Annotated in this window: 53 protein-coding genes and 1 riboswitch (1 of these 54 only partly in view); of the genes, 30 read left to right on the top strand and 23 right to left on the bottom strand. The window is 59.2% G+C overall.

Annotation, left to right across the window (positions count from 1 at the left end; all coding sequences use genetic code 11):
• The 7 genes from G518_RS0116235 to maiA form a co-directional block, all read left to right on the top strand.
• A protein-coding gene (locus G518_RS0116235; protein ID WP_028603456.1) for a 2Fe-2S iron-sulfur cluster-binding protein crosses the window boundary here: on the top strand, positions 1–105 show its final stretch. The gene continues 879 nt to the left of window position 1, outside the view; only the last 105 of its 984 coding nucleotides appear in the window; its start codon lies beyond the left edge, outside the window; the stop codon is at positions 103–105.
• A gap of 45 nt (positions 106–150) precedes the next feature.
• The gene (gtdA, locus tag G518_RS0116230; RefSeq protein WP_028603455.1) at positions 151–1,206 is read left to right on the top strand and encodes a gentisate 1,2-dioxygenase; all 1,056 of its coding nucleotides are present in this window, start codon (positions 151–153) and stop codon (positions 1,204–1,206) included.
• Between the two features lie 35 nt (positions 1,207–1,241).
• Entirely contained in the window at positions 1,242–1,937 is a 696-nt protein-coding gene (locus G518_RS0116225) for a fumarylacetoacetate hydrolase family protein (protein ID WP_028603454.1), read from the top strand.
• Positions 1,938–1,976: 39 nt separating this feature from the next.
• Complete coding sequence (locus G518_RS0116220; protein WP_028603453.1) at positions 1,977–3,281, top strand: aromatic ring-hydroxylating dioxygenase subunit alpha; 1,305 nt, start codon at positions 1,977–1,979, stop codon at positions 3,279–3,281.
• A 2-nt stretch (positions 3,282–3,283) separates the two neighbouring features.
• On the top strand, positions 3,284–3,772 hold the full coding sequence (locus G518_RS0116215) for an aromatic-ring-hydroxylating dioxygenase subunit beta (RefSeq protein ID WP_028603452.1): 489 nt from the start codon (positions 3,284–3,286) through the stop codon (positions 3,770–3,772).
• 7 nt (positions 3,773–3,779) lie between these two features.
• A complete protein-coding gene (locus tag G518_RS0116210) occupies positions 3,780–4,100 on the top strand; it encodes a non-heme iron oxygenase ferredoxin subunit (protein ID WP_028603451.1) in 321 nt (106 codons plus the stop codon).
• An 86-nt stretch (positions 4,101–4,186) separates the two neighbouring features.
• Entirely contained in the window at positions 4,187–4,834 is a 648-nt protein-coding gene (gene maiA / locus G518_RS0116205; protein WP_028603450.1) for a maleylacetoacetate isomerase, read from the top strand.
• Positions 4,835–5,052: 218 nt separating this feature from the next.
• Here maiA and G518_RS0116200 read toward each other — a convergent pair whose 3' ends face one another.
• The gene (locus tag G518_RS0116200) at positions 5,053–5,892 is read right to left on the bottom strand and encodes an IclR family transcriptional regulator (RefSeq protein WP_028603449.1); all 840 of its coding nucleotides are present in this window, start codon (positions 5,890–5,892) and stop codon (positions 5,053–5,055) included.
• A gap of 158 nt (positions 5,893–6,050) precedes the next feature.
• Here G518_RS0116200 and G518_RS0116195 point away from each other — a divergent pair, with 158 nt between their 5' ends.
• From G518_RS0116195 to G518_RS0116185, 3 genes are read left to right on the top strand one after another with little or no spacing between them, the layout of a single operon-like run.
• Entirely contained in the window at positions 6,051–7,709 is a 1,659-nt protein-coding gene (locus G518_RS0116195; protein WP_028603448.1) for an MFS transporter, read from the top strand.
• Positions 7,710–7,733: 24 nt separating this feature from the next.
• On the top strand, positions 7,734–8,696 hold the full coding sequence (locus G518_RS0116190) for a carbon-nitrogen hydrolase family protein (RefSeq protein ID WP_028603447.1): 963 nt from the start codon (positions 7,734–7,736) through the stop codon (positions 8,694–8,696).
• Between the two features lie 13 nt (positions 8,697–8,709).
• Positions 8,710–9,345 carry a flavin reductase family protein gene (locus G518_RS0116185; RefSeq protein ID WP_028603446.1) on the top strand — a complete coding sequence of 212 codons (636 nt, stop codon included), beginning with the start codon at positions 8,710–8,712 and terminating at the stop codon, positions 9,343–9,345.
• Between the two features lie 53 nt (positions 9,346–9,398).
• Here G518_RS0116185 and G518_RS0116180 read toward each other — a convergent pair whose 3' ends face one another.
• The 4 genes from G518_RS0116180 to G518_RS0116165 all read right to left on the bottom strand — a co-directional run bounded on the left by G518_RS0116180 (position 9,399) and on the right by G518_RS0116165 (position 13,201).
• The gene (locus tag G518_RS0116180; protein ID WP_051236835.1) at positions 9,399–10,190 is read right to left on the bottom strand and encodes an IclR family transcriptional regulator; all 792 of its coding nucleotides are present in this window, start codon (positions 10,188–10,190) and stop codon (positions 9,399–9,401) included.
• 78 nt (positions 10,191–10,268) lie between these two features.
• Positions 10,269–11,249, bottom strand: a complete 981-nt coding sequence (locus G518_RS0116175) for a Bug family tripartite tricarboxylate transporter substrate binding protein (protein WP_028603444.1) — start codon at positions 11,247–11,249, stop codon at positions 10,269–10,271.
• An 84-nt stretch (positions 11,250–11,333) separates the two neighbouring features.
• Positions 11,334–11,507 carry a DUF2783 domain-containing protein gene (locus G518_RS39365; protein ID WP_169457955.1) on the bottom strand — a complete coding sequence of 58 codons (174 nt, stop codon included), beginning with the start codon at positions 11,505–11,507 and terminating at the stop codon, positions 11,334–11,336.
• Entirely contained in the window at positions 11,507–13,201 is a 1,695-nt protein-coding gene (locus tag G518_RS0116165) for an FAD-dependent monooxygenase (protein WP_028603443.1), read from the bottom strand. The genes G518_RS39365 and G518_RS0116165 overlap by 1 nt, the downstream gene beginning before the upstream one ends.
• A gap of 155 nt (positions 13,202–13,356) precedes the next feature.
• Between G518_RS0116165 and G518_RS0116160 the strand changes: the two genes are divergently transcribed.
• The 3 genes from G518_RS0116160 to G518_RS0116150 all read left to right on the top strand — a co-directional run bounded on the left by G518_RS0116160 (position 13,357) and on the right by G518_RS0116150 (position 16,813).
• Positions 13,357–14,523, top strand: a complete 1,167-nt coding sequence (locus G518_RS0116160; RefSeq protein WP_028603442.1) for a homogentisate 1,2-dioxygenase — start codon at positions 13,357–13,359, stop codon at positions 14,521–14,523.
• Between the two features lie 20 nt (positions 14,524–14,543).
• Entirely contained in the window at positions 14,544–15,689 is a 1,146-nt protein-coding gene (locus G518_RS0116155; protein ID WP_028603441.1) for an alpha/beta hydrolase, read from the top strand.
• 98 nt (positions 15,690–15,787) lie between these two features.
• Positions 15,788–16,813: a YeiH family protein gene (locus tag G518_RS0116150; protein ID WP_028603440.1), complete on the top strand. Its 1,026-nt coding sequence runs from the start codon at positions 15,788–15,790 to the stop codon at positions 16,811–16,813.
• Between the two features lie 87 nt (positions 16,814–16,900).
• On the opposite strand, the gene G518_RS41310 is transcribed toward G518_RS0116150, so the two are convergent.
• Positions 16,901–19,291: a hypothetical protein gene (locus G518_RS41310; RefSeq protein WP_169457954.1), complete on the bottom strand. Its 2,391-nt coding sequence runs from the start codon at positions 19,289–19,291 to the stop codon at positions 16,901–16,903.
• A 409-nt stretch (positions 19,292–19,700) separates the two neighbouring features.
• Between G518_RS41310 and G518_RS35460 the strand changes: the two genes are divergently transcribed.
• The 3 genes from G518_RS35460 (at position 19,701) to panD (ending at position 22,839) form a co-directional block, all read left to right on the top strand.
• A complete protein-coding gene (locus G518_RS35460) occupies positions 19,701–20,828 on the top strand; it encodes a serine hydrolase domain-containing protein (RefSeq protein ID WP_051236831.1) in 1,128 nt (375 codons plus the stop codon).
• 193 nt (positions 20,829–21,021) lie between these two features.
• Entirely contained in the window at positions 21,022–22,254 is a 1,233-nt protein-coding gene (locus tag G518_RS0116130) for an MFS transporter (protein WP_028603438.1), read from the top strand.
• A 204-nt stretch (positions 22,255–22,458) separates the two neighbouring features.
• Positions 22,459–22,839 carry an aspartate 1-decarboxylase gene (gene panD, locus G518_RS0116120; protein ID WP_028603436.1) on the top strand — a complete coding sequence of 127 codons (381 nt, stop codon included), beginning with the start codon at positions 22,459–22,461 and terminating at the stop codon, positions 22,837–22,839.
• Positions 22,840–22,994: 155 nt separating this feature from the next.
• Here the strand turns inward: panD and G518_RS0116115 are convergent, their stop codons facing one another.
• Genes G518_RS0116115 through G518_RS0116085 form a run of 7 tightly spaced genes read right to left on the bottom strand, consistent with a single transcriptional unit; the run spans position 22,995 to position 30,133 of the window.
• On the bottom strand, positions 22,995–23,651 hold the full coding sequence (locus G518_RS0116115) for a GNAT family N-acetyltransferase (protein WP_051236829.1): 657 nt from the start codon (positions 23,649–23,651) through the stop codon (positions 22,995–22,997).
• 34 nt (positions 23,652–23,685) lie between these two features.
• On the bottom strand, positions 23,686–24,849 hold the full coding sequence (locus G518_RS0116110) for a CaiB/BaiF CoA transferase family protein (RefSeq protein WP_028603434.1): 1,164 nt from the start codon (positions 24,847–24,849) through the stop codon (positions 23,686–23,688).
• A gap of 26 nt (positions 24,850–24,875) precedes the next feature.
• Positions 24,876–25,673, bottom strand: a complete 798-nt coding sequence (locus G518_RS0116105) for an enoyl-CoA hydratase/isomerase family protein (RefSeq protein ID WP_028603433.1) — start codon at positions 25,671–25,673, stop codon at positions 24,876–24,878.
• Positions 25,670–26,785 (bottom strand): acyl-CoA dehydrogenase family protein, encoded by a 1,116-nt coding sequence (locus tag G518_RS0116100; protein WP_028603432.1) that lies wholly within the window; start codon positions 26,783–26,785, stop codon positions 25,670–25,672. Before G518_RS0116100 ends, G518_RS0116105 begins: the two co-directional genes overlap by 4 nt.
• A complete protein-coding gene (locus G518_RS0116095) occupies positions 26,782–27,969 on the bottom strand; it encodes an acyl-CoA dehydrogenase family protein (protein ID WP_028603431.1) in 1,188 nt (395 codons plus the stop codon). The genes G518_RS0116100 and G518_RS0116095 overlap by 4 nt, the downstream gene beginning before the upstream one ends.
• Before the next feature lie 23 nt (positions 27,970–27,992).
• Positions 27,993–29,171, bottom strand: a complete 1,179-nt coding sequence (locus tag G518_RS0116090) for an acyl-CoA dehydrogenase family protein (protein WP_051236827.1) — start codon at positions 29,169–29,171, stop codon at positions 27,993–27,995.
• Positions 29,168–30,133, bottom strand: coding sequence for a Bug family tripartite tricarboxylate transporter substrate binding protein (locus G518_RS0116085; RefSeq protein WP_028603429.1), 966 nt, complete (start codon positions 30,131–30,133; stop codon positions 29,168–29,170). The genes G518_RS0116090 and G518_RS0116085 overlap by 4 nt, the downstream gene beginning before the upstream one ends.
• Before the next feature lie 169 nt (positions 30,134–30,302).
• On the opposite strand from G518_RS0116085, the gene G518_RS0116080 reads away from it, so the two are divergent.
• Complete coding sequence (locus tag G518_RS0116080; RefSeq protein ID WP_051236824.1) at positions 30,303–31,058, top strand: GntR family transcriptional regulator; 756 nt, start codon at positions 30,303–30,305, stop codon at positions 31,056–31,058.
• Positions 31,059–31,086: 28 nt separating this feature from the next.
• Here G518_RS0116080 and G518_RS0116075 read toward each other — a convergent pair whose 3' ends face one another.
• Genes G518_RS0116075 through G518_RS0116060 form a run of 4 tightly spaced genes read right to left on the bottom strand, consistent with a single transcriptional unit; the run spans position 31,087 to position 34,242 of the window.
• Positions 31,087–31,776: a GntR family transcriptional regulator gene (locus tag G518_RS0116075; RefSeq protein WP_028603427.1), complete on the bottom strand. Its 690-nt coding sequence runs from the start codon at positions 31,774–31,776 to the stop codon at positions 31,087–31,089.
• Positions 31,777–31,812: 36 nt separating this feature from the next.
• Complete coding sequence (locus G518_RS0116070) at positions 31,813–32,607, bottom strand: alpha/beta fold hydrolase (protein WP_211231723.1); 795 nt, start codon at positions 32,605–32,607, stop codon at positions 31,813–31,815.
• A 10-nt stretch (positions 32,608–32,617) separates the two neighbouring features.
• Positions 32,618–33,205, bottom strand: coding sequence for an amino acid synthesis family protein (locus G518_RS0116065; protein ID WP_028603425.1), 588 nt, complete (start codon positions 33,203–33,205; stop codon positions 32,618–32,620).
• 32 nt (positions 33,206–33,237) lie between these two features.
• Positions 33,238–34,242: a Bug family tripartite tricarboxylate transporter substrate binding protein gene (locus G518_RS0116060; RefSeq protein WP_245597984.1), complete on the bottom strand. Its 1,005-nt coding sequence runs from the start codon at positions 34,240–34,242 to the stop codon at positions 33,238–33,240.
• A 168-nt stretch (positions 34,243–34,410) separates the two neighbouring features.
• Between G518_RS0116060 and lplT the strand changes: the two genes are divergently transcribed.
• Positions 34,411–35,739 (top strand): lysophospholipid transporter LplT, encoded by a 1,329-nt coding sequence (gene lplT, locus G518_RS35455; protein ID WP_051236820.1) that lies wholly within the window; start codon positions 34,411–34,413, stop codon positions 35,737–35,739.
• Positions 35,736–36,752 carry a glycosyltransferase family 4 protein gene (locus tag G518_RS0116050; protein WP_028603423.1) on the top strand — a complete coding sequence of 339 codons (1,017 nt, stop codon included), beginning with the start codon at positions 35,736–35,738 and terminating at the stop codon, positions 36,750–36,752. The genes lplT and G518_RS0116050 overlap by 4 nt, the downstream gene beginning before the upstream one ends.
• Here G518_RS0116050 and G518_RS0116045 read toward each other — a convergent pair.
• Both G518_RS0116045 and G518_RS0116040 read right to left on the bottom strand, forming a co-directional pair.
• Positions 36,739–37,161 carry an acyl-CoA thioesterase gene (locus G518_RS0116045; RefSeq protein ID WP_028603422.1) on the bottom strand — a complete coding sequence of 141 codons (423 nt, stop codon included), beginning with the start codon at positions 37,159–37,161 and terminating at the stop codon, positions 36,739–36,741. The two genes, G518_RS0116050 and G518_RS0116045, sit on opposite strands and share 14 nt — an antisense overlap.
• A gap of 78 nt (positions 37,162–37,239) precedes the next feature.
• Complete coding sequence (locus tag G518_RS0116040) at positions 37,240–38,022, bottom strand: SDR family oxidoreductase (RefSeq protein ID WP_028603421.1); 783 nt, start codon at positions 38,020–38,022, stop codon at positions 37,240–37,242.
• Between the two features lie 146 nt (positions 38,023–38,168).
• On the opposite strand from G518_RS0116040, the gene G518_RS0116035 reads away from it, so the two are divergent.
• The 5 genes from G518_RS0116035 (at position 38,169) to gcvP (ending at position 45,698) form a co-directional block, all read left to right on the top strand.
• Positions 38,169–39,869 carry an electron transfer flavoprotein-ubiquinone oxidoreductase gene (locus tag G518_RS0116035; RefSeq protein WP_028603420.1) on the top strand — a complete coding sequence of 567 codons (1,701 nt, stop codon included), beginning with the start codon at positions 38,169–38,171 and terminating at the stop codon, positions 39,867–39,869.
• Positions 39,870–39,972: 103 nt separating this feature from the next.
• Positions 39,973–40,087: riboswitch (glycine riboswitch) on the top strand.
• Positions 40,088–40,167: 80 nt separating this feature from the next.
• Complete coding sequence (gcvT, locus tag G518_RS0116030; RefSeq protein ID WP_028603419.1) at positions 40,168–41,295, top strand: glycine cleavage system aminomethyltransferase GcvT; 1,128 nt, start codon at positions 40,168–40,170, stop codon at positions 41,293–41,295.
• Between the two features lie 105 nt (positions 41,296–41,400).
• Positions 41,401–42,093 (top strand): glycosyltransferase, encoded by a 693-nt coding sequence (locus G518_RS0116025; RefSeq protein WP_051236869.1) that lies wholly within the window; start codon positions 41,401–41,403, stop codon positions 42,091–42,093.
• 53 nt (positions 42,094–42,146) lie between these two features.
• Positions 42,147–42,518 carry a glycine cleavage system protein GcvH gene (gene gcvH, locus G518_RS0116020; RefSeq protein WP_028603417.1) on the top strand — a complete coding sequence of 124 codons (372 nt, stop codon included), beginning with the start codon at positions 42,147–42,149 and terminating at the stop codon, positions 42,516–42,518.
• Positions 42,519–42,815: 297 nt separating this feature from the next.
• On the top strand, positions 42,816–45,698 hold the full coding sequence (gene gcvP, locus G518_RS0116015; RefSeq protein WP_028603416.1) for an aminomethyl-transferring glycine dehydrogenase: 2,883 nt from the start codon (positions 42,816–42,818) through the stop codon (positions 45,696–45,698).
• A gap of 54 nt (positions 45,699–45,752) precedes the next feature.
• Here gcvP and ppc read toward each other — a convergent pair whose 3' ends face one another.
• The 3 genes from ppc to G518_RS35450 all read right to left on the bottom strand — a co-directional run bounded on the left by ppc (position 45,753) and on the right by G518_RS35450 (position 50,574).
• Positions 45,753–48,575, bottom strand: a complete 2,823-nt coding sequence (gene ppc, locus G518_RS0116010; protein WP_051236818.1) for a phosphoenolpyruvate carboxylase — start codon at positions 48,573–48,575, stop codon at positions 45,753–45,755.
• Positions 48,576–48,802: 227 nt separating this feature from the next.
• Positions 48,803–49,717, bottom strand: a complete 915-nt coding sequence (locus tag G518_RS0116005) for a cupin domain-containing protein (protein ID WP_028603414.1) — start codon at positions 49,715–49,717, stop codon at positions 48,803–48,805.
• Positions 49,718–49,776: 59 nt separating this feature from the next.
• Positions 49,777–50,574 carry an HpcH/HpaI aldolase family protein gene (locus tag G518_RS35450; RefSeq protein WP_036594999.1) on the bottom strand — a complete coding sequence of 266 codons (798 nt, stop codon included), beginning with the start codon at positions 50,572–50,574 and terminating at the stop codon, positions 49,777–49,779.
• A 416-nt stretch (positions 50,575–50,990) separates the two neighbouring features.
• On the opposite strand from G518_RS35450, the gene G518_RS35445 reads away from it, so the two are divergent.
• From G518_RS35445 to G518_RS0115975, 5 genes are all read left to right on the top strand, one after another.
• Positions 50,991–51,863 (top strand): helix-turn-helix domain-containing protein, encoded by an 873-nt coding sequence (locus tag G518_RS35445; protein ID WP_084651886.1) that lies wholly within the window; start codon positions 50,991–50,993, stop codon positions 51,861–51,863.
• A 162-nt stretch (positions 51,864–52,025) separates the two neighbouring features.
• Positions 52,026–52,853, top strand: coding sequence for a hypothetical protein (locus G518_RS38550; protein ID WP_156909420.1), 828 nt, complete (start codon positions 52,026–52,028; stop codon positions 52,851–52,853).
• 73 nt (positions 52,854–52,926) lie between these two features.
• The gene (locus G518_RS41020; protein WP_028603412.1) at positions 52,927–53,298 is read left to right on the top strand and encodes a tautomerase family protein; all 372 of its coding nucleotides are present in this window, start codon (positions 52,927–52,929) and stop codon (positions 53,296–53,298) included.
• A gap of 29 nt (positions 53,299–53,327) precedes the next feature.
• Positions 53,328–54,272, top strand: coding sequence for a Bug family tripartite tricarboxylate transporter substrate binding protein (locus G518_RS0115980; RefSeq protein WP_028603411.1), 945 nt, complete (start codon positions 53,328–53,330; stop codon positions 54,270–54,272).
• Positions 54,273–54,384: 112 nt separating this feature from the next.
• Positions 54,385–55,377 carry a Bug family tripartite tricarboxylate transporter substrate binding protein gene (locus G518_RS0115975; protein WP_051236815.1) on the top strand — a complete coding sequence of 331 codons (993 nt, stop codon included), beginning with the start codon at positions 54,385–54,387 and terminating at the stop codon, positions 55,375–55,377.
• Positions 55,378–55,500: 123 nt separating this feature from the next.
• Here G518_RS0115975 and G518_RS0115970 read toward each other — a convergent pair whose 3' ends face one another.
• Positions 55,501–55,821, bottom strand: a complete 321-nt coding sequence (locus G518_RS0115970; RefSeq protein ID WP_028603409.1) for a hypothetical protein — start codon at positions 55,819–55,821, stop codon at positions 55,501–55,503.
• Between the two features lie 333 nt (positions 55,822–56,154).
• On the opposite strand from G518_RS0115970, the gene G518_RS0115965 reads away from it, so the two are divergent.
• A partial coding sequence (locus G518_RS0115965) for a transposase (protein ID WP_028603532.1) occupies positions 56,155–56,412 on the top strand: 258 nt, incomplete at its 3' end.

The raw sequence follows: 56,412 nt of genomic DNA, 5'->3' as shown, positions 1-56,412 counted from the left end.
TGCGGCGCGCCACCCATGGTCGAAGCCGCGACGCTGCTGGTGCGCCAGCTTGGCGTACTGCCTGAACAGATTTACGCCGACGCGTTCTACGCGAGCGGTACCTGAGGCCGGCGCCCGCCAGCCACGATTGCCTAGACATCGGAGCCAACTATGAACGCCAGACCCCCCGAACTCCATTCCCCTGAAGCGCTGGCTGAACGCAAGGCTTATTACGAGCGTATCGGCCAGGGCAGCATGACGCCCTTGTGGGAAGTGCTGGGCGCGCTGGTGCCGCCGCAGCCGCGCTCGCCGGCTGTCCCTCATCACTGGGCCTATGCAGATGTTCGCAGCCAGGTCATGGAGGCTGGCCAACTAATCAGCGCAGCGGAGGCCGAGCGCCGCGTGCTCATTCTTGAGAACCCCGCACTGCGTGGCCAATCCTGCATTACGCAGTCGCTGTACGCGGGCCTGCAGCTCATCATGCCTGGTGAGGTGGCGCCGGCACACCGCCACACGCAGACTGCGCTGCGCCTCGTGCTTGACGGCGAGGGTGCTTACACCGCTGTGGACGGTGAGCGCACCACCATGCGCCGCGGCGACTTCATCATCACTCCGGCCTGGACCTGGCACGATCACGGCAATCTCGGTCAGGAGCCGGTGGTCTGGCTCGACGGCCTGGATATTCCCATTGTGCGGTTTCTCGATGCTGGCTTCGCTGAGAAAAGCGAGTCTGAATACCAGGCTGAGACGCGCCCTGAAGGTGATGCACTGGCCCGCTACGGCTCCAACATGGTGCCGGTTGATTTTTACCAACAGCCTGCCGAGCCGACCAAGGTGTTCGTCTATCCCTGGGAGCGCACCATCGCCTCGCTCAAGGCGGTCGCCCGTGGCACGCCTGAAGCCCATTTTGGTCACAAGCAGCGTTACGTTAACCCGGCCACTGGCCGCTCACCCATGCCCACTATGGCTGCGTTCTCGCAGTTGTTGCCGGCCGGGTTTGAGACCCAACCCTACCGCTGTACCGACGGCACGGTCTACGTCTGCCTGCAAGGCAGTGCACAGGCCAGCGTGGAAGGGCGCGACTACACGCTGCAAGAAAACGATGTGCTCGTTGTGCCCTCTTGGCACAGCCTCCAACTGCGCGCTGGCCCTGAGACTGTGCTCTTCAGCTACTCCGACAGGCCCGTTCAGCAGGCACTTGGCCTATGGCGTGAGCAGCGCGCCTGAAACCCTCCGGTTATTGAATTAATCCACGAACCCATATGAACTACGCCATTGCCCCCGCCGCTGTGACCTCTCTTGCCGTAGCTGGCATCACCGAGCGCTTTCCCGTTAACCGCATCTTCTGTGTTGGCCGCAACTATGCCGCCCATGCGCGCGAGATGGGCAAAGACCCAGAGCGCGATCCGCCGTTCTTTTTCATGAAGCCGGCCAACGCCGCAGTGGATGCCTCGGCGCCCGTGACTGTTCCCTACCCACCCAAGACGGCCAATTTCCACCATGAGATCGAACTCGTGGTGGCCATTGGCACCGGCGGTAAAGACATCGCGGTGGGAGACGCCCTGAAGCATGTCTACGGTTACGCCACTGGCCTTGATATGACGCGCCGCGATCTGCAGCTCGATGCCCGCGACAAAGGTCGGCCGTGGGAATTTGGCAAGTCCTTCGCGCAGTCGGCCCCTGTGGGGAGCATTGGCCGAGTGGCAGATGTGGGCCATGTAGGGGAGGGCGCTATCAGCGTCACCGTCAATGGCGATGCGCGTCAGTCGTCTGACGTCGCCAAGCTGATCTGGTCCGTGTCTGAGTGCATTGCCTATCTCAGCGAGTACGAAACCTTGGAGCCCGGCGATCTGATCATGACCGGCACGCCCGAAGGTGTGAACGCCGTGGTTGCCGGCGATGTGATGCAGGGCGACATCGCAGGGCTGGCCGGTATCACCGTGACTGTGGCAAGCTGAGACCGCAGCGTTCCTGGTAGTCAGAAAAGGAGACAAGTGATGAGCACCACCGAAAACGAAACCGGGACGGCCGCCAACGCGCCCACCTTCCCGATCAAGCTTCAGTGGGAATCCGAGGGTACGAGCCGGATTCCTTTCATGGCGTACACAGACCCTGATCAGCACAAGAAGGAGCTTGAACGCTTCTTCTATACCAAGCACTGGAATTACGTGGGTTTGGAGGCCGAGGTACCCAATGCCGGGGACTTCAAACGGACGGTGGTGGGCGAGCGCTCGGTCATCATGGTGCGCGACGTGGATGGTGGCATCAGCGTGGTCGAGAACGTTTGCGCTCACCGGGGTATGCAGTTTTGCCGCGAACGCCACGGGAACAAGAAAGATTTCGTGTGCCCCTATCACCAGTGGAGCTACACCCTCAAAGGTGATCTGCAAGGTGTGCCGTTTCGGCGAGGTGTGAAGCAGGATGGCAAGGTCAATGGTGGCATGCCCGCCGACTTCAAGAACGTAGAGCATGGCCTGACCAAGCTCAAGGTTGCTACGCGCGGCGGTGTGGTGTTTGCAAGCTTTGATCATGGCGTTGAGTCGCTCGAAGACTTTCTGGGCCCTGTCATCCTGGGCTACTTCGATCGTCTTTTCAACGGGCGCCAATTGAAGATCCTGGGATACAACCGCCAGCGTATTCCCGGCAACTGGAAGCTGATGCAGGAGAACATCAAGGACCCGTACCACCCAGGCCTGCTTCATACGTGGTTCGTCACTTTCGGTCTCTGGCGTGCTGACAACAAGAGCGAGCTGAAGATGGATGCAAAGCACCGTCATGCGGCCATGATTTCCACGCGCGGTTCCGCTGGAAAGGCGACCGAGGGTGCTTCACAGGTTACCCAGGTTTCCAGCTTCAAGGAGAGCATGCAGCTCCACGACCCTCGCTTCCTGGATATCGTGCCTGAACCCTGGTGGAATGGGCCGACGGCGGTGATGACCACGCTCTTTCCCAGCGTTATCTTGCAGCAGCAGGTCAACAGCGTCTCCACGCGCCACATCCAGCCTGATGGTCACGGCTCCTTTGATTTCGTCTGGACGCACTTTGGCTTTGAGGACGATACGCAGGAAATGACACAACGGCGCTTGCGCCAAGCCAACTTGTTTGGCCCGGCTGGCTTTGTGTCCGCGGACGATGGTGAGGTGATTGAGTTGTCGCAGATGGGCTTTGAGCAAAAGCCTTCGCACCGCACTCTGGTGGAGATGGGTGGTCGTGCGGTTGAGGACACCGATCACATGGTGACTGAGACATTGATCCGCGGCATGTACGAGTACTGGCGGGAAATCATGGAAGCGGAGGAGTGAGTATGACGCGCGCACCTGACATCGGCTTTGCCGACTACCTTCAGATCACCCAGCTCTATGCCGACTATGCCCAGGCGGTGGATTCTGGTAACTGGGATTTATGGCCTGAGTTCTTCACCGATGAATGCGTCTACAAACTGATCCCGCGTGAGAACCATGAACGAGGATTTCCGCTGGCTACGCTTTTCTTCGAGAGCAAAGGCATGCTGAAAGACCGTGTCTATGGCATTCGCGAAACTCTGTTTCACGACCCCTACTATCAACGCCATGTGGTGGGCGCACCGCTGATCCACAAGGCCGAGGCGGACCGCTTTGAGGTTGAAGCCAACTACGCTGTGTTCCGCACCAAGCTCTCGCAGGAGTCGACGGTCTTCAACGTGGGCCGTTACCTTGACGTCATTGTGCGCACGCCCGAAGGCATGAAGTTTTCTCAGCGCCTGTGCGTCTACGACAGCGAAATGATCCCCAATTCCGTCATCTATCCCATCTGAGCCCACCATGAACGACACATCCTGGATCGATGCAACCGACGAAGACAGCGTGCCCGAGGACGATGTCGTCGGTGTGCAGGTCGCCGGCCGCGACATTGCTCTCTACAAAGTCGAGGGCAGTGTTTATGCCACAGACAACATCTGCACCCATGGCCATGCGCGGCTGTGCGATGGCTTCCTTGATGGCTTTGAGATCGAATGCCCTTTGCACCAAGGGAAGTTCGACGTGCGAGACGGCAAGGGCACCTGCGCGCCCATTACAGAAGATGTGCGCAGCTACCCTGTGCGTATCGAAGGCGGTCGCGTCTTCCTGCAACTGGGTGAATGACGGACTTACTCTGCGCCGCTCATTGAGCGCGGCCCAGCACCCGCTTCGTCACGCCTCTTACTCCAACGTTTCAGTCACGGCCGTATATGACACGAATCCTCCACACTTACTTTCGTAGCTCCGCTGCCTACCGCGTTCGCATCGCGATGAACCTTAAGGGCCTGGCTGCCGAGCAGGTCTTTGTTCATCTGACGCGCAACGGTGGTGAGCAGTTCACTGAAGCTTTTCGCGCACTCAATCCGCAGGGGCTGGTCCCTGTTCTGCTGGATGATGGTGTCACGGTGAGCCAGTCGTTGGCCATCATGGAATACCTCGATGAAGCCTATCCAGACCGCCCGCTACTGCCGAAGGCGGTAGGTGACCGCGCTTTCGTGCGCCAGCTTTCTCTGGGTATCGCGTGCGATATCCACCCTCTTAATAACCTGCGCGTGTTGAAGTACCTCACCACTACCTTGGGTGTAGATGAGGCGGCAAAGTCAGCCTGGATCGCGAACTGGATCACGCAAGGCTTGGAAGCGGTGGAGGCGGAGTTGGTACGCCGCCCGGCATCGGCATTCTGCTTAGGTGACACCCCCACCATGGCCGATTGCTGCCTGGTGCCTCAAGTGTTCAGCGCTCAACGTTTCAATGTCGATCTGTCGCACTGCCCCACCGTGCTCCAGGTGTATGCGAACTGCCAAGCCCTGCCCGCATTCGCGGACGCACAGCCTTCTCGTCAGCCGGACGCTGAGTGACCGGCGCTTGATATCAATTTGCTATCAAAAATATAAGCCGACCACGCTGAGGCATATGTTTTCCGTTAATCGAAAAGTGGCGTTCAATCGATAAAAAACCGTTCAGGCTGAGCTTGTCGAAGCCTTGCGCGGCGCTTCGACAAGCTCAGCGTGAACGGGTGTAGTGGGTCTCCCCGTATGAGAGGACGTCTCAGCGCTTGTCGATCGCGGCATCGCTCTCAAGGCGATATCATGGCTTTCGTCCACCCAGCCACTTCCGAAATGGACTGAGCCTTTTCGATCAAGACGCGAGCTGTGTCGGAGTCAAGGTCATCGTCCAATGAGCCTACCGGCCCCATCACAGTGATGGCTGCTTTCATTTCCCCAAGCATGTCGAAAATCGGTGCTGACATGGAGGTGAAGTGCGGCAGCAGGGCGTCCCGGCAACGGCTCATGTGGTGGGTGAGCACTTCCTGGCGCATGGCTTCCACATCGCGCATGGAGTACTTTTTCTCTTCGCCGCTTTTCCGCATGCTGGCAAGTTCCTGATCCAGCAGGTCACGGGTGCTGGCGGCGGGCAAATGGGCCAGAAAATTGCGGCCTAACGCCGATGAAAGCAACGGTAGCACGCTGCCCACACGCAACTCCAGCAGCGGGCGGCTGCGACTACCTTCTACCCGGTACACGATGGTCGGGCCCTTGTTGCCCCACACGCCCAGGAATACGGTCTGCCCGGTGATGGCTGCCAGTTCCGCCATGGCTGGGCGAGCGGTGGTGAACACATCGAATTGCTCCAGTGCCGCCAAACCCAGACGCAGTGCATAAGGGCCGAGGCCGTAGAAGCCCGTGTCTGCCTGCTGGTGCGCGAGCCCCACTTTTTGAAAACTCACCAGGTAGTAGTGCACGTTGGGCACGGTGAGTTTGCAGGACTCCGCCAGTTCTTTGAGTGGCAGCGGGCGGCCCGCCTGGCGAATGGCATCCAGGATGCGGAACCCCACCTCGATGGACTGTATGCCTCGGCGGGCACTGGCTGGCTTGGGCTCGCCGCCTTTGTCAGCCTTAGTCGACGTTCTCGCCATTCGATTTCCTCGTGTCCTGATCAGTTGAGTTTAGCAGTGCAGGGGTGAGGCTTATGACGGTGAATACGGGTTGTCCCTAATAGGAGAGTTTGGGATCTGAAATTGATAATAGTTAACGCATACAGCATTATCAATTTTCAACGCAGGGACTCAGCAACATGCAAGCGAACATTGCGCAGCCATCGGGAGGTCAGGAACAGACCCTGAATCGCAAGGAGGAACGTCAGGTTGTACTGGCTTCCACTCTTGGAACTTTGTTCGAGTGGTACGACTTCTTCATCTACGGCTCGCTTGCTGTATTCATGAGTCAGGTGCTGTTTCCCCAAGACAACCCCACCGTGGCCTTGCTGGCTGCGCTGGGCGCTTTGGCGGTGGGTTTCATCATTCGCCCCTTGGGCGCGGTGATGTTTGGCTACCTGGGTGACAAATGGGGCCGCAAGTACACCTTCCTGATCACTGTGGTGATGATGGGCGGTGCTACGGTCTTGATCGGCTGTCTTCCCACGTATGAGTCGGTAGGCCATCTCTCGTGGATCTTGCTGTTGACCCTGCGTGTGATTCAAGGCCTGGCAGTAGGCGGTGAGTACGGCGGTGCGGTGATTTACGTGGCTGAGCATTGCGAGCCCAAGCGCCGCGGCTTACTGACGGGCTGGATTCAGATCACCTCGTCTGCGGGTCTGATTCTTTCGCTGGTCGTTATCTTGTTGACCCAGGCGTCGATGAGCCCTGAAGACTTCCGCCAGTGGGGCTGGCGCCTGCCGTTCATTCTGTCGATCGTGATGCTGGCCATTTCGGTCTACGTGCGCGCCAAGCTGCATGAGTCGCCGGTGTTCACCCGCATGAAGCAGGAAAACCGCCTCTCCAAGAACCCGGTGAAGGAGACCTTCGGTCAATGGTCCAGCATGCGTCTGGTGCTGATTGCTTTGATTGGCGTGACTGCAGGGCAGGGTGCTACTTACTTCACGGGCCAGTTCTACGTGATGATTTTCCTGCAGCAAGCCGCGCAGATTGATCAGAAGACGGTGTATGAGCTGGTGGTGCTGGGCTTTCTCATCGGCGCGCCTACGTTCGTGTTGTTTGCATGGCTGTCTGACAAGATTGGCCGCAAGTGGATCATGATGACAGGCCTGTTCGTAGCCGCGCTGGGTTACCACGCCATGTTTGGTGCCCTGCTCAAGGCTGGCAACCCTGAGCTCGCGCAAGTGATGCAGAGCACGCCAGTTCGGATCCATGCTGACACCAGTGGAGGTGTTTGTGATTTCGGTTTGCAGGCGGCCTTGGTGAGCGCGCACCCGGATCACAAGAAGGTGTGTGTGCAGGCCAAGAAGTTGCTGGTTTCCAAAGGGATCAACTTTGAATACGCCGCACCGCTGGAAGGACAGAATATCGCGATGACGGTGGGCAACACTACGGTGAATGGCTTTGATGCCAAGGCTTACTCCGCGGCGCTAAAAGATGCCGGCTATCCACAGCGTGCTGACCCAGCGCGTATTGACCGGTTCACCATCGTACTGATTCTGGTGCTGATGACGGCAGTGGTTGCTATGGTGTACGGCCCGGTGGCTGCCTACCTGGTGGAGCTGTTCCCGGCTCGCATCCGCTATACCGCGCTGTCTTTTCCATATCACATTGGTGCGGGCATTTTTGGGGGTATCGTTCCGTTTACGGCTACCTATCTGGCACAGGCCAGCGGGAATATCTTCGGTGGCCTGATGTACCCGGTGGTGGTGACGGCCGTGGTTGGTGTGATCGGTTCGATTCTGCTGCCCAACACGCGCGCCAAAGCCATCGATGAAGAATATGTGCCTCGGGCTTGAGGCCACACGATTGAGAGCGAAGACATGAACAATCACAATCCATTCAAAGTCGCCGTCATCCAGGCAGCCTCGCTGCCGCAGGACAGCATGGCCACGGCACGCAAGGCGGTGGGGCTCATTCAAGAAGCTGCTGCCAACGGGGCCAAAGTGATGGTGTTTCCCGAGGCGTTTTTGGGTGGTTACCCCAAAGGCAACTCCTTCGGCGCCCCCATCGGCATGCGCAAGCCAGAAGGCCGTGACGCCTTTGCAAGGTACCACCGCCAAGCCATCCGCCTGGATGGCGAGGAAGTGGCGTTGATCGAGCAAGCGGCCATAGAGACAGATTCCGTGGTCGTGATCGGCTGCATTGAGGTGGACGGTGGAACGCTTCACTGCACCGTGCTGTACTTCAACGGCAAACAGGGTTTTGTGGGCAAGCACCGCAAACTCATGCCGACTGCGGCCGAGCGGTTGATCTGGGGCTTTGGCGATGGTTCCACCATGCCCGTCATCGAAACGGCCTATGGCCGCGTGGGTGCGGTGATTTGCTGGGAGAACTACATGCCCATGCTGCGCACCTACATGTACAGCCAGGGCGTGGCAATCTACTGCGCACCCACCGCGGATGATCGCGACACCTGGATCCCCAGCATGCGCCATATCGCCCTGGAGGGCCGCTGCTACGTACTCACTTCATGCCAGCATTTGCGCCGTGACGCGTACCCGGAAGATTTCGAGTGCGCGCTGGGCAATGCGCCTGACACCGTGCTGATGCGCGGTGGCAGCGCCATCATCGGCCCGCTTGGCGAGGTGCTGGCGGGGCCAGACTACAGCGGAGAAACTATTTTGTACGCCCAGGTTGATCCCAACGAGATCCTGCGTGGCAAGTACGACTTCGACGCTACAGGGCACTATTCGCGCCCTGATATTTTCCAACTGCATGTGGATACGCGTTCCAAACAGGCGGTGGTGTTAAGCGCACCGGTGCAACCGGTTTCGGAGAGCTGAGGAGAGTTGATTCATGTATTTTGATTTTGGGGCCCAACCGGCGCAGACCAACTACAACCTCCTCACCGCTACCGTCACCCCGCGTCCTATCGCATGGGTGACGACGCGTTCCAGTGCAGGGGTGGTGAACGCAGCGCCTTACAGCTTCTTTAACGTCATGGGCCATAAGCCGCCTACGATCGCGCTGGGCATGATGCGCCACCCGAGTGGCTCACTGAAGGACACGGCAGCGAATATTCTGGAGACCGGAGAGTTCGTCGTAAATCTGGTTCCAGAAAGTCTGGTCCTGCAGATGAACCAGACCTGTGCGGACTACCCGTCGGAGGTCAACGAGCTGGAGCAGGCCGGGCTGGTTGCTCTGCCCGCCCGGCATGTGAAGGCGCCGCTGATCCAGGGCAGCCCAGTGTCCCTGGAATGCGTGGCGCTCACGTCACTCGTCACCGGGCCTCATCAAACGGTTGTGATTGGGCGGGTGCTGGCAGCGCATATTGAGGATGCGCTGGTGCTGGATGCGGAACAAGGCTTCGTCAACACGCCAGCACTTGGGCTGATCAGCCGTATGCATGGGGGCGGTTGGTATTCGCGCAGTACTGACCTATTCCAAGTGACACGGCCTGTGGAGCCAGAAATGGCAGTAAAAGGCTCCTGATCAAGCTTTGTGATCTCAGGTGACGCTGATGCAGTCAAGACTCAGCGTTGCCTTCAGGCTTGCCCAGCCTCTTTGGAAATTGCGCGCGCCGCCTCCATCAGGCGCGGCGCAATCTTTTCGCGCATCACACGCTCGGTCAGCAAATAGGCTGGACCTCCGCAACTGACGGCGTATAACTCGCCGCCAGGGCCGTGAACGGGTACACCGATCGCGTGCATGTCGCGGTGCCAATCGCCAAAGGAGGAGCAATAACCGTACTCTGCATACTCGCGTTCAGCTTCTTGCAGTTTGGCGGCTTGTTTGCGCCAATCCTTACCGGCGGCCTGCCGCAGCTCGGTCAGAAGGTCTGTACGTGCGGGCGCATCCACCGCAGCGGTGTACACGCGCCCCATGGCAGACGAAGAAATGGCAAGCCGCAGTCCGACATCCAGGCGCGAAAGGATGACGGCTGAATGGGGCCGGATAGCGTCAATGACGACAATGTCCAATCCTTCTCGCACACCCATGTGCACGGAAGCGCCGGCAAACTCCGCCACCTCGGCCAGATGCAAGCGGGCATGGCTGCGCAGATCGAACTTTCGCAGATAAGCGCTACCCAATTCCATCACCCCTGCCCCAAGGGTAAAGCGCTCGCTGTCTGCCTGTTGCCTCAGATAGCCCGCCGCGACCAAGGTGGCGGCCAGGCGCGATACGGTGGCCTTGGGGATTTTGGTGGCATCTGCCAGTTCACGGTTGCTGAGAGCTCCCGGCGCTCTGGCGACGACTGCCAGCACGGCAAGGCCGCGTGCAAGCGCACTGACCTCGTCCTTGGAGGTAGCGGTGGGGTTCAGCATGTCGTCGGTCATGGCGTGGATCAGGAAGCGGGCATTGGACTTGATTCTAGAGGCGGACTTCCACCCGGAGCGTGGCCCTGCGCTCTTAGCTCAATCTGCCCGGATGTTCAGGCGGCGCATGACTGTGCCCCACTGAGCGCTGTCTTCGCGCATCATCCGGGCATGCTCTTCAGGCGTGCTCGCCACGACCGTTGAGCCACCACGCACATACATGTCCGAGACTTCTGGCGAGCGAACGGCTTTCATGAGCTCGCTGTTGAGCTTGTTCACTATCTCTTTGGGCGTGCCTACAGGAACGAAGAACTGTTCCAGCCCTGGGAGATCAATGCCGGCCACGCCGGCTTCGGTCAGCGTGGGCACATCAGGAATCGCCGGCAGACGTTCCTTGTCAGCTACGCCGAGGATCTTGACAAGGCCACCCTTGGCATTGGATATGGCGGTGCTTGGGCCGTCGAAGACGAACTGGATCTGGCCCGCCAGCAGATCGCGCACGGCATCGGTACTGCCCTTGTAGGGAACGTGCACGATATCGATGCCGGCATTGGCTTTGAGCAGCTCGCCGTTCACATGGCCAGACGAACCCAGGCCATATGAGCCGTAGTTGATTTTTCCTGGGTTGGCTTTGGCATAGGAGACCAGCTCCTTGAGTGTGCTGTACGGTGCTTTTGGAGTGGCCACCAGTATCGTTCGAGTGCGCGCTGCCACCCCAACCGGCGTCATATCCTTGAAGACATCGAACGGGGGCTTTTCGTACAGGTGGGGCAGTTGGCTGGTCGTGACCGTGATCGTGTAGAGCACGGTGTAGCCATCCGCAGGGGAGCGCATCAGTTCACGCACGGCGATGCCTGTGGATGCGCCTGGCTTGTTTTCCACCATCACAGGAATGCCCAGCTGCTGCGACAGCTTGTTGGCAATGGCCCGTGCTTGCACATCGGAAGAGCCTCCGGGTGAAAGAGGCGAGATGATGCGCAGCACCTTGCCCTTTTGCGGGAATGGGTCCGCTGCGTGCGCTGGCAGGGCCGCACAGACCAGGAAGGTCGCCAGGCCCAGGATGCGTGTCAATGTGCTCATGTCATGTCTCCTTGTTGTAAGTTCGAGATCACCGTGGTTGCGTGCCCCGATGCACGGGCTTGAGAAACGGGAGGCTGCACGCGTTCAATCTGTTTGCAAAGCAATTTCAATCGCTTCGTCTACGGCATGCCGTGCACCTACCCGCTTCATCAGCAGGAGCGTCAACCGCGCCAGCGCCATCTGCACCTGTGATGGATCGAGCGGGCCGAGCTTTTCACATAGTTTGGTGTAGAGCGCGTCCAGGTCTTCTTCATTCATCACATGGTCTCCATTTCTGCTTGCAGTACGCGTTCCAGCGCTTGCCCGATGACGGAAGGCGCAGGGCATTTCCAGCGCCCCATGACGTGTCCATCTGGTCGCACGAGGTAGACCGTGCCGGGCACCGCGTCATACATGGTGAAAAGCCGGCCTGGAGCATCGACGGCTGATGCGCTGCCGGACTTCGTACGTGTGATCGCATGAGCTTGCAAGGGCACGCGTGACGACAGCTCGGCGACGGCGTCTGCCCAATCCGTGGGCAAGGACTCGTCTTCGCTGAAATAGAGCACGGTGAACTGCGGTTTCAACAAATCGGTAAGGTGGCCTGGTTTGCCTTGCAGTTCCAGCGGGCATTCGAGAAGGATGTCGCCAGGGCGTGGGCCGCGTGTGAACACGTCCGTGGCTTCTGCCGGAATATTCAGCGGAGACTTCACCAAAGGAATGGCAGAGTGTTGCCGTGGGTTCAGCAGGCTGCTGAACCAGGGGTCTTTCTCGCACAAGGACAGCACGGCGTTGCGCATCAAACGCGCGGCCGGCGCGGGCGGCGCCATGAACTCGGCGCTCTTGGATGCAAAGCGGTGGTTCTCGCGCGCTGCGTAGACCCGCTCGCTGCTGTAGGTTTCCAGCAATGGAGGCGCCGCCAGACCTCTCACCACAAAGGCCAGTTTCCAGGCCAGATTGTGGGCATCATCAATGGCGGAATTCATGCCACGCACACCAAAGATCGGCACCAGGTGCGCGGCGTCTCCTGCGAACAGAACTCTGTTGTGCCAATAGCGTTCCAGGGTCATGGCGCTGGCCCGGTACAGGCTCATCCATACAGGCTTCCATTCTTTGTGGATGCCCATCATCTCCAGATGCCTGTTCACCTGTGCGAACACGCGCTCGGGCTTCATTTCCTCGACCTCGTCGTCGTCGTCCTGCAATTGGTAGTCAAAGCGCAGCATGCCGCCGGGCTTTTTGTACATGAGCAAAGTGCCGCCCGGCTTGGAAGGTGGATCGAACCAGCAGCGCCGCCCCACCGGCAGGCCTTCGGTGTCGATTCGGATATCAATGATCACGTAGCGGCCTTCGTGACGGTGGCCTTGCAAGCGCAGGTCCATCATGTCGCGCACCGTGCTGCGCCCGCCGTCACAGGCCACCAGCCAATCGGTTTCCAGGGCATAGTTTCCCTGCGGTGTTTGCACCTCCAGGCGAACGCAATCCCCCAGCTGTTTCACCTTGTCCACACGGCTTTGCCAACGCAGATCTATCAGGTCGCTGCGGCGTTTGGCCGCATCTACAAGGCATTGTTCGATGTAGTTCTGCAGGTGGCTGATAGCCGGTGGATGTTTCTGGCTATCGTCGTGCGGCATCTGAAGCCGGAAGACTTCGCGGTCACGGAAGTAGGTCCAACCTGTGCTCCACGCGTGGCCCGTGCGCATCACTTCATCGATGACCCCCAACTGCTCCAGGATCTCCAACGTGCGCCGCGTAAAGGCGCCCGCTCGGCTCCCTGAGCACACCGTGTCGTCAGATTCGAGCACCACGCTCGCTACGCCGTGATTGGCCAGGCCCAGAGCTAGCGCCAGCCCCGTGGGGCCACCTCCAGCAATTACCACGCTGTGGCGTTGGGTGTCGCAGCCATCGGTAAGTTCCGGCACGCGTGCAGCGTGGTGGGTGTACGGAAAGTACTCCTCGAAAGTCAGTTCCATCTCGTCCTCAATCGGATCGCGCTGTGCGGCGACCAATGACGGCGATATTATTTTGGAACACTGTTTTATTTTATTGTCGTAAACCCGGATGACACTTTTCTGAGTGCTCTATACGCTCGGCGTCATTAAATTCCTTCCATTGCCCTGTTCCTACCATGCCTTATTTCATGCAGATGGGTGACATCCCACGCAAGCGCTTCTCTCAGTTCCAGCGTCCCGAAGGTGGCCTCTACGCGGCAGAGGTCATGGGTGAGGAGGGCTTTTCTTCGAACATGTCGCTCCTTTACCATCGCCACGCGCCAGCGGCTGTGACGAAGTGCGATGTGGTGGTGGATGCACGCGAGAGCCTGACCCCCAATCACCCCCTGCTGCCACGCCTGTTCACCACAAGTGGCCTTCAGACCGTGGCTGACCCCGTGCTCGATCGCACCGTGCTGTGTGGAAACGCAGACGTACGGGTGTCGTTCATGGTCAGCGATCAGCCTTCCTCTCTTTACCGAAATGCAGAAGGCGGTGAGTTGCTCTACGTTCATGACGGGTCTGCACGCCTGGAGACAGTCTTCGGCAGCATTGATGTGTCCCGCGGCGACTATGTGGTCATCCCCAAGGCGACCACTCACCGCTGGGTGCCCACAGGGAGCGAGCCACTTCGAGCGCTGGTCTTTGAGACTGCAGGCCATGTGCGGCCACCACGTCGTTACCTCACGGCATACGGGCAGTACAACCAGGAGGCCCCTTACTCAGAGCTGGATCTGCGTCGCCCGCAAGGCCCCTTGTTGACGGAAGGCCGTGATGTCGAGGTGCTCGTCAGGAACCGAAATGGCCTGACCCGCTATACCTATCAACGCCACCCGTTCGATGTAGTGGGCTGGTTTGGGTGCAACTATCCGTATGCACTGAATATCTCTGATTTCTCTCCTATCACTGGCAGTTTTCACCGGCCTCCGCCAGTCCACCAAGTGTTCGAAGCGCCGGGCTGCGTGTTCTGCAACTTCGTGCCTCGCATGCTTGACTATGACCCCCGGGCCATGCCCATTCCTTCCTATCACTCGAACGTGGATTCAGATGAATTGATCTTTTATGCCGAAGGAAATTTCTTCAGCCGAAAAGGCAGCGGTGTTGAGCGCGGGGCCTTGAGCTTGCATCCCGCCGGCCACATCCACGGGCCGCACCCAGATGCTTATCAGGGGGGGGCGGCACGTGTAGGCCAACACACGGAGGAGTGCGCCGTGATGCTCGACACCTTCAAGCCATTACTGCTTGGCGGCGCCGCCTTGCGCAGTGAACGTCCTGATTACTACACGTCTTGGAACGCACGCTGATGCAGGGAGATTCCAAAAAAATGAACAGACGCGAACTCTTGGCTGTTCCCATGCAGAGCACGGGAGAGATGGATGTGCAGTCTGGCGTGGCACGCCGCGCTGGCTTGCTGTGGTGTACACGGCATCGGGCGTCAGGCATTGGTGGGCCTATTGCCAAGACTGCCGTGGTGGTGGTTCACCCTTCGTCCAACTTCATGGGGCACTATGCGCTGGATGCCTTGGCCGAATGTGGCGTGGATGCCGTCGGCATGAGCACACGTTATATCGGCAATGAGGCCATGCTGATACTTGAGCACTGCGTGGTGGACATAGGCTCTGTCATACGCCACCTGCGCAACGAGGGCTATCAGCGTGTGGTGCTGATCGGTAACTCAGGTGGCGGGGGCCTGGTGGCGCTCTATGAAAACCAGGCAGAAAAGCCCACCATCAAAGCGCCGCCGGCGGGCGGCCCGCCGGATCTGACCAAGGCGGATCTTCCACCAGCGGATGCGCTCATCATGCTGATGGCGCACCCTAGCCGCAACATCGTGCTCACCGAGAAGTTGGACCCGGCCATTCTGGATGAGCATGAACCTTTCCGCCGTGATCCCGAGCTAGACCTTTTTAATCCAGACCTCAAACCGCCTTACACCGCCGCTTTTCTGGAGCGCTACAAGGCAGCTCAGCTAGCGCGCAGTGAACGCATTACACAATGGGCGCTTGATCAGCTTGCGCTGCTGAAGGTCAGAGCAGACCCTCGCTTGGACGATCTTCCTTTTGTGGTGCACGGCACCATGGCAGATCCGCGTAACCTGGATCTGACGCTTGATCCATCTGACCGCGCAGCCACTACGCAATGGGGGCCGCCTGCAGTGGCTAATTTCATACCTGCTTCGATTGGCCACTACACCAGCTTGCGCTCCTGGCTTTCGCAGTGGAGCATGCGTCTATCCAACGGCCATGGCCCGGAGCGCCTGAACACGGTGCAAGTTCCCGTGCATGTGATCTATGGCACGGCCGATCCAGGTTGCTATCCCGGCCACGCAAAGATGCTGTATGAAGGTGTGAAGCACGATCGGAAGTGGCTCACACCGATTCAAGGTGCCAAGCATTACCTCTTTGATCAGCCGGAGCACAAGCAGACCTGTTGCAAGCTGATTGCAGAGTGGTGCCACGCGCTGCCGTGATGCTGGGGCAAATCCCCCAAATCAATCGATATTAATGGTCAATTTGATCTGAATTATTCGCTTTTTTGCCTTATGAGAAAAACATATGCTCATAGTCAATGAAGTCATATAGCGCTTTTCTCAGGTTCCGCCCGGGCGTAGGTCCCGCTGTCAGCAACTTGGCCAACCTCTGGCCTGGCTTCCTGGTTTGCATCGTTGTTGCGCTGGCGGCCACCTTCATTTCGGATCATCATGGCGGCCCTCAGCTGCTTTATGCACTCCTGATTGGCTTGGCGTGCAACTTCCTGGCAGGGGTTGATCGCGTCATGGCTGGTGTTTCGGTTTGCGCACGTACCGGGCTCCGGTGCGGGGTGGCGCTTCTGGGGGCGCGCATCACGGTGGATCAGGTGGCTAGCCTCGGTGTAGCCACGGGCGTGGGCATTGCTGCATCTGTTGTGGCCACCATCGTTTTTGGCGTGCTCCTGGCCAAGCTCATGAAGCGGCCACAGGTCGAGGGGATCGTCTCGGGTTGTTCGGTAGGCATCTGTGGCGCATCCGCAGCCCTGGCTGTGTCGGCAGCTTTGCCTCCCACCAAGGAAAACGAGCGGTTCACGCTCCTGGCCGTAGTGGGGGTTACGCTGCTATCGACCATTGCCATGGTGCTTTATCCGCTGATCCTCAGCGTGCTGGAGACGCCAGCGCGCGTCTCGGGCGTACTGCTGGGTGGGACCATTCATGACATCGCGCAGGTAGTGGCGGCTGGGCTCATCTTAGGCCCTGAGGCAGGGGAAACGGCCACGATCGTCAAGCTCTTCCGCGTGGCGCTGCTGGTTCCTATCGTGGCTGTGATTGCCGTGCTCTACCGCGATCGATCAAGCGCATCAGTGGGCTCTCGTGTACCGGCGTTCCCAGCCTTTCTGTTGTGGTTTCTGTTTTTTGTGATCCTGACCTCGGCGGGTGTCATAGGAGCGCAGACTGCTGCCGTGGCAAGCGATGCATCCCGCTGGTTGCTGGTGGCCGCCATTGGGGCAGCAGGGATCAAAACCAACTTTGCTGATCTCATGAAGCTGGGTTGGCGCCCAGTGGTCATGCTGCTCAGTGAGACGATTTTCATCGCGGCCATCGTGTTTGCCTGGGCCGTATAGAGCACCTGATTTCACGGTCAGGCGCAAGGGCTTAAACGAAGCCCTGATGAAACCAAAGTTCTGTGTGAAAGTGATGCCAGGGTAGCTTCAGGGCCGGCGCCTTTGCACCCACACCAGGCCTATGAGGCCACTCAGCATCATCACTGCCCAGCCTTCCAGCGTAGGTACTGGCGCTATCGTGACAACCGGGGTGGGGATAGGGGGAGGGATAGGGATAGGGTCCAGAATATCCAGTTGAACGAATGTAGGGGCACCCATGGGCAGATACGAGAGCGAATATCTTGCCGGGGTTGCTCCTGTGAATGTCACAGAGTCAAAGGCGCCTGCGATTCCCGCTGATGAAAGTATGGTGTACGAGCCAGCCCGGTTTGCCGCCGGATCGAGATTGACTTCCAGGGTGCCGGCCAGACTTGCGAGGCCAATAACCGATATCAGGGATGCACCACCTGTGTTGATCGTGGTGCGAACAGCGCTTTGTTCTGAGGATGCCAGCACCAAAGACCCAAGAGTTAGCGTCGCTCCTGGGTCAGGGTAAATAACGCCCGCATTGGTAAAGACAGTGCCGGTTAAACGCCCCGTTCCGCTCAGCGTGCTCTTTTGATCGCTGAAGCTGCTATTTCTCATCACGAAAACGGGTGCTTGATTAATTTCACCATTGACTTTGAAATCGGCATTCTCGACGAGGATGCTTCCCTCGTAAGTCGAATTTCCGTTGTAAATAACGCGCCCGTTGCCTCGAACAAAAATACTTGTACCACCAGCGCCGAAGCTGGTGTCATCAACAAATGCGACTTGTTCGCCCAAGGTCAAAAGATCCGCAGCGTCATGGGCCAAAAACGTGAGTGAAGCAGTACTGCGCAGGAAAATGCTTTCTCCTAACGCCGATCCATCCGTGCCATCCGTCGCACCCCCTGAAGCGCCCGTGCCGCGAATTCCTGCTTGAGTGGAATTGTTGGAGGTGTCAAAGGTGGTGGGCACGCCGGGAATTGCCTGCACAGTGAAATTAAGGTTGCTATCTATAAAGATAGCTCCACCCAGGCCACTTCCTCCGCCGCCACCGCCGCCACCGAAGGTGCCGGAGTTCATGCCGACCCCACCAGAGCCTCCGCCCAGGCGGCCGATATCGGCTCCACCTGCGGAGGCCTCGCCGTTAGACGGGCCACCACCGGCGCCACCACCGCCGCCGAGAGAGTTACCACCTCCGGAGGGCGTCATGGCAGACCAATTGGTTCCACCGCCACCGCCTCCACCGCCAATACCACCCGAGCCGCCTTTTTGTGAGTAGTCGATGTCATAGGCGCCAGAACCAGCGCCGCCACCACCGCCACCGCCGTAACCACCATTTCCGCCTTGGCCATCAACATCGTTGGTAACAGCAGTGACGACTATTCCAGATCCACCACCTCCCGCACCATCTCCTCCGTTTCCAGCAGAAGGGGTGGCGAGTGCACGCGCAGCGATGGAGCCCTGAGCTGTTATGCCATTTGATCCAGAGCTTCCGCCGCCGCCACCCCCCGGGGCACCAAATTCACTAGATGGCGCTCCGCCGCCGCCGCCGCCTGCACGAGATCCCCCGTTATGGCCGGCACCGCCGAAACCCGCAGTGATGGAGAGGCCAAATCCATTGCCATCTAATCCAGGGGTCTGATCCGAACCACCATTCCCAAGGTTGAATAGCAGCCCCAAGGTGGCGCGGGATCCCAGGCCGCCGCCTCCACCGCCTCCACCTCCATGCACGTCGTTCGTCGACAAGCTGACTGCGCCACCATCTCCGCCAAAGCCGCCGCCGCCGCCACCGCCGGTTGAGCCTATTGTCGAAATGGAGCCACCGTTCCCGCTGAAACCACCGCCGCCACCGCCACCTTCGTGGCCTGTGAGCGTCCCCCCGGCGTAACTCCCCCCATTTCCTCCAATAGCCGAGGCGTTTTTGATCGACACATTGAGCAAGGTGACAGAGGGATTCGAGCCATTCAAAAAGCTTTGAGGCGCGTAAATAGCGCCGCCAGCACCCATGCCCCCGCCGCCCCCGGATATGCCATTCCCCCCATTGCCGCCTTTTGCGGTCAAATTCTGGAGCACCATGTTCTGGAGTTTTACGTTGCCCGTGGGGATGAAAAACCCGCTGTAGGTGCCACCGTTTCCATCAATGGTGACTGTCGATGATGGGCTTGGGTTGCCAATGGTGATATTGACTGGATTGGCTGAATTGTTGATGAGCGGCAAAATTCCATTCAGCTGAATGGTCATCGGAGAGGCGAACACAATTGCGTAGTCATCCGGGATGACGTTCAAATTGCTATTCATCACATTCAACGCATACCGAAAATCACCCACTTCCCCTTGGCCACCAGGATTGTTATCTGAGCTACTCGTGACGGTGAGCGTGGTCAGGGCGAACGCAGGTTGGATGGTGAGCAAGAAAATCAATAGTCCAACCGCCTGGAAGATGGACGATCTTTGGGTCGGAATTGATTTCATGGCGAACATAGGCTCACTTGGTTGATTGAAGGAGAGGCCGCTTCGGCTCAGATGGTTATCCTGAATTTAGAAGCTTTTTGTAACACTGAGCGAAGTAGACCGCATTTGTGTGCCGCCTGCAAGTTGATCTTTCAGGGGCGATTCGCAGATTCAGGACCCGCGGCTAGCCACCAGAAACTGCAAGGAGAGAGTGCGTGCCAGCGTTTCCTCCTCCAAGGGCCGTTGCCTGTGTTGGCAGCTTGGCTTGCGTGCGATTGCAAAGCCTGGGACAACTTTCGTCACTGAGTCCCATGTTTGCTGTGGGCGTCCCAGGTCTGAAAACCTCCACGTCATCGCGGTCATCGATCCCATAGGATGCGTTCAGCGCGATGTTGCGCACAGCTTTAATACACGCCGAAGGAGCACTTTCATGCATTTCGATCCATCACGCCGCCATTTTGGCCGCTTAGCCGGTGCGGCTGCTCTGACTCCTTGGCTGGCTGCGTGTGGCGGTTCAAGCGATAGGGAAATCCGCGAGGAGGAGTACGTCAAGGCGGTCGAAAGCATTTTCACGGACTACCACACCCCGGGCGTTTTGGCGGGCGTCCGCGTCGCTGGCCAAGAGCCATGGGCGGCGGCATTCGGGCTGGCTGATGTGGACGCTAAAATACCCATGGCGCTGAACAGCACGTTCCCCATCCGCAGCATTACGAAGTCCTTCACAGTGACGCTCTTGCTCAGATTGGTTCAAACCGGGCAGTTGGCACTGGATCACAAGATCGGGCGCTATTTCTCAGGTGTGCCCAACGGGGATCTCATCAACCTGGGCGATCTGGCTGGCAATCAGAGCGGGCTTGCGGATTACTCCACGCAGCGGGGCTTTTTTGAGATTTTCATCAGGGATACGCTGCACGTCTGGACGCCACAGGAGCTGTTGGCTTTCTCGTTTGCCGCGGAGCCAGCGTTTCTCCCGGGCGCGCAATACCAATACAGCAATACGAACACGGTGCTTCTTGGCCTGTTGATCGAGCAGGTAACCGGCCAAGCACTGCCGGAGCTGCTGACCGCGCAAATATTCAAACCATTAGGCCTGAGTGGCACGAGCTATCCGTTCACACCGTATCTGCCCGCACCTACGCCAACGTCGTATGCATTGAATGTGCTCACCGGCGAAATCGACGATCAACCCCTCGTCAGCCCCACGTCCCTGGCTGGATCCGGTGCCATGGCCTCCACCCTGGCCGATTTGCTCACATGGGGCGAAGCGTTGGGCGAAGGCCTCCTCCTGAATTCCTCAACCCAGGCGCTTCGCAAATCCATGGCGCGAGATGTCACCAATGGCCCGGAGTACGACCGCTACGGCCTTGGTATCGGTCAGATAGGCGACTGGTGGGGTCACACAGGCACAGGCGTCGGGTTTCAAGTCGCGACTATGAACCACGCTTCAAGCCGCGCCACGATCTCAGTCATGTTGAATGCCTCCCCAGATCCTGACAGCGCGCGGCAGCACTTCAACTTGGCGCAGGAGTTGTTCGAAAGGCTCGCGGCTGTGGTCTAAGGCCTCGTGATGGCAGGAACTCCACAGAGTTTGGCTGATTGTGAGCGATAGGCTTGATTCAGAAGCGCTATTCTCACGATGTCCAGTGAACGTTCGCTGGACATTTCGCGGCCAAACAGCTCTTGATGCTCGTCTTTAGACGTAGGACGGAGGAGAGGATTTGACCGCCTCTCCATTCTCCCCTTGTCTGTTCATGACCGCTAAATCTGCTGCGCTTGGAGCGCCGGACATCTCGTCCACAAACCCTGCCGCTGAAAAATCTAATGGCTTTCTTCTGCCTATCGTAGGCGGAGCAGCGTTTGCCCATCTTCTGAACGACATGATTCAGGCGATGCTGCCGGCCATCTATCCGTTGCTGAAGGCCAATTTTTCGCTGACTTTCGGCCAGATTGGCATCCTTGCGATGGTCTACCAGGTAACAGCCTCTCTGCTGCAGCCGTGGATTGGCATGTATACCGACAAGCATCCCAAGCCGTTCCTCTTGCCTTCCGGTATGGGAATGACCTTCATCGGCATTGTTTTGTTGGCGACGGCGGGAAGCTTCTACATGTTGCTGGTGGCTGCGGCTGTCGTTGGGGTCGGCTCGGCCACGTTTCATCCGGAGGCATCACGAATTGCGCGTTTGGCATCAGGAGGGCGCTTTGGAACGGCGCAATCGACGTTCCAGGTGGGAGGCAATACAGGCTCCGCCATAGGCCCTTTGCTTGCCGCGGCCATCATCATTCCTTATGGGCAAAAAGCAGCGGCCTGGTTCACGGTGGCTGCTGGTGTCGCGATCGTGGTGCTTTACCGGCTGACGATCTGGGTCAAACAGCATGGGGTGGCCAAGGCGAAAAGCCTGGAGAGTGTGCATAAGGAGGGCCTTGCCCGCTCGAAAATCGTTCAAGCGGTGGCGGTCATCTGCATTTTGATGTTCGCGAAGTTCGTCTACATCGCCTCTTTTACGAACTACTTCACCTTCTATCTGATTGAACGCTTCAGTCTCAGCGTGCAGCAGAGTCAGTTGTTCCTTTTCATGTTTCTCGCGTCCGTGGCGGCGGGGACTTTCGCCGGTGGCCCGGTCGGTGACCGGATTGGGCGCAAGGCCGTGATCTGGATTTCGTTCCTTGGCGTGGCTCCCTTTGCTTTGGCGTTGCCTTATGCCAACTTATTCTGGACTGGTGCGCTCTCCATAGCCATCGGACTCGTCATGTCTTCGGCATTTGCCGCGCTGGTGGTTTACGCGCAAGAAGCCGCGCCTGGCCGGGTGGGTCTGGTTTCCGGTTTGATGTTTGGTCTGATGTTCGGCATAGGCGGCATTGGCGCAGCCGGGCTAGGGGAGCTTGCAGACAAGTACGGCATTGTCTGGGTTTATGGTGTGACCAGCTTTTTGCCGTTGCTCGGGGTGGCAACGGCGTTTCTTCCTAGTACCCGCAGGAAGATTTGACTTGGATGTCATGGGTCGGCTCCGAAACCGGGTCTACCCCGTTCGAGCCGATCTCGCGAATCTCTTCAGTCGCGTGGCAGGCCTGGTCAGCGTGATGTGGTGCCATTCTGAGGTACGCTTGCTGCCCAGCGGCTTTGCAGTTCGCGGGCCGGTTCGGCGTAGGCTCCAAGCCTTGCTTGAAGCTCAGATCCAAGGAGGTTTTTCATGTTCCGTACGCTTCTTAAATCCAAGATCCATCGCGCTGCCGCGACGCATAGCGAGCTTCATTACGAGGGCTCGTGCGCGATTGATGAAGACCTCCTGGACGCCGCTGACATTGCAGAGAATGAGCAGGTCCATATCTGGAACGTGAACAATGGTGAGCGCTTCGTCACCTACGCCATCAAGGGGCAACGTGGCAGCGGGATGATTTCCGTGAATGGTTCGGCGGCGCGTCGTGCAGCTATAGGCGATTTGCTCATCATCGCGGCATTTGCTCAGGTGCATGAGGACAAGCTCAGCGAACACAAGCCCAAGCTCGTATTCGTGGATTCGGCCAACAAGCAGGTGGCGTTGCGTCAAGCGGTGCCGACGCAAACTAATTAAAAGGAAATCGCTTTTAATGGATAAACACCGTTTGGGCTGAGCCTGTTGAAGCGCTGCGCAAGGCTTCGACAAGCTCAGCCCGAACGGTTAATATTTTTGAGCGGAGACTAGTTATCAGAGCCAATGGCGGGGCTTCTACGGCTCCTGCTTCTGGGTCAATAAGGCCGCGTCATGTAGACCGCATCATGGCCATAGCTTCGCAAGGCCTTGGTGTTTTCTTCTGTCAGCTCTGCATGTACCGCATATCCCTTGCGTGCCCAATAACTCTGTGAGCCCTGCACGGATACCAATGCCGCGTAACGAGGTGACCAATCACGGGCACTTTCCCACAAGGCAGTGAGCAAAGCTGAAGCCAGACCTTGGGCACCATAGTCAGGGCTCACGGCCATATCGTGCAAGTACAAAGTGTCTTGTAACGCGTCCCCACGCTCCCCTGTTTTGCCCCCCGAGGGGGTTGCTTTTCCATCTTGGGAGCGGCCCTGCGATGGAAAATTCCCATGCAGCGGTGTAATGCTGCCTAGTGTCGAGCGGTAGGCTGCCAGATAGGCCAGGACCACACCCTGCTGCACAACCACGAGGGAACATTGCGCTGGGCATGCCAGGCGAGCACGGTAGGTCTCCATGCTCTCCATGTACCCACTGCCATAGCAAGCTTCTTGCACCTGCATGAGGCCATCCAGGTCATTCAATTCGAGCGGGCGTATATTCCAACGCCTCACTTCGGCGCTGGGTAGATCTGAGAAAGCGTCACGCATGCGCAGATCGTAGCCCACGGCATGCCGCTCTACGCATGCGCGCGAGCCCGCCGTCATCTCGTCAACTGATCCCCGCGGGTGTTGCTCCTGCTTAAAGTTCAGCGAGCACCTGTTCGGTATGCTCGCCAAGTGCAGGCAAGCGCCCGGGCTGCCGGCGAATGCCATCCAGATTGATGGCCAGTCCGGGTACGCTGATGGGGTCTCGGCCAGCAGCATGCACGTCAATGAAAAGATCCTTGCTCACTCCGCCTTGGCCCGCGTGCACTTGAGACATATCTTTGATGGCACCAGCCACAATTCCCCCCTCGGCCAGCATGGCCACCAATGCTTCGGAGTCAAATTGGCTCAATGCTTTTTTCAGCACGTCCATCAGTTCGGCACGATGGCTTACCCGGGCGGGGTTGTTCGAGAACCGTGCGTCTTTTGCCAACTCCGGTTGCCCGATCGCTTTGCAAAGGCGGATGAAATGCTCGTCCATGTAGGCGGAAAGCACCACCATTCCGTCCCGAGTTTTTAGGACGTCAGCAGCTGGCGCCACCGTGGGCTGGCCATTGCCACGGCGTATGGGCATGAGCCCGAGTTGGCGATATTCTGCCCAGGCGTTGCCCAGTGCTGAAACTGCGACGTCAATCAAGGAGAGATCAACCAATGCGCCTCTGCCCGTGACGCCACGGCGCACAAGCGCAGCCAGTACTCCAGTTGCCAAGGATTGCCCGGCCAGGATGTCGACTACCGTAAAACCAACCCGCACTGGATCTCGGTCTCCTTCGCCATTGAGGCTCATCATGCCGCTCTCCGCCTGGGCCGCGATGTCGAACCCGGCCCGGATGCTGGCGGAGCCGGTTTGACCGAAGGCGCTGACGCGGCCGTAGACCAGTCGCGGTGCTTCCGAGATCAGTTGCTCCGCACCCAAGCCCAGCTTCTCCAGTGCCCCGGGACGAGAGTTGGACAAAACCACATCGGCATTCAAGGCCAGGCGCTTGGCCTGCCTCTGGCCTTCACTGCTGCGAAGGTCCAGCATGACCGAGCGCTTGTCTCGGTTGTAGGCGCTGAACATGGGGCCGTAATCGTCTCCAGTCCAACCGACCCGTCGAGAGGCATCGCCGCCTGGGGGTTCGATCTTGATGACGTCAGCGCCCAAGTCGGCCAAGGTCTGCCCGGCAGCGGGCGCAGCAATGTACTGACCGAACTCGATGACACGCAGACCCTGGAGCGGCGGATCGATCGCGCCTGAAGCGGCTTGTTGGGTTGTCATAGGGGTGTTCATGGGGAAGGGTGGATTTACTCGCCCTGCCCGAACTGGGGGCGACGCTTTTCAAAGAAAGCGCTGGCGCCTTCTTTGAAGTCAGCGCTTCCAAACAAGGGCGGTGCGTTGTCGATCTGAAAGCCGAGGGCCTGCTCCAGCGTCATGGGGCTTTGTCGCAGCCCGGTCTTGATGCGCCCGAACGCGCGCGCCGGACCTTCTGCAATACGCCGTGCCAGTTTTTGGGCCAAGGGAAGTGCGCTGCCTTCCGGCGCATGCTCGTCCGCAAGGCCTATTGATACGGCTTCCGCGCCTTTCACTTCACCGGCCCACAGCATGAGGCGGCGTGCTTGGGAAAGGCCCACACGTGCTGGCAAGGACCAGAAGAGAGCGGCATCGGGCATGGCGCCCACTCGGGTAAAGGCGCAGCAAAATACGGCACTTTGCCCGGCAACCACTATGTCACAGGCAGTTGCCAGGCCCAGGCCTGCCCCGTAAGCGGGGCCGTCCACGGCGGCGACGATCAGTTTGTCAGAGAGCGCGATGCGGCGATACAGCCAGGTATTGCGCGTCATGCGCCTGCGCACTTCCTCTTCGCTGCCAGCGGCCAGTTGGCGCAAATCGCCACCTGAGCAGAAGGCGCCACCGGCTCCTGTGATGATGGCGGCTCGCAAGCTGGCATCTTGCTCCAGCTCTTCCAGTCCGGCCATCAGACCTTCATAGATGCCTGGGGTCTGCAGCGAATTTCGGTTTTCAGGGGAGTTGAGGGTGAGCTGAATGATTCCATCCTGACGTTCGACGAGGACAGGCTCATGAGACAGGCTGGCTTTGGTCATGCGGGGGCTCCCAAGGAAAGATCGGCCAGCAGATCGGTGTAGTCTGCGCTGGTGCCATAGAGATCAGCGGCGAGTGCGAGACGGCGCACATAGGCTCCCAGCACGTACTCATCTGTCATGCCTATGGCGCCGTGAAGCTGTATGGCTTCTTCCCAGGTGTGGCGAGCCACCTGCCCGGTGCGAATTCCTAGCGCAGCAACATGGCGTCGGGTTGGGGCGGCAGCTGCTTCCAGGCACAAGGCTCGCGCCTCCTGGATTTCGACATACAGATCGACCAGCCGGTGCTGTACCACCTGGTTTTGTCCCAGCGCTTTGCCAAACTGACGCCGAGTGCGCACATACTCCAGTGTGATGTCGAAAGCGGCCTGAGCGGACCCTAGCGTCTCTGCGCAATGAGCCACACGTCCTTTGTTCAAGGCCTGGTTCAGCATGGAAAGCATGTCTTCGACGGGGCCTTCTTGCAACAGGGTTCCCGTTGTGTTTTCGAGCTGCAGTGTGGCGGCATGCCTTCCGTCGTACAAGCGTTGGTTGCTGAGCGTGAGGCCGCCTGCATTGGCTTCTACCAGGAACAAGCCTGTTGTCGTGGTGTCTTGAGAGAGCTGTGCGGTGACCAGCACTGCATCTGCTCCACCGGCACCGGGCATCAGGCCTTTTGTACCTGAAAGCCGCCAGAGTTCACCTTGGCAGGTGGCCGTGGTGGATGGCTTGGCCAGCGTGGTGGCGCCATCCGGCTCCCAGGCGGCCCAGGCTACACGGCGCTCGCCAGCCGCCAGCGCCGCAAGCCACACTTCTCGCAGCTCGCCCTTCGCCACGCTTTCCAGCAAGCCACCGCCAAGAACTGCGCTTGCCACGAAGGGCTCGACCAATAGAGCCCGGCCTAGCTGCTCCACGAGCAAGCATTGTTCTGGCAAGCCCGCTCCCATGCCCCCGTCGCGCTCTGGGAGTGCGATGCCTAACCACCCGAGCTCTGCCAATTCACGCCAACGATCCGGTGGACATCCCGTGGTGTGATTGGACACTGCGCCGCGGACTTCTGGCGTGCAGGCGCGTTCGGCCCAGCGGCGCGCGCTGTCGACCAACATCTCATGAATCTCGGTATCTGTGTCAGTCATAGTGCGAGCACCTGCTTGGCCATGATGTTGTGCTGAATCTCGCTGGTACCGCCAGCGATGGTGTAGCCGCGTGCCAGGAATCTGCGTGAAGACGCGGTACCGGCTAACGGGTCTTGAAGCGTGGCACCGGCTTTGCCTTCCAACCATTCCTGAGACAAGGGCATGGCCTCAGGGCCGAGGGCATCCACGATCAGCTCTTCCCACAGCTGTATGAGCCGGCTCCCGCGCATCTTGAGCATGGAGACCTCGGCCCCCAGCCGTTCGCCGGCTGCCTGCCGCGCCACAAAGCGCGCCGCATTGGCCTCCAGTGCGATCAAGCGAGATTCAAGTTCGGCAAAACGCTCGCGAAACCAGGGCATATCGGCCACGCGGCGACCGCCTCGGGTGCGCGAAAGAGCAATATCACGCACACGGGCCATGCGGCGTTTGTTTTCTCCTATGCGCGCTAGTTTGAGCCGCTCGAACTCCAGCAGGGATTTGGCAACCGTCCAGCCCTTGTCTTCTTCCCCTACGCGTTGATCCACAGGCACGCGGACGTTGTCGAAGAACACCTCGCAAAATACCGGCCACCCATGTATGCCCACGATAGGGCGCACGCTGATGCCGGGCGTATTCATCTCGATCAACAGGAAGCTGATGCCTTCTTGCGGCTTGCCTGCCCGGTCGGTGCGCACCAGGACAAAGATCCAGTCTGCGTATTGCGCATAGGAGGTCCAGATCTTGGAGCCATTGACAAGGTAATCCTGCCCATCCCTTTCGGCGCGTGTTGCCAGGCCCGCCAGGTCCGAGCCGGCATTGGGTTCTGAGTAACCCTGGCACCACCATTGCTGGCCGGTGGCGATGGTCGGCAGAAATCGCTGCTGCTGCGCGGGGCTGCCAAATCGCATCAATACCGGGCCAATCATGTCGAACGTGATGGCGTTCAACTCTGGCGCACCTCCCAAAGCCATTTCTTCGTCAAACACCATCTGTTGGGCTACTGTCCAACCGCGTCCGCCCCACTCAGCAGGCCAGTGCGGCACCAGCACTCCTGCCGCTGCCAGCCGTGCATGCCAGTCATGCAATTGGACTCGCGTGGGCATCTGCCCTTGGTGCACCGTCTGGCGCAGGTCGTTCGGCAATTGGTCAGCTACGAAGTGCCGCACTTGCTGGCGAAACTGATCAAGATCTTTGGTGGCGAGCATGCTTGTCTCTTTCTTGCCAGTGATCACGGGGTCAGGCCGTGGTGTAGCGCACGGCGGGCGATGGCCGCGCGATGTACTTCCGAGGCACCGTCATAGATACGGAATGGCCGGAGCATGCGCAAAATCATGGAGAGGGGGATATCTTCTGAAATGCCCAATGCGCCGCAGATCTGCACCGCCGAATCTGCCACTTTGTAGACAGCTTCAGAAACGAATACCTTGGCCATGGAGGAGTGGTGGCGAATGGATTCGCCCTCATCCAGCCGGCGTGCCACGTCCAGAACAATGTGCCTTGCGGCATAGAGCTGAATGTGCGCGTCCGCCACCATGGCCTGCACCATCTGATGGTCTGCCAGCTTGGTGCCTTGCGACTCACGCCGAAGGGCGTAGTCTTGCGCGATGCTCATGGCGCGCGAGGCAAGGCCTATATAGCGCATGCAGTGAAAAAGCCGGGCGCCTTCCAACCGCAGTTGCGAGTGCGCCAGCCCCTTGCCTTCTTCACCAATGAGTGCCTCGGCCGGGACTGCGCATTCCTCCAAAAGGATCTCGGCGTGCCCGCCAATGTCGAACGGCTCCATGGTCGGGATATCGCGCACGATTCGAAAGCCTGGCGTGTCCATGTCCACTAGGAACCACGATGGCCCGGCGTCAGTTTTTGCGACGACGATGGCGAAATCAGCCCGCATGGCGCCGGAGATGAACCACTTGTGGCCATTGATCACCCAGCCGTTAGAGGTGCGGCGCGCTGTGGTGGCCAGCATGCGCGGATCGGACCCCACCCCGGGGGCTGGTTCGGTCATGGCAAAGCAGGAAGCGCGCTCCCCGCTAAGCAGCGGCAGCAGATAGCGCTCGCGTTGAATGGGGCTCGCCAGGCTCTCCAGCGCGAACACGTCTGGTTGTGTCGGTGGCGCGCAACGCAAGGCCAGTGGGCCAAGAAAGCTGCGGCCAGCTTGTTCAAGGTAGGCGCAGCACTCTGTCCAGGTTAGCGCCATGCCGCCGTCTTCGCGGCGGGTACGGGGAGCGCCCAAGCCGCGTGCCAAAGCCAATGCATTCAGTTCTTGCGCGGTGCGGCGTACTTCGGCGCCATCATGCGCTGCCGAAAGATTCTCACGGGGGATGACTTCCGAGTCGATGAAATCCTTGAGGTTATCGATCAGCGCGGTGTACTCATCAGGGGAGCGTGTACTGGCCAGATGTCTCATTTTGAGATCACCTTCACTGCCTTTGCCCATTGCTGGGCGTCCCTGCTGATGAAGGCAGAAAAGTCCTGTGTCCCCATGAACGCTTCTTCGCCGCCAGCCGAGACCAGGCGCTGTTTGACGTCTGCACCGGCGCACGCTTGCCGCATCGCTGCCTCTAAAGTTCGGATGACTTCCTGTGGCGTGCCGGCAGGCGCATGCAAGCCGTACCAGGAGAGCACTGCAGCACCGGGATAGCCGGCCTCTGCGATGGTTGGCACATCTGGCAGCTGGGCCGAGCGGGCATTGCTCATGATGGCCAGGGCGCGCAGCTTGCCGCCTTGGAACTGGGGGTAGGCTACGGAAGAGGGCAGCACCGCCATGGAGATCAGCCCGTTGATCAGATCAGGCACCGTGGGTGGCGCACCTTTGTACATCACTGGTTCAAGGCGGAGTCCCGCTTCTGCGCTGAACAATTCGTTGGCAATGTGCTGAGGTGTTCCGTTTCCGCCGTTGGCGTATTGCAGTGGCTTGGGCGCCTTTTTGGCCATCTCCACAAACTCTTTCACGGTACGGGCCGGTGAGGTGGCAGGCACGGCGAAGTAGCTGGGTGAGAGGGAGAAGCGCCCTACCGGTGTGAACTGCTTGGGTGACCAGCGCAGATTGCTTTCCAGCAGCGGAGCGGCATTCAGGAAGCTCGCGGAGACGATCAGGGTGTACCCATCCGGGGCGGCCTGGGAAACGGATTCCGCCGCAATGCTCCCGCTGGCGCCGGGTTTGGCTTCCACCACGATAGGGGTCTTCAGCAGCTCAGACATGGTCTGCGTGAGGGCCCGCGTCTGCACATCAACCACCCCGCCGGCCGCATAGGGCACGACGATCTTGATCGGCTTGGAAGGGTAGGCATCAGCGGCGTGAGCTGAGCTGCCCAGGATGGTCACCGCGGCGATAGCGGCCAGGGATTGAAACAGGTGCCGAAGGTTCATTGAGTGTCTCCTTTAGTTGGATGAAGGCACCGGTTTGTCGTATTCACCGGATGCTTCAACCTGTCATGATAGGTTGAAAAACTCGGCGTGGCAATACCTGATATGACAGGTTGGCTAATGGGGCTACACTAAGCTGATACAAACTCGACGTGACGCCTGCTCCGGACACATGACAAGCTCCAGCGCCCCAACTTTTCCTAGTGCCGACGCAGTTGGCGAGATCCCTCTGTTTGCACAGATCAAGGGGCGTCTACGTGAGGACATCCTTGAAAAACGCCTTCCGGCAGGCCAAAAGCTTCCATCGGAGGCTCAACTTCAATTGGCTTTTGGCGTGAGTCGAATCACCATCAGACAAGCTTTGAACGAGCTCCAATCTGAAGGCCTCATTGAGACGAAGAACGGTAAAGGCAGTTTCGTCACGCGTCCCGCTGGATCATCACGTCTGGGGATGCTGGCGGGTTTCAACGAGCTTTTGCGTACACACGGCCGTGCGGCGAGCGGGCGAACTTTCAGCACGCGGACGGGTCCGGCGCCTGCTCGCGTGGCCCGGGCGCTCAAGCTGGCGCCTCGTACGCCGGTCACCGTCGTGCGCACCGTGCGCATGGCAGATGGCGTGCCGGCCGCGTTTTTTCAAGCGTATTACGAGCCCACGCTGGGCCGTGAGATCCTGGCTTCTCGCCTCGCCGATGAAGACGCCATGAACTTGTTGGAAGACGAGTTGGGCTTCCGTCTGGATCGCACTCAGATTTCAGCCTCCGCCGTGAAGGCCGGGTGGATGCGAGGTGTTTTGCTCAAGGTTCCTGCGGATACGCCTTTGCTGTACATGCGCTTCGTGCCCCATGACCTGACGGGGCTCGCATTGTTCTATTCTGATATGTACAGCCTGCCGGATCAATTCACCTACCGGGCTGTCGTGAGGCGCTGATAGGTGGGTAGTGGGCGTTAGGTCATTCTCAGGCCACGCCGCTTTCGCGCAAGCGCTCGGCGGCGATCTGGGCCACGCGCTGAACATGCGCCTGCGAAGCCTGCTGCGCCGCCTTCGAATCACGCTTTTGGAGTGCTTCGACGATTTTGCTCATCTCGTCTGCAGCTTCTTTCTTGCGTCCGGGCGAACTGATGGTCATGACACGCAGGCGGTTGATGCGTGCATTGAGCGACTGAACCACCTCCCACGCCATGCTAAGCCCGGCTTCGTTGAACAGGGCTTCGTAGAAAGCAGTGGTCCGTACCAGTACTTCGTGGAAATCGTCTTTGCGAAACGCCTCCTGCGTGGCTGCGTTTAACGAAACGAGCCGCTGGATGGCTGCGGCATCGGCTTTCTCGGCGCACGTATGGGCCGCATGCCCTTCGAGCAAGGCGCGGATTTCATAGATTTGAGCGGCTTGATCAGCTGTCAGCGTGGCAACGACCGGGCCTTGCTGACTGCCCGATTCCACCAGGCCTTCAGTTTCGAGGTGGCGCAGGACTTCCCGCACGATGGAGCGGCTAACCTCCAGCTGTTCGCAAAGATTGCGCTCTACCAGCCGTTCTCCGGGTTTGAAATGCCCATTCCAGATGGCATCTCGCATCTTTTCAAGCGAAAGCTCGCGCAGCGTCTTGGCGCTGCGGTCAACCTTCAGCGAGGCTGGGCGGGGCGTAGTCATGGCGTTCCTCAGTACATTCTCCGAGGCGCAAGTATTTCACGTCTGAATATCACGCCGAAAGGCAAGCCAATTGCGCAGACTCTGGTTGACCGCATCGGGTGCCACTACGGTCATCATGTGCCGCTCGCCGGGGATGATTTCGACGATCGATTGAGGCACTTCCTTGCTCATTGATTCTGACATTTCCGGTGACGAGTTGGCGTCGAACTCGCCGGTGAGAAACAGCGTGGGCATGGTCAACTGATGCAGCTTGCCCGCGTGCGCTTCGTCGGATGAGGAGAAGAGCCTGTAAGTGCGGGCGTAGCCTTCTGGGTGAACATCCCGCAGATAGCCTGCGACGGTAGTCGCCATGGATTGCAGCGAAGCTGGCACGGGATCGCCAAACCAGCGGGAAATGGTAGAGCCAATGGTGGCCTGCACACCCGATTGGTCCAGAGCCTCGGAGCGCGATTGAACGGCTGCACGCTGCTCGGGCGTTCGGCGAAAGACTGCATTGAGGGCAGCCAGGCGCGATGTCCTTGAAGGGTGCCGCAACGCGAACTCCATAGCCACCAAGGCACCCATTGAATGCCCTGCCACGTTGGCTGCAGGAATGCCCAGATGATCCAGAAGGCGTTCAAGCTGCTCTGCGTAGTCTTGCAATCTTGCATCGTCTGGTGGCAAGGGGCTGCCGCCGTGGCCAAGCATGTCGTAGGCAATCACTTGATGCGAGCGCGCCAGATCTTCAATCTGCGGCGCCCAGACCCCGTGCTGCATACCGACACCATGGATCAACACCACAGGTTCGCCTTCGCCGTGAACGGCGTAGGCCGTTCCATCGGGGGCGTACAAGGTGATGTCCTCACGCATCATTGCTGCCGAGCTCTTTCAGATCCTGATAGCGGTCGCCGATGCGATGATGTGGGCGGCCGCCGATCGAGGCGCCCAGGGCCACGACGATCTCGTCTGGGGCGGGGGAGTCATTGATCGCGAATTGCAGCGTCAGGTAGTGCGAGCGCATGCCTTCGTCGTTCTTGTGCATCATAGGGATGGCTATGGAGCAGTTCGGCCCTCCGCGCACGTTGGTGAAGCTCAGGTAGCTCTTGGCGCCCACCGCTTTGCGATAGAAATTGCCGAAGTGCAGCGTATGGATGAGTGCAGAGGCGTGTTCCACTTCTCCAGACGTACCGACGACAGCAGCCTTGCCATACCCCTCGATCACCTCGCCTGAACCCGTTTGGCGCAGGATGGCTGAAGTCAGTAGCTCACCAAGAATGGGGGCGATGGCACGGATTTCAGGCTGAAGATCTTCCACAAAGCCACGGCCAGCCCATGGGTTGGCAAGCACTGCAGCCACCCCGTACATCGTCAGCGGACGGGCAGCTTGTTTGCCGCCTTCAATGCGGGTTTCTTCGGAATAGGTGACGATCTTGCGGATATTGGCGTTCATGTGGATTTCTTCGATGTGAGAGGTGGAGTGACTCACTCAGCGGTGATGTTGGCTGCCTTGACGACCGCACGATATTTTTCGGTTTCGGCGGCCATGAATTTGCGAAGGCTCTCGGCGGATTCACCCGAGGCGCTCACGCCCTGCTCAGCCAGGCGGGTGCGCACAGCCGGGTCAGCCAGCACTTGCTGTGCAGCGGTCTGGATCTTCCGCACCACTTCTGGTGATGTTTTTGCCGGAACGAAGAGGCCGAACCACACCCCTAGATCAAACCCGGTAAGGCCCGGTTGCATTCCCATGGCAGGGATGTCTGGTGCAAGTTCGGAAGGCTTCGCTCCGGTGACGGCGAGCGCTTTCACGCGGCCGCTCTTGATGTAGGTCTGGGCCGCACTCAGTGTGGAAACGGCCAGATCAATCTGGCCACCCAGCAAGTCAACCAGAGCAGGCGCCGCACCGCGGTAGGGCACATGAGTCATGGAGATGTTGGCCCGCATTTTCAACAGTTCACCGGCCACATGCATGGGCGTCCCGTTGCCGGCTGAACCGTAGCTCAACATCCCTGGTTTAGAGCGAGCGAGCTGCAGCAGTTCGGCGATGTTATTGGCTGGCAAGCCGGGTTTGCCGAGCAACACCATAGGCCCTGTACCGATGAAAACCACAGGCGTCAGGTCGCGGGATGCATCGTATGAAATGCCAGGATTGATGAGCTTGTTGATCAGGATTTCAGAGCCTGATCCGAGGAGCACCGTGTAGCCGTCAGGCTGTGCGCGCACTGTGCGCTGCGTACCGAGTACACCCCCTGCACCCGCGACGTTCTCGATGACCACAGGTTGCCCCAACTTTTCGGCCAGAGGCTGCCCAAGGGTGCGGCCAATATTGTCTGAGCTGCCACCTGGCGCGAAAGGCACCACCAGCGTGACCGGCTTTTCAGGGAAGGCAGCAAAGGCAGCCGTACTGGCGCATGCGAGCCCAATCGCCATGAGCCGAAATTGGTGGGCAAGCCGTTTTGTCAAGCCGGTGGGGTGATGAGGTGCTGTCATGGGAGGTCTCCATTTGTATGTTGGTATTATGGTATACCAAAAATATTTCCCCTGCAATAGCGCTTGCTCATCCCACGTCTGACCGCCTTCTAACCGTCATCCCGCTTTCACACTAGCTCGTTCCAATCGTCCAATGAGCCTGTTTCAGTGGACTGGTAGCGCTGCGCGATGAAGCGCGGCATCGGCTTTCTTGTGGCGGCACAGTTTGTGTCGGGGTTGGCTGACAGCGCCTTGTTGATCGTGGCGATGGCGTGGCTGAAAGAGACTGGCCAGAACATGTGGCTCGCACCACTGCTCAAAGCGATGTTCACCCTGGCGTACGTGGGGCTGGCGCCCGCTGTGGGAGCGATAGCTGATCGTTGGCCCAAGGGCAGGGTGATGTTCGCCGCCAACGCTCTCAAGGCGCTGGGATGTGTGCTGATCGCTTCCGGAGTTGACCCGTTGTTGGCTTTTGCGATCGCGGGAGTCGGAGCGGCTGTTTACTCCCCTGCAAAGTATGGGCTGATGGCGGAGTTGGCGCCTACAGATCGACTGGTGCACGCCAACGGTTGGCTGGAGGTGACCACCGTGGGGGCCATCGTTCTGGGCACCATGCTGGGTGGTGGGTTGGTGGGGCCATTGCTGGCTTGGGAGTTGGTGCGGGAGCTTGGCGCTTGGTTACCGGTTGACTCACCCCTGTCGGTGGCGCTGATGATGGTTCTCACGCTGTATGTGGTGGCTGCGGCGCTGAATTGGGTTATTCCGGCGAGCGGCGCCCAGCTACGGGCGATGCAGCTTTCCCTGGGCGAGTTGATGGAACGTTTTGTACGAGCCCAAGGCGTGTTGTGGCGTGACCCCTTGGCGGGAATTTCCTTGGGGGTCACCACACTGTTCTGGGGGGCGGGTGCTACCTTGCAGTTCGTGGTGCTGGCGTGGGCGCAGCAAGAGCTTGGGCTCTCCCTGTCAGGAGCTGCCTACCTTCAGGGTTTGGTGGCGGTGGGAATAGGGTTGGGGGCGCTGGCAGCAGGCCGCTGGGTCACGCTGGAGCAGGCGCCGCAGTTGCTGGGGCTGGGCGTGTTGATTGGCCTTGTGGTGCCGATGATGACCTTCGTGCAGAGCGTGATGGTGGCTGCTCCACTCATGGTGGTTGTGGGGGCCCTGACGGGGTTCCTCGTGGTGCCTATGAACGCGCTCCTTCAGCATCGTGGTCAGGTATTGCTGGGCGGCCGTCCAAGTTGCAATTCTGACCGCCCCTTGGGCTCTGGCGAGTCCATCGCGGTTCAGAACTTCAGCGAAAACCTTTGTGTGCTGGCCATGTTGGGCGCCTACGCAGGTTTGCAGGTGGCGGGATGGCCGCTGCATCAACTGGCGCTCCTGTTGGGCGTATTCGTGGCCGGCGGGGTGGCCTTATTGATGTGGCAATACCGGAAGGCGTGCGTCTCTGTGACCTATTCAGGCCAGGGTGTCCGCTGGGTGCAGCCTGATCCGGAAAGACCTTTGAAAGAAAAGCAACCATGAAGATCATGATCGTGACCGACGCTTGGGAGCCGCAAGTCAATGGCGTGGTGCGCACGCTGAAAATGACCACGCGAGAGCTGCGCGCCATGGGGCATACCACGCACATTCTTTCGCCTTTGGATTTCAAGTCGGTGCCTTGCCCCACGTATCCTGAAATATCGCTCGCCTTGGCCACGCGCGCTGCCGCGGCACGTCGTATTGATGCCGTGGGGCCAGATTGCCTGCACATAGCGACTGAAGGCCCGCTAGGCTGGGCGGCCCGGGGTGTGGCCATGCGGCGCGGTTGGCCTTTCACTACCGCCTATCACAGCCGATTTCCGGAGTACGTGCATGCACGGGTACGTCTGCCGGTGGATTGGAGCTACGCGCTTTTGCGCAAATTCCACAACGCAGGTGAGGGCACGCTGGCCCCCACGCCGGCTATCGTTGATGACCTCAAGGCGCGCGGCTTCAAAAGGGCCCGGCTATGGTCCCGCGGAGTGAATCTGGATGCGTTCTCGCCCGAAGGCCCCAGGCTGGAGCGCGGCGCTGGGCCGGTCTTCCTGTATGTGGGCCGATTGGCCGTGGAAAAACAAGTTCACAAATTCCTAGAACTCGATCTTCCGGGTGAAAAATGGGTGGCAGGTACCGGGCCGGAGGAAGCGAAGCTGAAAGCGCGCTACCCCAATGCGCGCTGGTTCGGGGTGATGAGTGGGGACGATCTGGCAGCGGTCTATCGCACCGCGGATGTGATGGTGTTCCCCAGCGTTACAGACACCTTTGGCCTGGTGATGGCTGAGTCGATGGCGTGCGGCACGCCAGTGGCGGCTTATCCCGTACCAGGCCCCATCGACGTGGTGGGTCACGCCTCACCCGGCGGGGCCATAGATATGGATCTCAGAGCGGCCTGTCTGGCCGCGCTAGGGAAACCTCGTGACGGCGTTCGCCGCCATGCGGAACAGTTCAACTGGCCCCAGGCCAGCCGGCAATTCGAGCAGGCTTTGGTGCCTATCAGGCAAGTCAATCGCCGATGAGGGTTCGCAGGCTTTCCGGAAGGTCAACGGCCTTTTGCTGAGCAAAATTCACCCAGATGGTGGTCGCGCCACCGGCAGCGCGTATTACGCCGGGCTCGGAAACGCTCTCCATGGTGGCCCAACTCTCAAAGGTGGTGCGCCTGGGGTCGCTGACATACATTTTGATGAGCACTTCATCGGGGTACTCGAACTGCCGATAAAAATTGCAGAACGCGTTCACGATCACCGGGCCTTCTTGCGAGGTGGCAGGCACACAGCCCAACGTGTGAAACCAGTCGATGCGTGCCGTTTCCATGTAGCGGAAATAGGTGGCGTTGTTCAGGTGCCTCATGGCATCCATATCGCCCCAGCGCACGGGAATGCGGCTTTCGAAAACGAGCTTCTTGCGCTCTGGAATTTCGATCTTCATTGATATTTCTTGATGTGTGAGCTTGAAGTTGCTTCCGCCAGTCCCGATCAGGCGGGATGACGGAAACCCTGACGATTCTTAGATCGCGAAACCGTCATCGGCCGCAATCACCGCGCCATTGACGAAATGGCTTGCATCAGAGGCCAACATCATCAGAACCGCGTCCAGATCTTTGGGATCGCCTATGCGCTTGCGGGGAAGCATATTGATGAGCTTCTGGCCCTGCTCTGTTTTCCAATGCTCGTGATTGATCTCGGTATCGATGTAGCCAGGGCATATGGCATTCACATTGATCCCAAAGCGGCCCCATTCCATCGCCATGGCCTTGGTCATCTGGATGACAGCGGCCTTGCTCATGCAGTACACGCCGATCTGGGGCAGCACCTTCAAACCCGCCATGCTGGCGATATTGATGATACGGCCACCCGTAAAGCTGCCGGGAGCGGCGCCTTTGGAGCGAGCGATCATGCGTTTGCCCACTTCCTGAGCCACAAAGAACGCGCCCCGTACGTTGGTATCAAAGATGAAGTTGAAGTCTTCCTCGGTGACATCCTGAAGGCGCTGAGTGGTACTTACCCCTGAGTTGTTGATCAGGATGTCGATCGAGCCCATCTCGGTCTCGGCGTGCGCTACGGCGGATTTGATGGAGTCCAGGTCATTGACATCGCACTCGATCACGTGGGCATCGCCGCCTTCGCCTTCAATGCGGGCGCGCAGATCCTTCAATTTTTCAAGGCGGCGGCTGGCCAGCACCACACCGGCACCGGCGCGAGCGAGGGTGCGCGCAAAGTGAGCTCCCAGGCCGCTGGAGGCACCTGTGATGAGGGCCACGCGGCCGGACAAATCTATGCTGTAAGCCATGGGATGATCCTTCTTTTTGGCGTGAAATGAAGCTCGCGCGGCAACTCTGCCGCGTGATGCATAAAATCGGATGTACATCATGCCGCATGGCGGCTGAGCGCGGGTGCACGATAACGCCCATTATTTCAAACCCACAAGAGACAGCCATGACACCCGAACAAATCATCGAACAGTACGGCCCGCGCGAGGCCATGGAGTATGACGTGGTCATTGTCGGGGCTGGCCCGGCTGGACTTTCGGCGGCCATCCGCCTGAAACAAGTGGCCGCCGAAAAGGGCCAGGACGTCTCTGTGGTGGTGCTAGAAAAGGGCTCGGAGCCCGGTGCCCACATTCTTTCGGGCGCCGTGATGGATCCCAAGGCCCTGACCGAACTGATCCCGGATTGGAAAGCCAAAGGCGCACCCCTTCACCAGCCGGTCACAGACGATGCCTACGTCTTCCTCAGTGAGACTGATGGCACCCGGGTGCCCAACATGGTGCTGCCGCCTTTCGCCAATAACCATGGCAACTACATCGTCAGCCTTGGCAATGTGGTTCGCTGGCTGGCCACTCAGGCCGAAGAGCTGGGCGTGGAGATCTTCCCGGGCTTCCCTGCGGCAGAGGTTCTCTACAACGAAGATGGCAGCGTCAAGGGCGTGGCTACTGGCAACATGGGCGTGGGCAAAGACGGCGAGCCCACAGAAAACTTCCAGCTTGGCATGGAGCTGCACGCCAAATACACCTTGTTTGCAGAAGGCTCTCGCGGCCACCTGGGCCGCCAGCTCATTGAGCGTTACAAGCTCGACGAAAACAGCGATCCGCAAAGCTACGCCATCGGCATCAAGGAGATGTGGGAGATTGACCCGAGCAAACACACCCCCGGGTTTGTCATGCACACGGCCGGCTGGCCAATGGACGAGCAGACCTACGGCGGCGCGTTTCTCTATCACGCGGAGGGCAATAAGGTATTTTGCGGCTACGTGGTCGGCCTGAACTATGGCAACCCCCACCTGAGCCCATTCGAGGAGTTTCAGCGCTGGAAGACGCATCCGCGCGTCAAGTGGTATTTCACCGATGACAAAGGCAATGTGAATGCCAAGCGCATCTCCTATGGTGCGCGGGCCATTACGGCTGGCGGCATCCTGGCGCTGCCCAAGACCGTGTTTCCGGGTGGTGCACTGATAGGGTGCGACGCCGGCTACCTGAACGTGGGCCGCATCAAGGGCAGCCATGCAGCCATCAAGACGGGCATGCTGGCCGCAGACGCGGCTTACGACGCCGTGGTGGCGGGGCGCCAGCACGACGAACTGGCTGCTTATCCAGAGGCGTTCGATCAAAGCTGGCTGGCTGCTGAGCTCAACAAAGACCGCAACTTCAAGAACTGGTTCAAGAAGGGCCTGACGGTGGGAACCGTGATGAACGGCTTTGAGCAGTTCGTGTTGCGCGGCCATGCTCCTTGGACGCTGCATCGTCAGCAGCCGGATCATGTGCAGCTTAAACCGGCGGCTGCGTGCAAGCCCATCGTCTACCCCAAGCCCGACGGCAAGCTGACCTTCGATCGCCTCTCCAGCGTGTTCATCAGCAACACCAACCACGAAGAAAATCAGCCCGCCCACCTGACGCTCAAGGACCCCACGGTGCCTGTGCGCATCAACCTGGCCGAGTACGCCGGCCCGGAAAGCCGCTTTTGCCCTGCAGGCGTCTATGAGTTTGTGCCTGACGAAGCTCAGGGCGGGGGTGCCCAGCGTTTGCAAATCAACGCGCAGAACTGCGTGCATTGCAAGACCTGTGACATCAAGGATCCCACGCAGAACATTGTGTGGGTCACTCCTGAGGGCGGCGGCGGCCCTAACTATTCGGGCATGTAGAATTGGGCGTGTCAGGAGAGAGTTCCGGGGAGCTTGGGCGCTTAATGCCTGAAGCCCTGGCGCCGCCGAAGGCCGAACGCTCAGGCAAAAAGGACTGACACAACACAATTCTGTTGGAGAGAAGCGCCGTGGTCTCATGGCGCTCACCGAAGGGGCAAAGCGCGCGCTGCTACGCGGCGACGTTGAATCTCTCAGGTAAAGAGGACAGCAGGGTTCCAGGCACGAAGCTTCCAAACGCATTGGTTTTGGGGGCGGCGTGCCGATGCACGATTTATACGCATTTCAAGGAGCCCTGGCCATGACCGTCGATACCGCCCTGCTACAAACCCCTCTGAATGCCCTGCATATCGAATTGGGCGCTCGCATGGTGCCTTTTGCCGGCTACTCCATGCCAGTGCAATACCCTGCAGGTCTGATAGCAGAGCATCGCCAAACGCGTGACGCCGCCAGTCTGTTTGATGTCTCGCACATGGGGCAGCTCAAACTGGCCGGGCCGGACGCTGCTGCCGCTTTTGAGACGCTGATGCCTGTGGATGTGATCAGCCTGGGGCAAGACAAGCAGCGCTACGGCCTGCTGCTGAACGATGCGGGCGGAATCATTGACGATCTGATGTTCGTCAATCGGGGTGACCATCTATTCGTGATCGTGAATGGCGCCTGCAAGGTAGGGGATATCGCGCACATGCAAGCCGCCATTGGCGGGCGCTGCCAGATCGTTCCCATGCCGGATCAGGCCCTGCTGGCCCTCCAGGGACCGAAAGCCGTGGCTGCGCTGCAGCGGCAGGTGCCCGGGGTAGAGAAACTGGTTTTCATGACGGGCGGTGCTTTTATCTGGCAGGGCGCAGAGCTCTACATCACCCGCAGCGGCTACACCGGCGAAGATGGCTTTGAAATTTCCCTTCCCGGCGAGCAAGCCGAGGCGTTCGCGCGTGCACTGCTGGCCGAGCCTGAAGTCAAGCCTGCTGGCCTGGGCGCGCGCAACTCCCTGAGGCTGGAAGCCGGCCTTTGCCTGTACGGCAACGATCTGGATCCCACCACCACACCGGTTGAAGGCGGGCTGAACTGGGCCATGCAGAAGGTACGGCGTACGGGAGGGGAGCGCGCTGGCGGCTTTCCTGGCGCTGATTTCGTGCTTGCGCAGCTCGATGGCAAGCTGCCTGTGGCGCGCAAGCGCGTCGGGCTGATTGCGAAGGAGCGCATTCCTGTCCGGGAGCAAGTCAAACTGGAAAACATGGACGGCCAGACCATTGGCGAAGTCACCAGCGGGTTGCTTGCCCCCACTATCGATCAGCCGATCGCCATGGCGTACGTGCAACCGGATTACGCCGTTCCGGGCACCGAACTGTTTGCCATGGTTCGTGGCAAACCAGTACCCATGACCGTCTCTGCCATGCCCTTTGTGCCTGCGCGCTACTACCGGGGCTAAGAACGTGTTCATGATCTTTTTGGGCGCCGGGTATCCAGCCTCGAAAAGATCATAAGCACGCTCTAAGAACACGTTCTAAGATCAGGGTTGACGAAGGATCACGCTTTGACTGATGTAATTGTCGCAAGTGCTACCCGCCTGCCGGCCGAGAGGTTCTGGCAGGAATCGGCGCTGGGCCAGTCGCTTAAGAGACTGGCGTTCGACACACACTTGCGAGCAAGCGTCACCTTTGAAAATACCCTTGGCTTGCCCGTCATCTATAACCGGCTGATTCAAGCTGCTCCAGTGGGCAGCCTGCTGGTATTTCTGCATGACGACGTCTGGCTTGATGATTATTTCTTCAGCCAACGTATCGCAGAAGGGCTGCAGAAGTTTGATGCCATTGGCGTAGCAGGTAACCGCCGACGCGTGCGCAACCAACCCGCCTGGGCTTTCGTGAACGAAAGGCTGGAGTGGGACGACCGAGCCAACCTGTCTGGCAGTGTGGCGCACGGCAAGATGCCCTTCGGTGCCATCAGCCATTTTGGGCCGACACCCGCAGAGTGTGAATTGCTCGATGGCGTTCTGCTGGCTGCCCGGCGGGATGTGCTCGTGAATAGCGGGGTGCTCTTCGATGAGCGTTTCAACTTTCACTTCTATGACATGGATTTTTGCCGCAGCCTGCGTGCTAAAGGGCTGCGGCTTGGTACCTGGCCTATTGCCTTGACGCACCAAAGTGGTGGCGCTTTTGGCACACCTGGGTGGCAAGCCGGCCGCAATGCTTACCTGCGCAAATGGGATGCCGTGGTGGCGCCCTGAGATTTCTGTTTTCCTCCCTCCCACTCAACTCATCCGAAACTCCAAAGATCATCATGACCCTGCTCTACACCGAAGACCACGAATGGATCAAAGTCGAAGACGGTATTGCTACCGTTGGCATCACCAAGCATGCTCAGGACGCTCTGGGTGACGTGGTGTTTGTTGAGTTGCCCGAGGTGGGCAAGTCATTCGATCAAAAAGAAGTGTCTGGCGTTGTCGAATCCGTGAAAGCCGCCGCCGATGTGTACATGCCGATCACTGGCGAAATCACGGAAGTCAACGAAGCTTTGCGCGATGACCCGAGCCTGGCCAATACCGACCCTCTCGGGGCTGGCTGGTTTTTCAAGGTCAAGTTTTCTCAACCGGATCAACTGACCGCCTTGATGGACGAGGCCAGCTACACCAAGCTGACTGACGCCGCCTGAGTGATCGATCAGTCGTCTTTGACTTTCTCCTTCCCTTTCTAACTGTAGGCATCAAGACATCTCCTGTCTCCGTCATCCCCGGATGGCCGGCCCCGCGCGCAGGCGGGGATGACGGAGAGGAACAAAGGAAGTTGTGTAGATACCGATGCCTCATAAGGCAAGGTGGAGCGGCACGGCCCGACCGGTGGTGGCTCATACAGCATCCCTCTAAAGCGCTGCCTACCCCCCAAACCCTACCGTTGCCAGTGCGGCGGGGCCAACGCCAACCCTCTTTTCTTCCCGTCGGATACAACGACCATGTCCATCTCGCTCAGCGCCCTCGAAAACCCCAGTGAATTCGTTGCTCGTCATATCGGCATCGGAGCCGCTGATGAAAAGCAGATGCTTTCTGTCATCGGAGAAGCATCCCGCCAGGCGCTGATCGATTCGATCGTGCCGCGCAGCATTGCGCGCGCCAAGGCTCTGGACCTTCCGCCTGCCATCACTGAGGCAGCGGCGCTTGCCGAGCTGAAAGAGATCGCAAGCCGCAACCAGGTGTTGAAGAGCTTTATCGGCCAGGGCTACTATGGCACCTACACCCCCGGTGTCATTTTGCGCAACGTGCTGGAAAACCCAGCTTGGTATACGGCCTACACGCCCTATCAGGCTGAAATCAGCCAGGGCCGCATGGAAGCGCTGATTAATTTCCAGACCATGGTGTGCGATCTGACCGGTATGGATATCGCCAATGCCTCGATGCTGGACGAAGCCACCGCCGCTGCAGAGGCCATGACGCTTGCCAAGCGCAGCGTTAAAGCCAAAGGCCAGACGATTGTGGTCAGCGGTGACGTACATCCTCAGACCATTGAGGTCATGCAAACCCGTGCGGCGCCGCTGGGACTTGCCGTCAAGCTGGCCAATTCGGCGCAGGAGTGGGATGCCGCGTTGGCGGCAGACGATTATTTCGCTGTGCTCATTCAGTATCCCGCCAGCAGTGGCTGGCTGCATGATTGGTCCAAGGACGCAGAAGCCGTGCACTCCAAGGGCGCGGCTGTCATTTTTGCGGCCGATCTGCTGGCACTCACCTTGATCAAGGTCCCCGGAGAGATGGGCGCAGATATCGTCATCGGCAGCGCGCAGCGCTTCGGTATGCCCATGGGCGCTGGAGGCCCGCACGCCGGCTTCATGGCTTGCCGTGATGCCTTCAAGCGCTCCTTGCCTGGCCGCCTGGTCGGTGTGAGCGTGGATGCACAGGGTAAGCCTGCCTACCGGTTGGCGCTGCAAACGCGCGAGCAGCATATCCGCCGTGAAAAGGCCACCAGCAATATCTGCACTGCACAAGTGCTGCCGGCGGTGATCGCCAGCATGTATGCGGTCTATCACGGCCCTACAGGCTTGGCTCGTATTGCGGCACGAGTGGCGCGTCTGGCGGCCATCATGGCAGCGGGTCTCAAGCAAATCGGCTTTACGGCCACGCACCATGCGTCAGCGTTTGACACCATCTGCCTCAAAACCGATGCGGACACGGATGCCATCGCCGCGCGTGCTGTGGCTGCCGGGGCCAACCTGCGCAAGGCCTGGGACATCTATCTTTGCATTGCACTCGATGAGACCAGCACACGATCAGACGTGGAGCTCATCTGGAGCATCTTCGCAGGTGGTCAGCCTGTGCTCGATTTCTCAGCACTCGAAGCCAGCGCGCCCGATCTCATTCCTGCAGAACTGCGTCGCACCAGCACTTTCCTGACGCACCCGGTATTCAATACGCACCATAGCGAAACCGGAATGCTTCGCTATATCCGTCAGCTGTCAGACAAGGATCTTGCGCTTGATCGCAGCATGATCCCGCTGGGCAGCTGCACCATGAAGCTGAACGCCACCAGCGAGATGATTCCCATCACCTGGCCTGAGTTCGCGAACCTTCACCCCTTCGCACCTGCGGACCAGTTGCTGGGTTATCAGGAGCTGGATGCGTTGCTGCGGCGCTGGCTGAGCAGCATCACAGGCTATGCGGACGTCAGCCTGCAACCTAATGCGGGTAGCCAGGGTGAGTACGCTGGTCTGCTGGCCATCAAGGCCTGGCACGACGCCAACGGCCAGGGCCAGCGCGACATCTGCCTGATTCCAGCCAGCGCACACGGCACCAATCCGGCCAGCGCGCAGATGGTGGGGCTCAAGGTGGTTGTGACCGCCACCGACGCCCAAGGCAACGTCGACATGGCAGACTTGAAAGCCAAATGCGAGCAGCACAGCGACAGGCTGGCCTGCGTCATGATCACTTACCCCAGTACCCACGGCGTGTTCGAGACTGAGGTGAAAGAGCTTTGCCGGATGGTCCACAGCCACGGCGGACGGGTCTACGTGGATGGCGCCAACATGAACGCCATGGTGGGCGTGGCTGCGCCCGGTGAGTTCGGTGGCGATGTCAGTCACCTGAACCTTCATAAAACCTTTTGCATTCCGCACGGCGGTGGCGGCCCGGGCGTGGGGCCTGTGTGCGTGGTCGAAGACCTGGTGCCTTACTTGCCTGGTCATGCCACGACTGGCTTGAAGGGCGGCGTGGGGGCCATCAGCGCGGCGCCTTATGGCAATGCGGAAGTGCTGCCCATCAGCTGGATGTACATCCGCATGATGGGCCCGGAAGGCCTCACGCATGCCACCGAGGCAGCCATTCTCAGTGCCAACTACATCAGCAAGCGCCTGCAGCCGCATTACCCCACGCTGTACGCCAGTGCGAACGGGCATGTGGCGCACGAATGCATTCTGGATCTGAGGGGTTTGAAGGAAACCAGCGGTGTCATGGCCGAAGATGTCGCCAAGCGTTTGGCTGACTATGGGTTCCACGCGCCCACGCTGAGCTTCCCGGTGGCCAATACCCTGATGGTCGAGCCCACCGAGAGCGAAACACTGGAAGAAATCGACCGCTTCATTGATGCCATGATCGCTATCCGTGAGGAGATCCGCATGATTGAGCGAGGCGAGTGGCCAATGGAAGACAACCCGCTGAAGAACGCCCCCCACACGGCAGATGTGCTGCTAGGTGCCGAATGGCCGCACTCCTATTCCCGTGCAATTGGGGCCGCCAGCGGAGCGCATAGAGCAGGCGGCGTCAAATACTGGCCGCCCGTCAGCCGGATTGATAACGTCCATGGTGACCGCAATCTTTTCTGCAGCTGCGTGCCCATTGAAGAGCTAGCCTGAATCTTGCATACCTCTACGCCCTCTTCCATTGGATGAGGGCGTAGAGAGTGGGTATCAACCCGTGTTGCGTAGACCGGCTGCAATGCCGTTGATGGAGATATGGATACCGCGGTGCACCCGCTCATCGATCTTGCCTGCGCGGTGTCTGCGCACCAATTCCACCTGCAGGTGGTGCAGTGGATCGATGTAAGGGAAACGGTGGCGGATGGAGCGCGACAGCGATGCGTTATGCGCCAGCAGCTGTTTGTCGCCTGTGATTTGCGCCAACGCCTCCAGCGTCAGTTTCCATTCCGCTTCTATCGTTGCGAACACCTTCTTGCGCAGCCTCGTGTTACTGACCAATTCGCTGTAGCGTGAGCCCAAGCCCAAATCGCTTTTAGCCAACACCATGTCTATGTTGGAGAGCAACGTGCGGAAGAAGGGCCACTCGCGGTACATGCTCTGCAGCAAGGCCAAACCGGCGCGCCGCGACTGCCCAGGGGTTTCATTCAGGAAGCGGTGCACTGCGCTTCCGAAGCCATACCAGCCATTGATCGTCAGCCGGCACTGCCCCCAACTGAAGCTCCAGGGTACAGCGCGCAGATCTTCAATGTTGCGCGCCGCTTTCCGAGAGGCTGGGCGCGAGCCGATGTTGAGTTCGGCGATTTCGCGGATGGGCGTAGCGCTGAAGAAATAATCGGTGAAACCGGGTGTTTCGTACACCAGCGATCGGTATGCCGCCATGCTGGCCTGCGACAGCGCTTCGGCAGCGGACAGAAACGCAGGGGTAGCAGGTTTGGTGGGTTGCAGGAGCGTGGCTTCCAGCGTGGCGGCTACGAGCGTCTCCAGATTGCGCCGCCCGATCTCGGGATTGGCATACTTGGAGCCGATCACTTCGCCTTGCTCGGTCAGCCGGATCTGGCCCCGTACTGTGCCCGGTGGCTGGGCCAGGATGGCCTGGTAGCTTGGGCCACCCCCACGGCCCACAGTGCCACCACGGCCATGGAACATTCGAAGGCGGATCTTATGGGAGGCCTCCAGCTCGTTGAACAGCTCCACCAACGCAATCTCTGCCCGGTAGAGCTCCCAGTTGCTGGTGAAAATGCCGCCATCCTTGTTGCTGTCGCTATAGCCCAGCATGATGTCCTGCTCGGAACCACTGCGGACCACCATGTGTGCCACGCCGGGCAGCGCATAAAACGCACGCATGATAGGCGCGGCGTTGCGCAGGTCTTCGATGGTTTCGAACAGCGGCACCACAATCAGGTCGTTCACCGCGTCGTCCGGGGAGCCTAGTCCCAGGGTGCCCCGCATGAGGCCGACTTCCTTCTGCAGCAACAGCGCTTCCAGCAGATCGCTCACGGTTTCTGTGTGGCTGATGATGTAGTGGCGGATCGCCTGTGCTCCGTAGAGCTCGCGCATGCGCTTGGCGCTTTCGAAGATCGCGATTTCGCTCACCGTCTGCTCGCTGTACTTCGCGTTCATTACGCGGAGTGGCCGGGCGTCGGCCAGCAGTTGCAGCAGCAAGGCCTGCTTGCGATCTTCCGGCAGCGCGGCATAGTCAGATTCGATGCGCGCGGTGGCTAGCAGCTCGGTGATGGTCTCCTCGTGCTTGTCCGAGCTCTGGCGCAAATCGACCGTGGCCAGATGAAAGCCAAACACCTCTGCGGTCCGCATCAGCGGCCCCACGCGTTGGCCGATGAGTCCACTGGCATAGTGGGCGCCCAGGGAATCCCGAATGATTTGCATATCCGCCAGAAAAGCTTCTGCGTTCGGATAAGGGTTTTGCGGTGCCACCGCGTGGCGCGCGGCCTCTGCACCGCTCAGCAACTTGAGCGTGGCGGCGAGCCGGGCGTAGAGGCCGGTCAGCGCGCGGCGGTAAGGCTCGTCCTGGCGATGCTCATTGAGGTCAGGAGAGCGGTCGGCCAGTTCCTGCATGGCGGGCGTGCAACCCACCAGCAAGGCAGAGAGTGAGAGTTCGCTGCCCAGGCGGTGGACTTCGGTCAGATAGTGCCGTAATGCCACTTCGGACTGACGACGCAGCGCATGTTCCAGCGTTTCGGCTGTGACATTCGGGTTGCCATCGCGGTCACCTCCAATCCACTGGCCCATGCGAAAGAAGCTGGCTACGGGGTGGTTGCCGAGCTGACGCTCCAGATCGGCATACAGCTTGGGGATTTCGCGCAAGAACGTCGCCTCGTAATAACTCAAGGCGTTCTCGATTTCGTCTGCCACCGTGAGCTTGGTAAAACGAAGCAGCCGCGTCTGCCACAGTTGCAGCACCCGGGCCCGCATTTGGACTTCGTTCGCGGCCAGCTCTCGTGGTGCGAGTGCGTCCTTGGGCAGGGCGCGGGCGCGAATATCGTCACGCTGAGTCAACAAGATGGCGATGTCGCGCTCGGCATCCAGAATGCTCTTGCGCTGCACTTCGGTAGGGTGAGCCGTGAGCACAGGTGAAACGTAGGACTCGGCCAGGGTCTGAGATATGGCTTTGGGCCCGATGCCCGCCTTGCGCAGCCGCGCCATGGCCGCCTCTATGCTGCCTTCCTGCGTATTGCCCGCGCGTTCATGAATCACACGACGGCGAATATGGTGGCGATCCTCGGCCAGGTTGGCCAGGTGGCTGAAGTAAGTGAAAGCGCGAATCACGCTCACGGTCTGCTCGCTGGGCAGGCCTTTGAGCAGTTTCTTCAGTGCTCGGTCAGCTTCCTGATCGGCGTCGCGGCGGAACGCCACCGAGAGCTGACGCACCTGCTCGACCAACTCGAATGCGGCTACACCTTCCTGCTCACGAATGACATCGCCCAGAATGCGGCCCAATAACCGAATGTCCTCCACCAAGGGGCGCTCATCCTTGAGCTTGCTACTGTCCTTGGCCGTGCTGACTGCATTTTTCAAGTTCGCCCCTTTTCCTGCTTGAGTCGTTGGAGATGCGCGTTTTAGTGGCCTTAAAAGGCCCCGACACGATTGATCGGTGCGGAGTTTCTCACAGGCTGGAAAGTTCAGGAAATGCGTCGCTTCGATTGACCTGAGTTCGACAAGTAAGCGGCCTTTGACTTTTACTCACGTAGGCGCCTGCAGAGAACGAAACGCCCGCGTTTGCGGGCAATAACTGTCGCACCTGATCAAGCCTGGATCGCAGGCATGGGGTAGTCTGCTTCGTTCAACACCCAGCCTGGCGCGAGCGAGAAATCCATCCGGGGGGGCGAGAACACATCGACCAGGTCGTTCGCGCCTGCGTCCAGCCCGCGCGAAGTGTGAATGGCAGGAGGCGGAATAACGGCAAATGAAGGCGAACCGCATTGCTCATGATCATCGGCGCGCCAGGCGTGCAGGTTTGGAGTCCATGGCCAACGAACGTGGTGCATGAACGAGCCCTTCAACGCAAGCGATCCCTGTTCAAACGTGTCGTGCTGATGGGGCGAAAGCTTGGTGACATCACGCGGGCCGAACTGAGTTGGCAGGAAATTCACCATGAAAGTAGTGCAGCGCCAGATGCGGCCGAAGCGGCCGGGCACTTCCGGAACGTCCAGGCTGTATTGCCTCAGTTTCAACCCGTCGATCGGTGTTGGCCAAGCCTCGAACGCAGGAATATTGGGATGGGATTCGGCGTACGCGGTTGCATTGCTGCACATAGCGCACAGGTCTGTGCTTCGGGTGGTGAACATCAGCACCACCCGCCCTGGCTTTTCCACGACGATGCGACTGGACCCTGGGGGGACGAAAGCAATGGTGTAGCCCGGCAGGGCGTGCTGCTGTCCCTCGCAATCAAGCGTGACAGCCGTTACCGTGTCCGGCAGTAGCACTACATATTCGTCAGGTTGCTCAACGCGGCTGAATGTTGCGCCAGCCTCTGCCTCCATATAGACCAAAACGAAATTCTGACCGCGTGCAAACCACTGCCGAGAAAGCAAATCCGTCACCTGCGGTGGATCGGCGTAAAAGCGAGCGTATTCGGCGGCTGAGAACGTCGTGGCGGCGGGATGACCGGAGGCAAGTCCGGGTGCCAGGGAGGAGCGGGGGTCGGTTGGGTTGTACATGACGAGTTGCTTTTTCTAGTGGAGCGCTTGACGCGCGCGGAATCTCACGGGAGCGGGGGCTAGGTTGTGGTGAAAGATGACAATGCGGCACGGAACTGGCTTTGTGCCTGTTCTGCGGCGGTGCGCATGAACCCTTGGTCGGATGCGATAACGAACGCGCTGGCACCGAAAGCTTGCAAAGTCTGCGCCTCAGATGAGCGGGTGGTGAGAAGGCAAGCAGGTTTGTCTGCGCGGGCACAAGCCTGGAGCACTCGATCAGTGAGTTGGGCCACCTGAGGGCTGCCTGGCTCGCGGTCCTGCAATGCCACAGCCAAGTCGCCGCGGCCAATGAACACGCCGTCGATCCCGTCTACTGCCAGGATGTCATCGATCTCATCCAAAGCCTCAGGATCTTCGATCATGGCGATCACCGTAACCGCCTGGTCCGCGGCGTCTACATGCTCCCACATTGTGCGAACGCCATACCCGCCCGCCCGGGGAGAATTGGAGAAGCCTCGCCCCCAGGCGTAGCGGCAGGCTGCCACGATATCTCGTGCCACCTGCGCGGAGCGCACATGAGGCACCATCACGCCGCAGGCGCCATCGTCCAGCGGCGCCAAAAGCGCGTGCGGCGAGGCACTGGGTACCCGGACAATGGATGCAATGCCGCTAGCCCGGGCTGCGAGTATGGATAGTTCGACAGCTGCCCGATCGAAAGGCGCGTGCTCCGCATCTACAACCACGAAGTCAAACCCCGCCTGGCCCATGATCTCCACGGGTGCACCACCGGAAGATTTTATAAATGTTCCAAGAAGCGTCTCCCGGTTGCAGAACCGCTGACGGAAAGCAACCGCGTGCTGGTGGTGAATGTTGGTCATAGAGGGAAGCTTTTTACGGATCAGCAGGAACGAAAGGAAATCAAAACGAAACGGTTGGTTCAATCACGCGACCAGCAAGGCGTGTGTTTTGATTGAATGCCACTGCTCATTTGAAATGCGGGTAACGTGCAGGCGGTTCGCGCTTTGAGGGATGAAGCTCACAACCAATCTCCCTATCCACCATGCTTGGCTCTGATAAGCCTGCGTTACGAGTGAGTCTATCTATCCACGGCTTTCTCAGGGCTTGGAACTTCATGAATTCCGTCAGACGGAATCATGGGAATGAAGGAGTTGAGACGCTTGTAGTTGCACCCATGTCGGTCCTAGAATTCCCTCCATCAAAGCGACAGTGATCGCTGCGAAAGGCCCAAGCCTGACGCATAAGGGTTACCGGATGGTCCCAACTGGAGACATGTATGGAATACGCGCAAAAGCGTGCACCGCGGGGATCGTCCGTTGAACGAGACTCGCCCGGAAGAGCACACCGACGATCTCACTCACCGCGTGTCGGAGCAGGCAGGGAAACACCCCTGCCGCCGACGGAAGGGCTGACCCGATCCATTCAGCGGGCGTTGTTGGTCCTGCGCGCGTTGAATGAGCGCGAGATCTGGTCATTACAGGATTTGCAGCAGCGCACGGGCCTTCCAAAAACCACTGTCCATCGCTTGTTGGCAACATTGCAAGCTGAGCACTATGTGCATAGCGGCGAGGAGATGTATGGTCAGTACCGGTTGACCCACCACGTCCGTAATTTGAGCAGTGGGTTCGTGGAAAAAAATCGACTTGCCGATATTGCCGGTCCAATTTTGGTCGGGGCAACCAAAAAGATGAAGTGGCCCTTGGCGGTCGGCGTGATTGATGGTGCAGAGGTAAGAGCCAACCTCTGCACCATGCCCTACAGCCCCTATTCCATGAAGCCGACTTGCTTCGGCCAGCGCTATGGCCTGTTGGACACGGCCCTGGGCACTGCCTATTTGTCCTACTGCAGCGCCTCAGAGCGGCGCATCCTTGTGCAACTGCTGCGGGAGCAGGGGCTCGCTGATGCAACGTTTGAGAGCAAGGCGCTTCGGAGCCTTGTGCGGCGAACACGGCGGCAGGGCTACGGCTTACGCGCCGGCGTTCGACCAGACGAGAGCAGCGCGTTGGCAGTGCCCCTGCACGCCCGGTCCGGTGAGCTTCTAGGTGTCTTGGGTTGTTCGACTTTTTCGCAGTCGATGGGCACCGCGTGGATTGATCGAGTGCTGCCATTCGTAAGGGATGCTGCCGCGCAAATTCAGGAGCGCTATTGACGTAATGAGACGTCACGGACGCAAGTTTGCGGCATGCAATTCAAACAAGAAAGACGTTGATGAGTTCTCAGAAAGAAAGCTGGTCTGTCCGACGCCACCTCATTGGCGTCAATCACATCACAGAGCGGAATATATCGGGCGTATCGCTGAATGATTGGCGCTATGTCTACTGACGCCATGTTCTACGGCCTGCGCAGTCGCAGAGATGCTACACACCGTCAGCTTACTGCTGGCGATGGTTTTACCTATTGCAAGAGCGAGTGGATGGAATCCACTCGAGATCCTTTGCTCTCTCCGACCGTGTTTCTCGTCGAGCAACCCCCTGGCTCTTGCCTGCGAACGCATTTCCATGCACAGAATGAATTCCAAGTGGTGGTGCAGGGAAGCGGTACGTTGGGGCCGCATGCTCTGTCACCTGGGTTGATCCACTATGCAACCGCCTATACGGGTTACGGGCCCCTGGTGGCTGGTCCCGAGGGACTTTCCTATTTCACTATACGTGCGGTGTTTGAGGCTGGCGCATATTTCATTCCGGAACATAGGGAGATGCTTCAGCGCGGGCCAAGACACCAGTTCCATGCAGGTCCTGTAGTGCCAACCGATGGTGCGCCTATGCACTTGAATGCGCACGAGGCACAAGTACCGGAGCCCTTGGCCGCGAATGCCGACGGCAGTGCCAGCGCCGCAGCCATTCGTTTGGGGCCAGGGGCACAGGCATGTCTTCCTGCCTTTTCTCTGTCTGTTGCACAGTTTGTTCTGGTGCTTGAAGGAGAACTGCAATGCGGGAACCAGACGTTGGGCGCTTGGGAGTCACTGGCGCGTACAGAGCGCGATGCAGAGCTGTATGTGTCGGCTGGCGCTGCTGGCGCGCTAGCTGTCGTGTTGGCGTTAGATGCCCGTGATTCCCGCTACACAGATTTACCGGCAGGGCACTCCCCCGCCCAGTCGGTTCCGGCGTCGACCCAGTCTAAAAATCCCAATGACACCTGATTGCGCTTTGCGGATGCTTTCCGCATGCCGCAGTGTCGATCGCCATGTGCAAACGGCGAACTAGGAGAAGGCCATGCCAATGCTGCAAGCATTTTTCAACCGCGACTATCCCAGCCCCGTGCGAGCAGAGTTGTGCGCGGCCTATACCCGATGCATCGTGGAAGCGCTCGATGCGCCTCTTGCCCAGGTGCGTGTGCTGCTCGCCAGTCAACCGGCCGACAGCGTCTCGGTGGGGGGCCGTGTGGGTGAGGGCATTTCGTTATTGCACATCTACCTTATGCCCGGCCGCACCGACGAACAGAAGGCCTTGCTCATCGGGGCTCTTACCGCGGCCACATCTCGTTGGGGGGAGGTGCCGGCCGCCAGCGTACGGGTGCTATTTCACGACATGCCAAAGGCCAATGTCGGCATCGGCGGGATTACTGCGGTGGCGCTGGGCCGATAAGGCAACGCAACTATTTTCTTTGGATTCAAATGCTCAAACGATATTTCGTACCCGTCATTCTTGGCCTCATGGTTTGTATTGCGCATGCAGCATATCCGGAGCGACCCCTGAAGCTGGTCATTGGCTACCCAGCGGGAGGTTCGGTAGATGGTGCAGCACGGATCTTGGCAAACCATATGGGGATCGCGCTAGGCCAACCGGTCGTGGTCGAAAGTCGCGCCGGCGCGTCGGGATTGGTGGGGGCCGCTGCAGTAGCTGGCGCACCCGCAGATGGCTACACCTTGTATCTTGGCGCCGCCGGTACGTTCACCGTGACACCTTTCGTGTCGAAGGATGCAGCACTCGGGCCACTGAAGAGCCTGGCTCCGATAGGCGGCGTGGTGAGCGTTACTAACGTGCTGTTGGTGAGCAAGGCCGTGCCGGCGAAATCACTCAGGGAGCTGATTGCACATGCCAAGGCACACCCAGGCCGTGTGACGTACGGTAGTTCCGGTGAGGGCTCGTCCAGTCACTTGTCGGGCGAACTGCTGGGCAAGCTTTCGGGCACGTCGTTGGTACACGTTCCCTATAAAGGGGCCGCACCCGCTATGGCTGATCTGCTGGGAGGCCAGATTTCGATGTTCTTTGACGTGACTGCGACTGCGCAGGGTTATGCGAAACATGATCGTATCAATGCCTTCGGAGTCACCTCTCGTACGCGCAACGTTGCTTTCCCCCTGCTGCCCACTATCGCCGAACAGGGTTATCCGAGCTATGAGGTGACTACTTGGATGTCCCTGTTCCAGCATGTAGGCACCCCATCGGCTGCCAGCGAAAAGCTGTCCGCTGTGCTCCGAGCGATCCAGAAAGATCCTGTATTCCAGCAGCAGATGCGCGAGAAAGGTTACGACGAGTTCGCGCTCGACCGGCAACAAATTGCCCAGCGCATCAAGGACGAGAGCGACGTTTACTCAGCTTTGCTGAAGAAGGAATAAAGCACTAGGGCGTGAACCCGCCCTGGATCCCCCGACACCTGCCTGAGCCAAGGATCACGCCTTGAACTCTGGCCTTGAGCGTGACTAACCATAAATTGACAAGGAGACCTTTATGCCTTTTCTGCGAATGACGAGTCTTTTGAGAGCCGCCGCTCCGTTTTTATTGTGCTGCCTTGGCTGGAGCGCTGGCTATGCACAAACGACCTACCCAGACAAGCCCATCAAATTCATTTTGGGTTTCGGGCCAGGCTCGGCGACAGACGCTCAGGCGAGGTTGACGGCACAAGGGATGTCGGCTGCGCTTGGGCAGCCGATCATCGTGGAGAACCGTCCTGGCGCGCTCTCAACGCTGGCTACTGAAGCTGTGGCGCGTTCGAAGCCTGATGGATACACCGTACTGGTGGCGGCAAATTCAGGTCTGACCATCGGGCCGGCCGGCCTTATCCGAGGGGTTCGATACGACGCAGTGAGTGATTTCGAACCTGTGGGCCACATGGTTCAGGCGCCCTATGTGTTGATGGTCGATCCCAAACTGCCTGTGAAGACGTTATCTGAGCTCGTGGAACTCATGAGAAAGGATCCGGAGCGCCGCAGTTGCAGCTTTGGTAACGCAAGTACCCGGGTGTTTTGCGAATTGCTAAAGCGCAAGGTTGGCTTGGACATCACCATCGTGCCTTTCAAGTCCACGCCGGAATCGAGCCTTGCCGTCATGGGCGGCCAGGTCACGATGCAATTCTTGGATCTTCCAAGCGCCATACCTCGCATCCGCTCAGGTCAACTGCGCGCACTCGCCACAATGGAGGCAGCGCGCAACCCCGTCATTGCCGATGTCCCGACCGCTTCGGAGGCGGGCCTGTCGGGCATACCGCTCAACGTCGGCTGGGTTGCCATGCTCGTGCCAGCGAAGACTCCGCCGGCTATCGTAGCCAGACTCAACGCCGAACTCAATGCGGTGCTGACCAAACCTGATGTGCGAAAGAACCTGGAAGAGACCGGCTATCACGTGAGATCCGGCACTCCTGCGGAACTGGGTAGCTATCTCAAGCGCGATCTGGAGTTGTGGAAAAAGCTCATCCCCGAGTTAGGGCTTCAGCCCGAAGGTTAAGCTGCGGCGGCATTGCATTGCATTGCGGGTGGATTCAGGGATACCGACTCTCGCGCTAGCCTCTTCAGTTCAGAGGAGATGGCGCGAGCTAGGTGCGGTGGCCCTAGGTTGTATATCCTAGGTTCAAAGCGAGGCGATAAGTCGGATGTTTGACAATCGGTCCTCTGCCAAACCGGTTAGTTGCGCCTCTTGTATGCGACCTTCCCTCAGCAGGTATCCAAAAACAAAAGTCAGTTGCGAATATCGGTAGTCGTACTTCCGGTCGATCTCGCGTCTCTTGCGTTCTAAATACTCCTCGACGGCCCACATATCGTCTGGGCTTGCTGCGGCTGCCGCTTTCTCCTTGAACTCGGCCATGACTTCGGCCAGTTCGGCATGAAGGGCCTCGTCGTAAACACGGCGTGCGATCTTTTTTTCTGATGCTGACCAATTGAAGTTTGACATCGTTGCTCCTTAGCGTTCTCATGCTGAAATTATTTTTCGGCCTTTCGCTAACTGCATTTTTATCATGATCGGTAGTGCATCCAGGTCATGGGAGTCACTTGAAGTTCGGCGCTCCTACTGCCATGCGGGAGAGGGCGTAAAACCATTCGCTTGCGACTAACAGTGCAGGGCCGAGCGCAGCAATGGCCCGAGTGGGTATCCCACCCCTTGAGGCCGTGCTGAGGAGCGCGGGGCAAGGGGCGGGCAAGAGCACTGAAAGATGCTCTTGCTTCAAGAACTAGGGCGTGTTAACACTAATTGAGTTACCCCTGGGTGGCCAGAGATACTTCATCCATGGAAATCACACCAGCCCAGTTTGCCCAGATCGAGCACTGCCTTCCTGTACAGCGCGGCAATGTAGGTGTCTCGAATTTGGACGTGTTGAATGCGATTCTTTATGTTGCTGAGCACGGGTGCAAATGGCGTGGCCTGCCCGCGCGCTTGGGCAACTGGCACACCATCTACACGCGCATGAGTCGCTGGTCCAAGAGTGGCGTGCTCGATCGTGTGTTTGCCGAGCTTCAGCAGGCCCAAGTTGTGCGCATCAAGATC

The sequence above is a fragment of the Ottowia thiooxydans DSM 14619 genome (genome assembly GCF_000422885.1).
Classification (GTDB): Bacteria; Pseudomonadota; Gammaproteobacteria; order Burkholderiales; family Burkholderiaceae_C; genus Ottowia; species Ottowia thiooxydans.
Note: the sequence above shows the minus strand (reverse complement) of the source record. Positions and strands in the feature narration are given on the sequence as shown.

Excerpts from the sequence above, each read along its gene's own strand:
- gtdA (WP_028603455.1), top strand. The coding sequence starts at position 151 with ATGAACGCCAGACCCCCCGAACTCCATTCCCCTGAAGCGCTGGCTGAA.
- G518_RS0116225 (WP_028603454.1), top strand. The coding sequence starts at position 1,242 with ATGAACTACGCCATTGCCCCCGCCGCTGTGACCTCTCTTGCCGTAGCT.
- G518_RS0116220 (WP_028603453.1), top strand. The coding sequence starts at position 1,977 with ATGAGCACCACCGAAAACGAAACCGGGACGGCCGCCAACGCGCCCACC.
- G518_RS0116215 (WP_028603452.1), top strand. The coding sequence starts at position 3,284 with ATGACGCGCGCACCTGACATCGGCTTTGCCGACTACCTTCAGATCACC.
- G518_RS0116210 (WP_028603451.1), top strand. The coding sequence starts at position 3,780 with ATGAACGACACATCCTGGATCGATGCAACCGACGAAGACAGCGTGCCC.
- maiA (WP_028603450.1), top strand. The coding sequence starts at position 4,187 with ATGACACGAATCCTCCACACTTACTTTCGTAGCTCCGCTGCCTACCGC.
- G518_RS0116200 (WP_028603449.1), bottom strand. The coding sequence starts at position 5,892 with ATGGCGAGAACGTCGACTAAGGCTGACAAAGGCGGCGAGCCCAAGCCA.
- G518_RS0116195 (WP_028603448.1), top strand. The coding sequence starts at position 6,051 with ATGCAAGCGAACATTGCGCAGCCATCGGGAGGTCAGGAACAGACCCTG.
- G518_RS0116190 (WP_028603447.1), top strand. The coding sequence starts at position 7,734 with ATGAACAATCACAATCCATTCAAAGTCGCCGTCATCCAGGCAGCCTCG.
- G518_RS0116185 (WP_028603446.1), top strand. The coding sequence starts at position 8,710 with ATGTATTTTGATTTTGGGGCCCAACCGGCGCAGACCAACTACAACCTC.
- G518_RS0116180 (WP_051236835.1), bottom strand. The coding sequence starts at position 10,190 with ATGACCGACGACATGCTGAACCCCACCGCTACCTCCAAGGACGAGGTC.
- G518_RS0116175 (WP_028603444.1), bottom strand. The coding sequence starts at position 11,249 with ATGAGCACATTGACACGCATCCTGGGCCTGGCGACCTTCCTGGTCTGT.
- G518_RS39365 (WP_169457955.1), bottom strand. The coding sequence starts at position 11,507 with ATGAATGAAGAAGACCTGGACGCGCTCTACACCAAACTATGTGAAAAG.
- G518_RS0116165 (WP_028603443.1), bottom strand. The coding sequence starts at position 13,201 with ATGGAACTGACTTTCGAGGAGTACTTTCCGTACACCCACCACGCTGCA.
- G518_RS0116160 (WP_028603442.1), top strand. The coding sequence starts at position 13,357 with ATGCCTTATTTCATGCAGATGGGTGACATCCCACGCAAGCGCTTCTCT.
- G518_RS0116155 (WP_028603441.1), top strand. The coding sequence starts at position 14,544 with ATGAACAGACGCGAACTCTTGGCTGTTCCCATGCAGAGCACGGGAGAG.
- G518_RS0116150 (WP_028603440.1), top strand. The coding sequence starts at position 15,788 with ATGAAGTCATATAGCGCTTTTCTCAGGTTCCGCCCGGGCGTAGGTCCC.
- G518_RS41310 (WP_169457954.1), bottom strand. The coding sequence starts at position 19,291 with ATGAAATCAATTCCGACCCAAAGATCGTCCATCTTCCAGGCGGTTGGA.
- G518_RS35460 (WP_051236831.1), top strand. The coding sequence starts at position 19,701 with ATGCATTTCGATCCATCACGCCGCCATTTTGGCCGCTTAGCCGGTGCG.
- G518_RS0116130 (WP_028603438.1), top strand. The coding sequence starts at position 21,022 with ATGACCGCTAAATCTGCTGCGCTTGGAGCGCCGGACATCTCGTCCACA.
- panD (WP_028603436.1), top strand. The coding sequence starts at position 22,459 with ATGTTCCGTACGCTTCTTAAATCCAAGATCCATCGCGCTGCCGCGACG.
- G518_RS0116115 (WP_051236829.1), bottom strand. The coding sequence starts at position 23,651 with ATGACGGCGGGCTCGCGCGCATGCGTAGAGCGGCATGCCGTGGGCTAC.
- G518_RS0116110 (WP_028603434.1), bottom strand. The coding sequence starts at position 24,849 with ATGACAACCCAACAAGCCGCTTCAGGCGCGATCGATCCGCCGCTCCAG.
- G518_RS0116105 (WP_028603433.1), bottom strand. The coding sequence starts at position 25,673 with ATGACCAAAGCCAGCCTGTCTCATGAGCCTGTCCTCGTCGAACGTCAG.
- G518_RS0116100 (WP_028603432.1), bottom strand. The coding sequence starts at position 26,785 with ATGACTGACACAGATACCGAGATTCATGAGATGTTGGTCGACAGCGCG.
- G518_RS0116095 (WP_028603431.1), bottom strand. The coding sequence starts at position 27,969 with ATGCTCGCCACCAAAGATCTTGATCAGTTTCGCCAGCAAGTGCGGCAC.
- G518_RS0116090 (WP_051236827.1), bottom strand. The coding sequence starts at position 29,171 with ATGAGACATCTGGCCAGTACACGCTCCCCTGATGAGTACACCGCGCTG.
- G518_RS0116085 (WP_028603429.1), bottom strand. The coding sequence starts at position 30,133 with ATGAACCTTCGGCACCTGTTTCAATCCCTGGCCGCTATCGCCGCGGTG.
- G518_RS0116080 (WP_051236824.1), top strand. The coding sequence starts at position 30,303 with ATGACAAGCTCCAGCGCCCCAACTTTTCCTAGTGCCGACGCAGTTGGC.
- G518_RS0116075 (WP_028603427.1), bottom strand. The coding sequence starts at position 31,776 with ATGACTACGCCCCGCCCAGCCTCGCTGAAGGTTGACCGCAGCGCCAAG.
- G518_RS0116065 (WP_028603425.1), bottom strand. The coding sequence starts at position 33,205 with ATGAACGCCAATATCCGCAAGATCGTCACCTATTCCGAAGAAACCCGC.
- G518_RS0116060 (WP_245597984.1), bottom strand. The coding sequence starts at position 34,242 with ATGACAGCACCTCATCACCCCACCGGCTTGACAAAACGGCTTGCCCAC.
- lplT (WP_051236820.1), top strand. The coding sequence starts at position 34,411 with ATGAAGCGCGGCATCGGCTTTCTTGTGGCGGCACAGTTTGTGTCGGGG.
- G518_RS0116050 (WP_028603423.1), top strand. The coding sequence starts at position 35,736 with ATGAAGATCATGATCGTGACCGACGCTTGGGAGCCGCAAGTCAATGGC.
- G518_RS0116045 (WP_028603422.1), bottom strand. The coding sequence starts at position 37,161 with ATGAAGATCGAAATTCCAGAGCGCAAGAAGCTCGTTTTCGAAAGCCGC.
- G518_RS0116040 (WP_028603421.1), bottom strand. The coding sequence starts at position 38,022 with ATGGCTTACAGCATAGATTTGTCCGGCCGCGTGGCCCTCATCACAGGT.
- G518_RS0116035 (WP_028603420.1), top strand. The coding sequence starts at position 38,169 with ATGACACCCGAACAAATCATCGAACAGTACGGCCCGCGCGAGGCCATG.
- gcvT (WP_028603419.1), top strand. The coding sequence starts at position 40,168 with ATGACCGTCGATACCGCCCTGCTACAAACCCCTCTGAATGCCCTGCAT.
- gcvH (WP_028603417.1), top strand. The coding sequence starts at position 42,147 with ATGACCCTGCTCTACACCGAAGACCACGAATGGATCAAAGTCGAAGAC.
- gcvP (WP_028603416.1), top strand. The coding sequence starts at position 42,816 with ATGTCCATCTCGCTCAGCGCCCTCGAAAACCCCAGTGAATTCGTTGCT.
- G518_RS0116005 (WP_028603414.1), bottom strand. The coding sequence starts at position 49,717 with ATGTACAACCCAACCGACCCCCGCTCCTCCCTGGCACCCGGACTTGCC.
- G518_RS35450 (WP_036594999.1), bottom strand. The coding sequence starts at position 50,574 with ATGACCAACATTCACCACCAGCACGCGGTTGCTTTCCGTCAGCGGTTC.
- G518_RS35445 (WP_084651886.1), top strand. The coding sequence starts at position 50,991 with ATGGAATACGCGCAAAAGCGTGCACCGCGGGGATCGTCCGTTGAACGA.
- G518_RS38550 (WP_156909420.1), top strand. The coding sequence starts at position 52,026 with ATGTCTACTGACGCCATGTTCTACGGCCTGCGCAGTCGCAGAGATGCT.
- G518_RS41020 (WP_028603412.1), top strand. The coding sequence starts at position 52,927 with ATGCCAATGCTGCAAGCATTTTTCAACCGCGACTATCCCAGCCCCGTG.
- G518_RS0115980 (WP_028603411.1), top strand. The coding sequence starts at position 53,328 with ATGCTCAAACGATATTTCGTACCCGTCATTCTTGGCCTCATGGTTTGT.
- G518_RS0115975 (WP_051236815.1), top strand. The coding sequence starts at position 54,385 with ATGCCTTTTCTGCGAATGACGAGTCTTTTGAGAGCCGCCGCTCCGTTT.
- G518_RS0115970 (WP_028603409.1), bottom strand. The coding sequence starts at position 55,821 with ATGTCAAACTTCAATTGGTCAGCATCAGAAAAAAAGATCGCACGCCGT.